The 57,671-nt window shown below is 69.0% G+C and carries 39 protein-coding genes, 1 tRNA gene and 1 pseudogene (2 of these 41 cut by a window edge); 21 read left to right on the top strand and 20 right to left on the bottom strand.

Translation table 11 applies throughout. The features are described from left to right. Together PV734_RS29225 and PV734_RS29220 are read right to left on the bottom strand one after the other, a co-directional pair. Positions 1 to 570, bottom strand: the 5' portion of a protein-coding gene (locus PV734_RS29225) for a DUF6227 family protein (RefSeq protein ID WP_319292675.1). It extends 177 nt beyond the left edge of the window; only the first 570 of its 747 coding nucleotides appear in the window; it begins with the start codon at positions 568 to 570; its stop codon lies off the left edge, out of view. Positions 571 to 768: 198 nt separating this feature from the next. Next, positions 769 to 2,019: a L,D-transpeptidase gene (locus PV734_RS29220; protein WP_319292673.1), complete on the bottom strand. Its 1,251-nt coding sequence runs from the start codon at positions 2,017 to 2,019 to the stop codon at positions 769 to 771. A gap of 554 nt (positions 2,020 to 2,573) precedes the next feature. Here PV734_RS29220 and PV734_RS29215 point away from each other — a divergent pair. The 5 genes from PV734_RS29215 (at position 2,574) to PV734_RS29195 (ending at position 9,454) form a co-directional block, all read left to right on the top strand. Continuing rightward, the gene (locus PV734_RS29215) at positions 2,574 to 3,215 is read left to right on the top strand and encodes a hypothetical protein (protein WP_319097866.1); all 642 of its coding nucleotides are present in this window, start codon (positions 2,574 to 2,576) and stop codon (positions 3,213 to 3,215) included. Between the two features lie 108 nt (positions 3,216 to 3,323). Next, complete coding sequence (locus PV734_RS29210; RefSeq protein ID WP_159056333.1) at positions 3,324 to 3,815, top strand: SdpA family antimicrobial peptide system protein; 492 nt, start codon at positions 3,324 to 3,326, stop codon at positions 3,813 to 3,815. After that, positions 3,809 to 4,783: a sporulation-delaying protein SdpB family protein gene (locus PV734_RS29205; RefSeq protein WP_319292671.1), complete on the top strand. Its 975-nt coding sequence runs from the start codon at positions 3,809 to 3,811 to the stop codon at positions 4,781 to 4,783. Before PV734_RS29210 ends, PV734_RS29205 begins: the two co-directional genes overlap by 7 nt. 96 nt (positions 4,784 to 4,879) lie before the next feature. Continuing rightward, positions 4,880 to 5,563, top strand: coding sequence for a hypothetical protein (locus PV734_RS29200; RefSeq protein ID WP_319097869.1), 684 nt, complete (start codon positions 4,880 to 4,882; stop codon positions 5,561 to 5,563). 363 nt (positions 5,564 to 5,926) lie between these two features. Then, a complete protein-coding gene (locus tag PV734_RS29195; RefSeq protein WP_319292669.1) occupies positions 5,927 to 9,454 on the top strand; it encodes a BTAD domain-containing putative transcriptional regulator in 3,528 nt (1,175 codons plus the stop codon). 681 nt (positions 9,455 to 10,135) lie between these two features. Here the strand turns inward: PV734_RS29195 and PV734_RS29190 are convergent. The 3 genes from PV734_RS29190 to PV734_RS29180 form a co-directional block, all read right to left on the bottom strand. Then, positions 10,136 to 13,186, bottom strand: a complete 3,051-nt coding sequence (locus PV734_RS29190) for an AAA family ATPase (RefSeq protein WP_319097871.1) — start codon at positions 13,184 to 13,186, stop codon at positions 10,136 to 10,138. Between the two features lie 236 nt (positions 13,187 to 13,422). Beyond that, positions 13,423 to 14,454: a P1 family peptidase gene (locus PV734_RS29185; protein ID WP_319097872.1), complete on the bottom strand. Its 1,032-nt coding sequence runs from the start codon at positions 14,452 to 14,454 to the stop codon at positions 13,423 to 13,425. Between the two features lie 39 nt (positions 14,455 to 14,493). Next, entirely contained in the window at positions 14,494 to 15,747 is a 1,254-nt protein-coding gene (locus PV734_RS29180; RefSeq protein ID WP_319292667.1) for a low temperature requirement protein A, read from the bottom strand. 125 nt (positions 15,748 to 15,872) lie between these two features. On the opposite strand from PV734_RS29180, the gene PV734_RS29175 reads away from it, so the two are divergent. After that, the gene (locus tag PV734_RS29175; RefSeq protein ID WP_319292665.1) at positions 15,873 to 16,055 is read left to right on the top strand and encodes a hypothetical protein; all 183 of its coding nucleotides are present in this window, start codon (positions 15,873 to 15,875) and stop codon (positions 16,053 to 16,055) included. Positions 16,056 to 16,077: 22 nt separating this feature from the next. On the opposite strand, the gene PV734_RS29170 is transcribed toward PV734_RS29175, so the two are convergent. The 6 genes from PV734_RS29170 to PV734_RS29145 all read right to left on the bottom strand — a co-directional run bounded on the left by PV734_RS29170 (position 16,078) and on the right by PV734_RS29145 (position 21,934). Beyond that, positions 16,078 to 16,548, bottom strand: coding sequence for an MscL family protein (locus PV734_RS29170; RefSeq protein WP_319097875.1), 471 nt, complete (start codon positions 16,546 to 16,548; stop codon positions 16,078 to 16,080). A gap of 147 nt (positions 16,549 to 16,695) precedes the next feature. Next, entirely contained in the window at positions 16,696 to 17,325 is a 630-nt protein-coding gene (locus PV734_RS29165; protein ID WP_319292663.1) for an RcpC/CpaB family pilus assembly protein, read from the bottom strand. Between the two features lie 156 nt (positions 17,326 to 17,481). After that, positions 17,482 to 18,333: an S-methyl-5'-thioadenosine phosphorylase gene (locus PV734_RS29160; RefSeq protein ID WP_319292661.1), complete on the bottom strand. Its 852-nt coding sequence runs from the start codon at positions 18,331 to 18,333 to the stop codon at positions 17,482 to 17,484. Between the two features lie 103 nt (positions 18,334 to 18,436). Further along, complete coding sequence (locus PV734_RS29155; protein ID WP_319097880.1) at positions 18,437 to 18,784, bottom strand: FmdB family zinc ribbon protein; 348 nt, start codon at positions 18,782 to 18,784, stop codon at positions 18,437 to 18,439. A gap of 69 nt (positions 18,785 to 18,853) precedes the next feature. Then, entirely contained in the window at positions 18,854 to 20,134 is a 1,281-nt protein-coding gene (locus PV734_RS29150; RefSeq protein ID WP_319097881.1) for an MFS transporter, read from the bottom strand. A 234-nt stretch (positions 20,135 to 20,368) separates the two neighbouring features. Next, on the bottom strand, positions 20,369 to 21,934 hold the full coding sequence (locus PV734_RS29145) for a potassium/proton antiporter (protein WP_319097883.1): 1,566 nt from the start codon (positions 21,932 to 21,934) through the stop codon (positions 20,369 to 20,371). Between the two features lie 199 nt (positions 21,935 to 22,133). On the opposite strand from PV734_RS29145, the gene PV734_RS29140 reads away from it, so the two are divergent. Then, entirely contained in the window at positions 22,134 to 24,890 is a 2,757-nt protein-coding gene (locus PV734_RS29140; protein ID WP_319292659.1) for a penicillin acylase family protein, read from the top strand. An 81-nt stretch (positions 24,891 to 24,971) separates the two neighbouring features. Here PV734_RS29140 and PV734_RS29135 read toward each other — a convergent pair whose 3' ends face one another. After that, complete coding sequence (locus PV734_RS29135) at positions 24,972 to 25,580, bottom strand: 5-formyltetrahydrofolate cyclo-ligase (RefSeq protein WP_319292657.1); 609 nt, start codon at positions 25,578 to 25,580, stop codon at positions 24,972 to 24,974. A 110-nt stretch (positions 25,581 to 25,690) separates the two neighbouring features. Here PV734_RS29135 and galU point away from each other — a divergent pair, with 110 nt between their 5' ends. The 7 genes from galU to PV734_RS29100 all read left to right on the top strand — a co-directional run bounded on the left by galU (position 25,691) and on the right by PV734_RS29100 (position 31,442). Further along, positions 25,691 to 26,593, top strand: coding sequence for a UTP--glucose-1-phosphate uridylyltransferase GalU (galU, locus tag PV734_RS29130; RefSeq protein WP_319097887.1), 903 nt, complete (start codon positions 25,691 to 25,693; stop codon positions 26,591 to 26,593). Between the two features lie 5 nt (positions 26,594 to 26,598). After that, on the top strand, positions 26,599 to 27,921 hold the full coding sequence (glp, locus tag PV734_RS29125; RefSeq protein WP_319097888.1) for a gephyrin-like molybdotransferase Glp: 1,323 nt from the start codon (positions 26,599 to 26,601) through the stop codon (positions 27,919 to 27,921). Between the two features lie 106 nt (positions 27,922 to 28,027). After that, complete coding sequence (gene moaC, locus PV734_RS29120; RefSeq protein WP_319097890.1) at positions 28,028 to 28,510, top strand: cyclic pyranopterin monophosphate synthase MoaC; 483 nt, start codon at positions 28,028 to 28,030, stop codon at positions 28,508 to 28,510. Beyond that, complete coding sequence (locus tag PV734_RS29115; RefSeq protein ID WP_319292655.1) at positions 28,507 to 29,058, top strand: MogA/MoaB family molybdenum cofactor biosynthesis protein; 552 nt, start codon at positions 28,507 to 28,509, stop codon at positions 29,056 to 29,058. The genes moaC and PV734_RS29115 overlap by 4 nt, the downstream gene beginning before the upstream one ends. Positions 29,059 to 29,084: 26 nt before the next feature. Further along, on the top strand, positions 29,085 to 29,690 hold the full coding sequence (locus PV734_RS29110) for a GNAT family protein (RefSeq protein ID WP_319097892.1): 606 nt from the start codon (positions 29,085 to 29,087) through the stop codon (positions 29,688 to 29,690). Between the two features lie 276 nt (positions 29,691 to 29,966). Beyond that, complete coding sequence (gene glpR / locus PV734_RS29105; protein WP_319292653.1) at positions 29,967 to 31,220, top strand: gephyrin-like molybdotransferase receptor GlpR; 1,254 nt, start codon at positions 29,967 to 29,969, stop codon at positions 31,218 to 31,220. A 148-nt stretch (positions 31,221 to 31,368) separates the two neighbouring features. Continuing rightward, positions 31,369 to 31,442: transfer RNA gene (locus PV734_RS29100), tRNA-Ala, on the top strand. A gap of 256 nt (positions 31,443 to 31,698) precedes the next feature. On the opposite strand, the gene PV734_RS29095 is transcribed toward PV734_RS29100, so the two are convergent. Then, the gene (locus PV734_RS29095) at positions 31,699 to 33,318 is read right to left on the bottom strand and encodes a hypothetical protein (RefSeq protein WP_319292651.1); all 1,620 of its coding nucleotides are present in this window, start codon (positions 33,316 to 33,318) and stop codon (positions 31,699 to 31,701) included. A 137-nt stretch (positions 33,319 to 33,455) separates the two neighbouring features. Further along, positions 33,456 to 34,367 (bottom strand): hypothetical protein, encoded by a 912-nt coding sequence (locus PV734_RS29090; RefSeq protein ID WP_319292649.1) that lies wholly within the window; start codon positions 34,365 to 34,367, stop codon positions 33,456 to 33,458. Positions 34,368 to 34,454: 87 nt separating this feature from the next. Between PV734_RS29090 and PV734_RS29085 the strand changes: the two genes are divergently transcribed. Continuing rightward, entirely contained in the window at positions 34,455 to 34,778 is a 324-nt protein-coding gene (locus tag PV734_RS29085; protein WP_319292647.1) for a helix-turn-helix transcriptional regulator, read from the top strand. Between the two features lie 225 nt (positions 34,779 to 35,003). Here the strand turns inward: PV734_RS29085 and PV734_RS29080 are convergent, their stop codons facing one another. Next, positions 35,004 to 35,516 carry a hypothetical protein gene (locus PV734_RS29080; RefSeq protein WP_319292645.1) on the bottom strand — a complete coding sequence of 171 codons (513 nt, stop codon included), beginning with the start codon at positions 35,514 to 35,516 and terminating at the stop codon, positions 35,004 to 35,006. Between the two features lie 1,568 nt (positions 35,517 to 37,084). Between PV734_RS29080 and PV734_RS29075 the strand changes: the two genes are divergently transcribed. The 3 genes from PV734_RS29075 (at position 37,085) to PV734_RS29065 (ending at position 44,475) form a co-directional block, all read left to right on the top strand. Further along, positions 37,085 to 38,413: an ISAs1 family transposase gene (locus PV734_RS29075; RefSeq protein WP_319292643.1), complete on the top strand. Its 1,329-nt coding sequence runs from the start codon at positions 37,085 to 37,087 to the stop codon at positions 38,411 to 38,413. A 125-nt stretch (positions 38,414 to 38,538) separates the two neighbouring features. Next, positions 38,539 to 43,971: a DUF6531 domain-containing protein gene (locus tag PV734_RS29070; RefSeq protein ID WP_319292641.1), complete on the top strand. Its 5,433-nt coding sequence runs from the start codon at positions 38,539 to 38,541 to the stop codon at positions 43,969 to 43,971. Between the two features lie 6 nt (positions 43,972 to 43,977). Beyond that, positions 43,978 to 44,475: a hypothetical protein gene (locus tag PV734_RS29065; RefSeq protein WP_319292639.1), complete on the top strand. Its 498-nt coding sequence runs from the start codon at positions 43,978 to 43,980 to the stop codon at positions 44,473 to 44,475. 138 nt (positions 44,476 to 44,613) lie between these two features. Here the strand turns inward: PV734_RS29065 and PV734_RS45910 are convergent. The 5 genes and pseudogenes from PV734_RS45910 to PV734_RS29040 all read right to left on the bottom strand — a co-directional run. Then, positions 44,614 to 44,982: pseudogene (locus PV734_RS45910) on the bottom strand (hypothetical protein); the annotation flags it as partial. Beyond that, positions 44,948 to 45,445: a hypothetical protein gene (locus tag PV734_RS45905; protein ID WP_415924282.1), complete on the bottom strand. Its 498-nt coding sequence runs from the start codon at positions 45,443 to 45,445 to the stop codon at positions 44,948 to 44,950. The pseudogene PV734_RS45910 and the gene PV734_RS45905, both read right to left, overlap by 35 nt. 821 nt (positions 45,446 to 46,266) lie before the next feature. Continuing rightward, positions 46,267 to 49,641 carry a HelD family protein gene (locus tag PV734_RS29050; RefSeq protein WP_319292637.1) on the bottom strand — a complete coding sequence of 1,125 codons (3,375 nt, stop codon included), beginning with the start codon at positions 49,639 to 49,641 and terminating at the stop codon, positions 46,267 to 46,269. Between the two features lie 98 nt (positions 49,642 to 49,739). After that, on the bottom strand, positions 49,740 to 50,108 hold the full coding sequence (locus tag PV734_RS29045) for a hypothetical protein (RefSeq protein ID WP_319292635.1): 369 nt from the start codon (positions 50,106 to 50,108) through the stop codon (positions 49,740 to 49,742). Further along, positions 50,108 to 52,573 carry an AAA family ATPase gene (locus tag PV734_RS29040; protein WP_319292633.1) on the bottom strand — a complete coding sequence of 822 codons (2,466 nt, stop codon included), beginning with the start codon at positions 52,571 to 52,573 and terminating at the stop codon, positions 50,108 to 50,110. Before PV734_RS29040 ends, PV734_RS29045 begins: the two co-directional genes overlap by 1 nt. Positions 52,574 to 52,856: 283 nt before the next feature. On the opposite strand from PV734_RS29040, the gene PV734_RS29035 reads away from it, so the two are divergent. The 3 genes from PV734_RS29035 to PV734_RS29025 form a co-directional block, all read left to right on the top strand. Continuing rightward, positions 52,857 to 55,097: an N-6 DNA methylase gene (locus tag PV734_RS29035; protein ID WP_319292631.1), complete on the top strand. Its 2,241-nt coding sequence runs from the start codon at positions 52,857 to 52,859 to the stop codon at positions 55,095 to 55,097. A gap of 89 nt (positions 55,098 to 55,186) precedes the next feature. Next, positions 55,187 to 57,196 carry a class I SAM-dependent DNA methyltransferase gene (locus tag PV734_RS29030; RefSeq protein WP_319292629.1) on the top strand — a complete coding sequence of 670 codons (2,010 nt, stop codon included), beginning with the start codon at positions 55,187 to 55,189 and terminating at the stop codon, positions 57,194 to 57,196. Then, positions 57,193 to 57,671: the 5' end (the start) of a restriction endonuclease subunit S gene (locus tag PV734_RS29025; protein WP_319292627.1), read on the top strand. The gene runs 823 nt beyond the window's last position; 479 of the gene's 1,302 nt are visible here — the first part of the coding sequence; the start codon lies at positions 57,193 to 57,195; its stop codon lies off the right edge, out of view. Before PV734_RS29030 ends, PV734_RS29025 begins: the two co-directional genes overlap by 4 nt.

The following is a 57,671-nucleotide window of genomic DNA, read 5'->3' as shown; positions in this document are numbered from 1 at the left end:
CCGGCCCGCGCGGCACGGCCGCCCGAACGCCTGTGTGATCTGGTGCGCGAACGCCTCACGCAGCAGCTCGGCGGTCTCCGCCCCCGGCCGGTCCGCGTTCTCCGCCCGCCTCAGTAAACGCCGCGCGTGATCGGCCGAGTCGTCCGGAACGAACGTGTGCCGCGGCTGGACGACCGCGGCGAGCTGCACCGTCACCGGCAGCTCGAAGTCAGGAGTGTCCGCGGGCAGCGGGAGCCGGGCCGTGGCGGCGCGCAGCTCCTCCTCGTCGACGTACACCTCGGCCTGCGGACCCGCCCCGGGCGCCGTGTTGTGCACCAGCTCCCACAGGGTGAGCGCCGAACCGTCGGCGAGCAGCCAGGTGTGGCGGTACGTCTCGCGGTGCAGGCCCGCGCTGTGGTGCGCGGAGTGCAGCGAACTGTCGTGCGCCAGCGCGCAGTCGAGCCGCCGTATCGCGTCGTCGGGCAGTTCGAAGGAGTTCAGCGCACGACCCAGGAGCCGCTCGAGATGCTCCTCCGGAGACTCGGGCGACTCGGGTGGTTCGTACGCTGCCGTCTCGTACGGAACGCTCAAGGCTTCTCCCGGCGTTGCTGCATGTCACCTTGTGGGTGCATACCGTAGCCCCTCGGTCGGACATCATGTCCCGGAACCGAGAAAACGTACGCCCTGAAGACGCCCGGGCCGCACGAAAAGTTCCCGCACGGCCCCGAAAGCCATCAAATGATCCGCCCAACACGCCCTGCTCCGGCGGCACTTCGGGCAGTACCTTTCTCAGGCAGAGGTCCCGGCCGTCCACTCGCTCCACGGCATGTTCCAGCCGTTGAGACCGTTGTCCGGTGCGACCTGCTTGTCGGCGGAGTTCTTCACGATGACGACGTCCCCGATCATCGAGTTGTCGAAGAACCACCTGGCGGGAGTGTCCCCCTGAGCCCCCTGCACATCCCGCAGCCCCACACAGCCGTGACTGGTACCCGTACGCCCGAAGGGCGGGTTGCTCTGCTTGTACCAGTAGTTGCCGTGGATGAAGGTCCCGGAAGTGGTCAACCGCATCGCGTTCGGTACGTCCTTGATGTCGTACGCGTTGGCCAGATCGACCGTACGGCTGTCCATCCGCGTCTCCCGCAGCTTCTCGGAGATCACCATCTGTCCGTTGTACGTGGTGAACTCCGGGGCGCCGGCCGAGATCGGGATGACCTTGCGGGTCTGCCCGTCCCGTACGACCGTCATGGTCTGCGTGTTGACATCGACAGTGGACACCTGCGACCGCCCGATCGTGAAGGTCACGGTCTTCTTCTGCACCCCGACCGCGCCGTTGGCACCCTTCACCCCGTCCAGGTCGATCTTCATCGTGACCTTGGAACCGGCCTTCCAGTACTCCTCGGGCCGGAAGTCGAGCCGCTGCGCCCCGAACCAGTGCCCCACCACCTGCTGCCCGCTGCTCGACGTGACCGTGATGTGCGACCGCACGGCCGCCTGGTCGCTGATGGCCTTGTCGAAGGTGAACGAGACCGGCATCCCCACCCCGACCGTGGTCCCGTTGTCCGGCGTGTAGGTCCCGATGAAGCTGTTGGCCTCGGTGACCGTCGTGAAGGTCGAGTCGGCGGTCCGGGTCCCCCCGTCGGCGTCCTTCGCGGTCGCCGCTATTCGGTAACGCGTCCCACGCTCCAACTGCCGCGCCGGCTGCCAGCTGTGCCCGTCCGCGGAGACCGCCCCCGCCACGGCCGCCCCCGTCTCCGCGACGGTCATCCGCACGTCGGTCAGTGTGCCGCCGCTGGCCTTCACGCCGGTCGTGTTGATCGACGCGCCCGCCGAACCGTCCTTCGCGGAGATGGCGATCCGCACGGCCGACGTCGTGACGGAACCGCTGCCGCTCTTGCCGCTGCTGCCACTACCGCCCTTGCCTCCCTTGCTGTCGTCGCCTCCGCTGTTGTTGCCACCGCACGCGGTGAGGGACAGCGCGCCGACCATCAGGACGGCACATGCCCCCAGTGCGCGCCGAGCTGTTGTGTTCGGCGTTGTCACGGCTGCTCCAGTGTGTGAGATGGGTGATCCGTTGCCCTGCGTGAGACAGGAGGCGAACACTCACGGCCGGGGTTCCCGCCGATCACCGTCGCGGCCATCGCGTGACAGGACCGCGACATTCACATCTCAACCGAGAAGAAACCATGTGGAGTCGGAGCACCCGACAGAAAGCCTGGTCGAGGCCTTCCCCCGCCGTTACCCCAACTCTCCGAACACGCTCACCGGTTGATCCCCAACACCACGACGAGGGACACGACCCCCACTGAGGGGAAACGCGTACCCAGAACGCGGATGCGGGGCATCCGGGATGGCCGGACGGCGCGGTGGCCGGGGCTCGACTCCACTTCCGGTTACCGGCAAGCAACTGCCGGTGCCGCTGCCTGTGTGTGGACTACCGGGCGTGTTTTTGCAGGTCAGTGGGGGTGTTGGTGGGTTCAGGGCCGATCCAGCTTCCTGTCGTCCCGTTTTTCTAGAGTCGAGGAGCGGAGACACCGCAGCCGGTGGATGCGGACTCCGTGTCATGTGGAAGCCGATGCAGGAAGAGACGAGGAATCATGCGCAAGAGCCAGGGACGTCGGGTCGTGGGGGCGCGAGCGGTGGCGCTCACGGTGGCTGTGGGTGTGGCGGCGGCGACGGGTATCGCGAGTACGTCGTGGGCGTCGGCGCAGCCGACGAGCGTGGAGCAGCTGGCCAAGGCGGAGCAGAAGTGCTCGGGATACTCAGCGGCGGAGATCATCCTGGGGTTCATGGGTCAGGGTGTCGTGGCCAAGCAGTATCCGGACCTGGCGCTGGTGCAGGGGAAGGTTGTCGGTGCGACCCCCAGGGATGTGGAGGTCTTTCTGGCGCTGGCCTCGCTGCGGAAGGCGGGGTTCGCCGAGAAGTTCCGCGCCGATGTCACCTCGGGTGACCCGTTCCGAGTCCGTGACGCGCTGGAGCGGCTGGACGCCATGGGCGTGGCCGTCCACAAGGACGGCCTCGAGGGGCCCGTGGACTCGGGCAACGGCGACGATTCAACCGTGGTCTTGATCAACTTCAATGCGGACAAGAAAGACACCGACGGGCCCGTGGACTCGGGCAAGGGCGACCGTTCAACCGTGATCTTGATCTCCTTCAATGCGGACTTCGAGGTTGGCAAGAGCGGTCTGACGACCGAGAAGGCCGTATCGATCGTGACCAAACTGCTGGCCGGCAAGTAGGTCTTCGAAAGGGCGGCTCCGCTGCGTGCGACGGAGCCGCCTTGGGGGTGAAGAGACATGTCTCGCATAGCTTTCTTCGGCGGAGCCGTTCTGTGGGGAACGGTCGGTGTGACGTCGCTGCTGGTGGCCCTGCCGAGTTCGGCGGTCACTTCGCCGGGAGTCGTCGAATCGCGTCAGTACGTCAGCAAGGTGTGGCCCCAGGGCTGGTCGTTCTTCACGAAGAGCCCCCGGAGCCCGTCGAACGGTGCTTACAGGATTTCGTCCGACGGGCAGCCACGGAGCTTGCTCATCGGACCCAACGCCAGTCCGTCCAACGCGTTCGGGGCCAGCAGAAGAGCGCGGGCCCAGGGCCCGGAGCTGGCAACCCTGATGTATGCCACACCGGGGCGGGCCTGGAAGAAATGTAAGGGGAACACGGTCTCCGACTGCGGCGTCGGCGATTTCGGAAAGGCTCCGAAGATCCGCAACGATTCTCCGATCCCGACGCTGTGCGGGAAGACCGTGCTCACCCTTGAGGAACCGATTCCATGGGCCTGGCGGAAGCTGACAGAAGGCCAGCACCGGGTCACGAAGGCCGCGGAGGTGAACATCCAGTGCTGAGACTCAGGATCCCGGCGGTGCCGGAAGCCGCCGAACGGTTCGACCCGCGCACCAATGTGTACGGTCTGATGCGCACGCTGATGGCCGTGGGCATGTTCGCCACACTGTTCCTCACCCCGGCCGCGGCCCTGTTCCATCCCGTCATCGGCATGAAGGACGCCCCGTACTGCGACGGGCTGTCCGCGATCTCGGGATTCTGCGTCGGCGGGGACGCGCTGAGTCCGGACGCGCGCCGCTATCTGCTGGCAGCCGTTCTGATCCCCGTGATGATCGGTTGGCGGCCGAGGTTCTGGGTGATACCGCACTGGTGGGTCGCGTTCAGCATCGCCTCCTCGCTCAGTCTTCCCGAGGGCGGAGACATGGTGGGTCTGATTCTCACGCTGGCCATTGTTCCCTTCGGGCTGGTGGACGACAGAAGGTGGCACTGGAGCACCGAGGGCGGCTCGAAGCAACTCGGCGGTTCCGCGGCCGCCTTCTGCCACGTCACTCACTGGGCCATCCGGATCCAGGTGGCCGGCATCTATTTCCAGTCCTCCGTGGCGAAGTTCGGCGTGGCGGAGTGGGCCGACGGTACCGCGCTCGCCTACTGGCTCAACGATCCGTCCTTCGGTCTCCTGCCGTTCTGGCAGCCCGTGATGCAGCCCCTGTTGGAGAACCCGTACACGGTCGCCGCCCTCACCTGGGGAGTCCTCGTCATGGAACTCTCCCTGGCGTTCTCGCTCTTCTGGAAGGCCGAGGTGCGCCGCAGGACGCTCTGGCTGGGGATCGCTCTCCACGCGGGGATAGCGCTCTTCATGGGCCTCTTCAGCTTCGCGTTCATCATGTTCGGCGCCCTGGTCATCGCCTACCGGGTCCCGACCACGAACATCGCCCTTCCCCGGTTCGCGGCGCTACGAGCGCGGCGCGCGGCCCGTGACGACGTTGCGGCCGACACATCGCTGCGGGACACGACTCTCGTTCCCGGCTGAGGGACGCTTCGGCGGCCCGAACATCCCTTGGGGCATCGCCCCCTTACGTGCATCGCCCCCGGTCGGTCGTCGCTGGGCGGGGGCGCTCCATGCCGTGTGGAAACCGAATTCGACAAGAAATGGGAACTCATCATGCGTAAGAGCCGAGGTCGTCTGGTTGTGGGGGCGCGCGCGGTGGCGCTCGCGGTGGCTGTGGGCGTGGTGGCGTCGACGGGTACGGCGGGTGTGTCGGGGGCGTCGGTGCAGTCGAAGAACGTGGATGAGCAGTGTGCGGGGTACACGACGGCGGAGATCATCCTGGGGTTCATGGGCAAGGGGGTGGTGGCCGAGCAGTATCCGGATCTGGCGCTGGTGGCCGGGAAGGTCGTCGGTGCGACCCCCAGGGAGGTGGAGGTCTTTCTGGCGCTGGCCACGCTGAAGGAGTCGGGGTTCGCCGAGGAGTTCCGCGCGGATGTCACCTCGGGTGACCCGTACCGGGTTCGTGACGGGCTGGAGCGGCTGGACACCATGGCCGCGACTCTTCGCAAGGAAGTCACTGAAACGGGCACCGGCTCCGGTGCGTTGTTCGGGACCGGCAAGAGCACCGACGCCGGCGTGGGCGCGGGCACGATCAGTTTCGTGACGACCAACAAGGTCGCGGTCGTGAACGTGGCCGTTGTGGCGAATCTGGCCATTGCCGTGACGAAGCTGCTGTTCAGGGCGGACTCCGAAGAAGGCGAGAGCGGTCTGACGACCGAGAAGGCCGTAGCGATCGTGACCAAGCTGCTGGCCGGCAAGTAGATCCTCGGAAGGGCGGCTCCGTCGTGTGCGGCGGAGCCGCCTTGCCGCCCTCGTTCCGGGCAGAGGGGGGCTTCGTCCGCCCAACTGTCCGGATGGGGCAGAGCTCGTCTCGTGCACTGCCCCCGCCGGGCGGCTCCGGGCGGGGGCAGTGCTGCATTCTCTGCGCAAAGTGCCTGCATATAAAGGAAATTGAAGTGACGTCAGCTCAATTCTGCCGGAGACTTTTTGGCCAGTGGTTGGCGGAGAAGGATCTCTCCATGCGACGGTCGCGCCCGTACTGTCTTCTTCCTGTGGCGGGAGGTTCCGCCTGGTAAGGCCGCCGCCGGTGCCGGGCGGCGGGGATGCGGGGAGAAGCAGGGGCGCATGCCTGAGCAGTTGGGGCCCTGGCTCCGTGGCCGTCGGGCGCAGCTGGGCCTGAGTCAGCCGCAGCTCGCCGAACTCGCCGGGGTCAGCACCCGCACCATCCGCGAGATCGAGCGGGGCCGGGCGCGGTCACCGCACAGCCCGTCGGTGCTCAGGCTCATGGCGGTACTGGGACCGGACAGCGCGCCGGAACCCGTCGACGAACGGCAGCTCCGGCTCGACGTCCTCGGTCCCCTCCTGTTCCAGGTGGCGGGCCGGCCCGCCGAGCCCGGCTCGGCGAAACAGAGCGCTCTGCTGGCCCTGCTCGGTCTGCACCCCGGCACCGCCGTGTCGCAGGACGAGATCGTCGACACCCTGTGGGACGGCCGACCCCCGGTCAGCTCCGCGAACATGGTCCACACCTACGTGGCCCGGCTGCGCCGGCTGCTCACCCCGGCGACACACCCCGAGGACCCGCCCGGCGGCGTACTGCGCCGGACCCGGACCGGCTACGTGATGGACCTGGACGAACAGGACTCGGACGCGGCGCGGTTCACCGGCCTGGCCTCGCGCGCCCTGCCCTCCCTCACCGACGACGGGGGCGAGCCCACCGACCGGGCCGAGGCGTACGCGCAGGCCGAGGAGGCGCTGCGGTTGTGGCGCGGCCCCGTGCTCCAGGGCATGCCGCCGGGGCTGCGTGAGCACCCCTCCGCCGTAGGCCTGACCCGGCTGCGCCTGTCCCTGGTCCAGGCGTACGCGGACAGCGCACTCGCCGCGGGCACACAGGAGAACGCCGTCCACGAACTGCGCCGGACCGCCGACCTGGAGCCGCTGCACGAGGGGCTCCACGCCCGGCTGATGCTGGCGCTCGCCGCCTCCGGTGAGCAGGCCGCCGCCCTGAGCCTGTACACGGCGTTACGGGACCGTCTGGACGACCAGCTCGGCGTCCGCCCGGGTCCGGAGGTGACCGACGCCCATCTGCGGGTCCTGCATATGGACGTACCGCGCGCCGCCACCTCCCGGCCGACCGCGACACCGGCCCCCGCCGCCCCGCCGGTCGCCCCCGCCCTGCTGCCCTACGACTCCGCGTTCTTCACCGGACGCGACGATCACCTGGCCCTGCTGGACGCGCTGCTCCCCGCCGGGAAGGGACCCGCCGGTGGGACCGGGGTCTGTGCCCTGACCGGTGCCGGGGGAGCGGGCAAGACCGCCCTGGCGGTGCACTGGGCGCACCGGGTGCGTGACCGCTTCCCGGACGGCCAGCTCTTCGTGGACCTGCGTGGTCACTCACCGGAGGGCCCGGTGCGCCCCGTGGAGGCGCTGACCCGGTTCCTGCTGGCGTTGGGGGTGGCCGCGGAAGCCATTCCGGGGACGCCGGAGACCGCCGCCGACCTGTACCGGACACTGGCCGCCGAGCGGCGGATGCTGGTCGTCCTGGACAACGCGGCGGACGCGGAGCAGGTCCGGCCGCTGCTGCCCGGAGGGCCCGGCTGTCTGGTGCTGGTCACCAGCCGCGACCGGCTGGCCGGACTCGCCGCCCGCGACGGCGCCCGGCGGATCGGGGTGGACGTGCTCAGCCCCGCCGAATCCCGGCTCCTGCTGCATCGCACCCTCGGCGCGGCGCGCGTCGACGCCGACCCGAGGGCGGCGGCCGAACTGGCCCACGCCTGCGGGCACCTTCCCCTGGCGCTGCGGATCGCCGCCGCCAACCTCGACCACACCCCCTGGCGCACACTGGAGGAACAGGCCGCCGAACTGCGCGACGGCGACCGGCTGACCGCCCTGTCCGTCACCGGCGACGAGACCACCGCCGTACGCGGTGCCTTCGACCTCTCGTACCACGCCCTCGATGCCCCGGCCCGGCGGATGTTCCGTCTGCTGGCCCTGGTGCCCGGCCCGGAGACCGGTCTCGACGCCGCCGCGGTCGCCGCGGGCCTCGCCCCCGAAGAGGCCGCCCCACTACTGGAACGGCTCACTGCCGCCCATCTGCTGCGGGAAGACCGGGCCGGCCGGTACCGCCGCCACGACCTGGTCGCGCTGTACGCGGCCGAGCGGCTGCGCCTGGAGGAGACCGCCGAGGACCGCCACGCGGCCTCCGACGCCCTGTACACCTGGCTGCTGAACGCCACGGGCCACTGCGCCCAACTGCTGTACCCCGGCCAGGCCCCCCTGCCCCCCACCGGCATCAGCGGCCCGGACGGCAGCGCTCACGGCGACGGTGACGGCGACGGCGGCCGCGGCAACGCCGTGCCCCCGCCTCGCATCCCCGACGCCGCCGCGGCGATCCGCTGGCTGGACGACGAACTGCCCAACCTCGCCGCGGCCGTCCAGCAGGCAGCCGCCGAGTGCCACCCCGCCTCCTGGCAGCTCGCCTACACCCTCGTCGGCCACTCCTGGACCCGTAAGAACGCCATGGACTGGGCGGCCCTCGGCCGGGCCGCCCTGGACGCCGCCCGTGCCGCCGACGAGCCCGTGGCCCAGGCCGCCATGCACAACCTCCTCGGCGCCGCGGACCTCCACCAGAGCCTCCCCTATGCGGCGATCCCTCACTTCGAGCAGACGCTCGCCCTCGCCGAGGCAGGAGGCTGGCTGGAGGGTACGGCTGTGGCGCTCACCAACCTCGCCAGTGTGAACTGGCTCGTCGGCCGGCTGACACGCGGCGCGGAGTACCTGGAACGGGCCACGGAGATCGACCGGCGCAACGGTATGCCGGACGGCCACCCGGTCGTCCTGCTCACGCTCGGGATCACGCTGCGCGACCTGGGCCGCCTGACCGAGTCACTGGACCGTCTGCGGCAGGCCGAGCGTGCTCCGCGCAACCTCGACTCCCTGCACAACCGGATACTGACCCACGCCAACCTGGGACGCACCCTGTACCTCCTCGGGGATCCCGCGCGGGCGGCGCACCACCTGACGACCGCCCTGACGATGGTCCGGGAGAGCGGCGAACAGGGCAGCGAGGCGTACGTGCTGCGATTCCAGTCCTCCGTCCACCGCGACGCCGGTGACCTCACCACCGCCGTGGACATGGCGACGACCGCCACCCGTCTCTTCGACCAGGACGGCGAGGAGTACTACCGCGCGGACGCCCGCATCGCCCTCGGCAGCGTCCTGCTCACCCTCGGCGGCCCCGGCGAGGCGGATGTCGTCTACCGGGAAGCGCTCAAGCTGGCCGAGGAACGCGGCGCGGACGAACTGCGGGCACGTGCCCTGCTCGGCCTGGCCGCCATGACCGACCCGCCCGACCGGGAGCAGATCTCCCGGGCGCTGGACATCGCCCGGGGCACGGATCACCTGATGGTGCAGGGCGAGGCCCTCACCGCCCTGGCCCGTGCCGAACTGCTGCACGGCGAAGCGGCCACCGCTGCCGCCCGCGCCCACGAGGCCCTCGCGGTGCACCGCGGCACCGGCTGGCGCAGGGCCCTGGCCGAGAGCCTCGACATCCTTGGCCGCGCCCTCGCCACGACCGGCGAGGAGGACCCGGCCCCGTATCGGAAGGAGGCCCAGGACATCTTCCGCGCCCTGGGCATGACATCTCATCAGGATTGACTGAGCGAAGGGCCGCGTCACCGTGGGCGCCGGCGAGAGCCGCCGCCCGGACATCCCCAAGACTCCGTCAGCGGTCAGGAGCGCCATGGCAACATGGGACCTCCAAGGGTTTCGACCGGACCAACGACGTGGAGCAGGTTCACGGGGAGAACGTCCCTCCGGGGAACGCCGACATTCTTTGTGCGCGCCCACCGGATCACCCGCTTCCGGGCCCTGCGCGGCACCTTCCCGCATTCGATCAGGAGGGCGGCTGCTCGACCGCGTACAGCAAAACATCGATGCCGACAGAGGCACCAGGAAGAAGAACGGGACGGACTACCGGAAGATCTACCGGAACAAACCAGGAGCGACGGCGGACCCAGCGCCGGTGCAGTACTGCGGGGCCTTGGGGAAGAGGGGCAACTGGCAAGGTCGCGCTCAGCCCCAAGAACGCCACCCTCAAGGAGCAGATGGCCCGCAAACCGCGGACCAAGCCCGGCAAGGCGGCCTACAGCTGCCGCAAGGCCATCGTCGAACCCGTCTTCGGCCAGATCATGACCTGCCGGAACCGCAGGGCTCACCGCACTGACCGGGTGACCGGCCCGGCAGATCGGGATCCCGGTCCCCGCCGCCCGACCGGGCGACCGCGATCAATCACCCCGATCGCGACCGACCGGCCAATTGCCCGTTACCGCCCCACGCTCATAGCTCCGACCTGTTGGCCGCCCCCAGTTTTCGGCCTGCTTGCTCGATCAGTCCGATCACGTCGAGCGGGGTCAGGAGCAGGGCCTGGGCGATCTGACGGTCACTGTGACCCGCGCGGAGCAGCTCGACCAGCCGGTGTTCGGTCGGGGAGAGGCTCGGGGCCGCCGGTGGTGCCGGCTTCGGGCGTACTCCTGCCGCGGCGAGCGCTGCGCGCACCTGGGCGGCCAGCAGGATGCTGCCGCAGGTCTCCGCGAGGTGGAGCGCCTGGGTGAGGGCCTGGCGGGCCTCGTCGGCCTCGCCGTCGCGCAGGAGGGCGGTTCCCAACTCGTAGTGGGCGCGAGCCAGTTCCAGGCGGGCGGGGGACCGCTTCAGCAGGGCCACGGCCTCGCGCAGGAGGGCCTGTCCCTTGCGGCCGCTGTGGATGACGCCCAGGCAGCGTGAGGCCACCCCGATCGCTCGTTCGGTGCCCCACTGGTGGGCCAGCTCCAGTTCCTCGGTGGCCAGCTGGAGCGCGTCTGTCCGCTGCCCGAGCGTGAGGTGCAGCAGGGCCGCCCGCGACCGCCAGGGCGCCCCGGCCAGGTTCGTGACCCGTGCGCGGTTCTCTTCCGCGCCGTACTCGTGCAGGACGGCGAGGGCCGCGGCCGGATTGCCCCGCGCCGCGAGCAGGCGACTGCGTACGAGCAACGCCGGGCCCTGCCAGGTCCAGCCCACCCGGTCGAAGTCGGCGTCCGCGGTGAGCGCTGCCGTCGCCGAGGTCAGGTCGCACTGCTCGATCAGTGATTCGCCCACCTGGGTCATCAACGACAGCCTGACCCGAGGCTCCAAGCCACGGTCGGCCGTGGTGGCGGGATGTCCGAAGTCAGCGGTGAGCCGGAGCTGTCGACCACGGCGGGCCTGGATGAGCAACTGCCAGGTCATCGCGGACGAGACCAGCAGGAATGAGCCCCATCGGCCGCCCGTGTCGGCGAGGCGGTCGAATCGCGCTGCCGCGTCGTCGAGACGGTCGGTGGCCACAAAGGCCAATCCGGCGAGGGTCACGAGCATCTGGGTTGTGTCCACTGCGGCCAGGCCGCCTCGCAGGGCCCGGTCGAGGAGGTCGTTGGCGACCTGGGCGCTGGCCTCTCCGGTGGTGGCCGGGGCGGACAGCGCGGCCAGGACCATGCACTCACCAGGGGTGTCACCGGCCAGCTTGTGGTCCCACAGCCGTCGCGCGTGCTGCCGGGCGACGGAGATGGTGGACATATGGTCATAACCGATCAACAGCATCTGCGCCTGCAGGAACCACGACACCTCACGAGCAAGGCCGGTACCGTCGTCGGTATGCCGCAGGTCCTCCACCGCACGGGCGAGGACGTCGACGGCACGCTCGTGCTCATGGTCGAGGAACAGCGCGCTGCCGAGCGCGGAGGCCGCGTCCGCCAGGGCGTACGGGTCGGTCAGCGCCGTCGAGGCCTGCGTCAGACAATGCCTGGCCGCCCCGACATCGACCTGTATCTCGTCCTTGCCCAGCTCCAGCAGCAGAGGACCACGCTCTTCAACAGACACCGGCTCGCGCAGAGCCCGGCGCAGGTAAGCGGCGGTGACCTCCGGAGCCCCTCGGCCACGAGTCGCCCGCGCCGCCTGTCTCAAGGTGTCCACCCACCAGGCCTCACCGCCCGGTTCGGCCGACAGCAGGTGGGCCGCCACCAAGTCATCGGCCGCGCCGTCGCGCCGCAGCAGTTCGGCTGCCCGCGCGTGACCGGCGGCCAGTTCCACCGGCCCCAGGACCGCTTCGGCTACAGCGGCGCGGACCAGGGCATGACCGAACCGCGCCGGCTCGTCGGACGCCAGCACACCGATCCGCCGCAGCCGGCGGCCAAGTTCCCGTGCCGTCGACTCGCCCATCCCCGCCAGCTCGGCCGCGACCTTCCAGGCAGCCTCGTCCCTCAGCACCACCAGGGCCCGCGCCAGCCGGAGGACCGGCTCCGGTTCCTCGGCCAGCCGCTTGACCACGGTGCCGGCCAGGATCCGACCCCGGAAATCCTCCACCAGATGGGCCTGATCGTCGGTGGCCCTGACCTGGTTGTCGGCCAGGGTCCGCAGCAACTCGTGCAGCAACAACGGGTTGCCCTCGGCCGCCGAGGTGCATGCGGCGACGAACCGCGGTTCACCGGGCCCCAGGTTCGCCCGCACCAGGTGGGTCACGCTGTCGATGTCCAGCCCGGGCAGGCCGACCAGCCGACAGTGCGGCTGTCTGACGATCTGGTCCAGCAGCGGCTCGACCCCGGCCCCACCGTCCGGCCGCCCCGCCAGCACCAGCAGCAAGGGCAGACCCCGCAGACGCCGCGCCAGGTACTCCAGCCACCGCACCGACGGGACATCCGCCCAGTGCACGTCGTCGACCACCAAGGCGACGGGCCCCTCATCGGCGACATGCACCATCAGCCAGTACAGGCTGTGCAGAAGGCCCAGCGACGCCTCGGGCGACAACTCACCGGTCCCCTCCACACGCAGAGCGTGCGACGCCGACTGAGCCGGACCCGACAACAGCCGCGCCCGCCCCGCGTCACCGGCTCGGGCCAGCAAAGGCTCGACCAGCTGCCGCAGCACCGCGAAGGCGAAGCCCTGCTCCAGCTCCGCCCCGCTCGCGGACGCCACCCGGATCTCCCGTGGATCCAGGCCGGCCATCCACGTGTCCAGCAGCGCCGTCTTCCCCATCCCCGCGCCCGCCCGGACCAGCACCACGCCGCCCCGGCCCGCCCGGGCTTCGCCCGCCGCACGCTCCAGCGTCACCAGCTGGCCCTGACGATCGAGCAAGCCGGACCCCACCGCACCGTCGTCGACAGGAGGACTCATTCGCTGGCCGGGGCCGGAGCGGCCCGCCGCGAGCAACGCGGCGGCCTCGGCGTCACTCAGCCCCAGCGCCGACACCAGCATCTGCACCGTGCGGCGCTGCGGACGCGCCCGCCGACCCCGCTCCAGATCCCGGATGGACCGGGCCGCCAACCCGGCGGCCTCGGCAAGCTCCTCCTGCGTCAGCTCCGCGGCCTGGCGTAAAACCAACAGCATCGCGCCGAACGTCGCCAACTCGCCCACCCCTTAAACACACCGCCCCGGCCTAAGAGGACGATCCGTTCGAGTCCTGCCCGAAGCATCCTGGCGAAGACTCCGACCCCCCACTGTTGATCGGATGCTAGCGGGGTGCCTTTGCGGTGCGTCGGCTTTCAGTTCGGCGGTGTGGCGAGTCTGCGGTTGCGGCCAGGACCGCGACAATCACACCCCAACCGAGAAGAAACGGCTTGGAGTTACCGCTCCCCGTACAATTCCCCGTACGACGGCCACGCCCCGCCCGGCCCCGCAACCGACTCCGCCGCCCGCACCGCCCGGACGATCGCCCGGGTCACCAGGTCCGCACCCGCCTCCAGGATCTCGTTCAGCGCGAGCGGGTTGTCCTCGGCCAACGGACGCGCCCCCGTCGCCAACGTGAACACCGTGTCCCCGTCGGTGAGCAGATGCACCGGCCGTACGGCCCGCGCGATGCCGTCGTGCGCCGTGCCGGCCACCTTCTGCGCCTGCGCCTTCGACAGCGCCGCGTCGGTCGCGACCACCGCCAGCGTGGTGTTCAGCGGCGGAAGAGGAGCCTGCGCGGCGACCTCGGCCAACCGCCGCCGCGCCGCCTCGTGCACACCGGCCGCCGGATACCCGACCCGCCGCCCCTCGAACAACTCCCCGTACAGCACCCCCGTTTCCGGATCCACCGAGAACCCCGCCGCGTTGGCCACCACCAGCGCCGCCACCGTGATCCCCGACGGCAGGACGGTGCTGCTGGTGCCGACCCCGCCCTTGAGGTGCCCGACCACCGCCCCCGTACCGGCGCCCACGCACCCCTCCCCGACGGGCGCGCCGGGTTCGCTCGCGGCGGCCGCCTCGACGGCTGCCCGACCGGTGGCCGCGTCCGGCCGGGCCCGGAAGTCGCCTCCCCGGCCCAGGTCGAAGACGCAGGCGGCGGGCACCACCGGCACGACGTGCCCGGGACCGGGGCCGACCCGCACCCCGCGACCCCGCTCCTCCAGCCACGCCATCACCCCCGACGCCGAGTCCAGCCCGTACGCGCTGCCGCCCGTCAGTACCACCGCCTCTACGGTTCGCACGACGTTGCGCGGATCCAGGGCGTCGGTCTCCTTGGTGCCGGGTCCGCCACCCCGTACGTCCACGGCGGCCACGGCTCCACCCTCCGGTGCGAGCACGACCGTCGTCCCGGTCAGCCACCCGTCGCCGATACGGGTCGCATGGCCCACCCGCAGCCCGAGGACATCTGTCAGAGCGTCAACTGTCATGCCGCCCAGTGTTGTGCAGCGCCGCCTTCTTCCGCCTCCTCAGCCTTCCTTCGCCGCTTCCGCGTCTCCGGCCCGGCGCTCCCCGGCAGCCGTCCGGGCGGTCAGTGTCACCCCGGTCGCCACCGTGAGCGCCGACACGAGTCCCGCCGCGAGCACCGCCCAGTCGCCCAGGAACGTGCACACGATCACCAGCAACGCCGCGCACGGCAGGACCAATTGTTCGGCGATGCCCACCTTGAAATAGCGCGAGTGCAGAGCCCAGACCGTGACGAGGTAGAGCGCCGTCGGCAGGGTCACGGCAGCGGATGCGGCCGTCGTGGAGAGGTGCGCCTTGCCGACCGCCTGCTCGACCGCCACCTCCAGCCCCGCGCCGATCGCCGCGGCCGACGCGAAGATCAGATAGTGGCCGTACCCCCACAGGAACGCCTGCCCGCTGGTACGCAGCCGTCCGTGGATCGGGACCGCGAAGTAGATCCACCAGGCGGAGAACACGATGAGCAGCCCGCCCGCCGCGATCGGCAGCAGATCGGCCAGCGCGTCGTTCTCCTGCACGCCCGACTTCACGGCCACCGTCGCCGCCGCGATCGCCTCGCCCAGCACGATGATGGTGAACAGCCCGTACCGCTCGGAGATGTGGTGCGGGTGCCAGGGTGTCGAGAAGCGCCTCTCCGCGTAGAGGGGGACCGCCAGTTCGACGAGCGCCATCACCAGGAACACCCAGGGGCGACCCGACTCCGGCAGGACCACCAGCCCCAGCCAGCCGACCATGCACAGGAGCACGCCACCGGCGTAGCGCGTCGCCGTCGCGCGCTCGGCGCCGTCGGCCGCGCGGGCGGCCCGCAGCCACTGGGCGGCCATCGCCAGCCGCATGATCAGATAGCCGAGCCAGACGAGCACGAAGTCGTGGTCCTCGAAGGCCCGCGAGACCCCGGCCGCGAGGACCAGGACGCCGGCGATCTGGACGAGGGTCACGACCCGGTACAGCACGTCGTCGTTGTCGTAGGCCGAGGCGAACCAGGAGAAGTTCATCCAGGCCCACCAGATGGCGAAGAAGACCATCGCGTAGTTGAGGATGCCCTCGCCCGCGTGCCCCTCCGCGACGGCGTGCACCAACTGGACGCCCGCCTGGGCGACGGCCACCACGAAGCAGAGGTCGAAGAAGAGCTCCAGCGGTGAGGCGACCCGGTGCGACTCGTCGCGTCCGCGCGCCGTCAGTCTGCGCAGCGGCGCGTCGAGGCTGCCACCGGCCGAGGCGTCGGGTGCGTCGGACACGGGCGAGGAACTGGACGTCATACGCCCCAGCACAGCAGACGGACACCCAGGGCGCAGGCCGAAGGGCGGCGCCGGAGCGTGATCGTGATCCGGCGGGCGCCCCACGGCCCGGACAGGCCCCGGCAGACGGGACGTACCCTGGAGTCATGAGCAGCCCCACCGCCCCCGGACCGCGCGAGCCGAAGCCCGCGCTGATCTTCGACGACCCGCTGGACCAGCAGTCGTCGGACGACACGGACCGGGGTTGGGGCGAGCGCCCCGGCGACGGCGGCGACAGCGCGGCCGACCTGAGGCGCTTCCTCGACGAGAAGCCGCCCCACCACTTCTGACCGCGCCGAACCGGACGGTCCCCTACCGCTCGTTGTGTCCGGTGCCCCGCTGGGCCACCAGGGCGTCGCGGATCTCCTTGAGGACCTCCAGCTCGCTCACCTCGATGACCTCCTGCGCTCCCTCCTTCGCCTTCTGGCGCGCGGCCGCCCGGGCCAGGTACTTCGACATCGGCAGGACCATCAGGAAGTAGACGACGGCCGCGGTGATCAGGAAGGTGAGCGTGGAGCCCAGGACCGAGCCCCACATGATCCGGATGCCGGTCGCGGTGTCGCCGGTGCCGGTGCACGGGTCCTTGATGCAGGAACTGTAGTTGTCGAGGTTCTTGGTCCCGAACGCTCCCACCATGGGGTTGATGACGCCCTTGACCACCGAGTTGACGACATTGGTGAACGCGGTACCGATGACCACCGCGACCGCCAGATCGACGACGTTGCCGCGCGTCAGGAAGGTCTTGAAGCCCTCCCAGACACTCGGTTGCTTCTTCTCGCTCAACGCGGGGCCTCTCCTCGTACACGTCGTACACGCGAATGGTGGAACAAACAGCTCCGCAACCTACGTCAACGCCCGGCAGTGCTGTCCAATTGGGTAACCCCAACGAGGGACTTGACGGCGAACGGTTCGAGGAGATCACGCGTCGGCTCACCACAGGGTCACCGCCAACCGCGCTGTCGCACCCGCGCCGGCCAGCCGGGACGCCGTGGAGTGCGGCACCGAGAGCACGACCAGCGCCCCGCCTTCGGCCACGCTGTCCTGCGACGTCGGTGCCAGCGGCACCTGCGTCACCCGTGCCCGGCGCGCGACCACCCTGGCGGCGGTGCCCGTCGGAGACTCCTCCGCCGCGATGACATCGACCCGGTCACCGGGCCGCAGCAACCGGACCGTGGCCGCGTCGGCGATCCGTACCGGCGCTGTCACCATCTCCACCGCCGGACGTGCCCGTACGGGATCCGCCACGGGGTGACCCCGGACCCGGCCGACGTCGGGCGGCGGCCCCGTCGCCTCGCGTGGGCCCGCCGCGACGATCGCCGCCGCTGTCACGGCGAGGCCGAGGGCGAGCGCCCGCCTCTGATGCCGTACCAGGCGCCGCAGTTGATACCGCCCGCCGCGCACCCGCACGGGGGCGAAGTGCGGCACCTCGCAGGGCGCGGGTACGAGGGGGACGGAACGCACCGGACGTACGGGATGCGCGGCGGGAGCAGGGAGAGCGAAGGACGCGGAACGCACGGAAGACGCGGAGCGTACGTAGGACACGGAGCGTACGGAGGACATGGGGACCACCACCTGTGACGAGGGATCTGCTTGCGCTCCCACGATGAGGCTTCTCGGCGAACCGTGCCGAGGCCTGTGTACTACTCGTCGGTTGTGGACAACTCGCTCACCCGAACGAGAGGTTTGGCCCCGCGCCCCGCGTGTTCCGTCCCGCCGTCAGGGCAGTTCGAACCCGGGATCCATCCCACCGAGCGCCTTTGTGCACAGGCAGTCCCGCGTCTCGCCCGCCGGCAGCGCGGCCACCGCGTCGGACAGCACGCCCCGCATCCGGTCCACGTTCTGCGCGAACACCTGGAGCACCTCCTCGTGCGAGACGCCCTCGCCGGTCTCCGCGCCCGCGTCGAGGTCGGTGACAAGGGCCAACGTCGTGTAGCAGAGCTCCAGTTCACGGGCCAGCGCCGCCTCGGGGTGGCCCGTCATGCCCACCACCGACCAGCCCTGCGCCCGGTACCAGAGGGATTCCGCTCGGGTCGAGAACCGCGGTCCCTCGATCACGGCCAGCGTGCCGCCGTCCACCGGCTCCCAGGCGCGACCGCGCGCCGCCTCCAGGGCGATCTCGCGGCCGACGGGGCAGTAGGGGTCGGCGAGGGACACGTGCACCACGTTCGGGACGGCACCGCCGGGCAGCGGCAGGCCGTCGAAGAACGTCCCCGCCCGGGACTTCGTACGGTCGACCAGCTGGTCCGGTACGAGCAGTGTGCCCGGGCCGTACTCGGGCCGCAGCCCGCCCACCGCACACGGGGCGAGGACCTGGCGTACGCCGACCGAACGCAACGCCCAGAGGTTGGCACGGTAGTTGATGCGGTGCGGCGGCAGATGGTGACCGCGTCCGTGCCGGGGCAGGAAGGCGGCCCGGCGGCCGGCGAGTTCGCCGAGGAACAGGGAGTCGCTGGGGGAGCCGTACGGCGTGTCGACCTGTATCTCCGTCACGTCGTCGAGGAAGGAGTAGAAGCCGGAGCCACCGATCACGCCGATCTCGGCACCCGCGGGATTCACCTGATTCACCATGCTCGCACCCTAGCCCGGCACGGGAACCACCCCGTGAGCACGTGGAAACGCCGAAGACCCCGTCGTCGAACGACGACAGGGTCCCGAGGGTCGAGAGGCGGTGCTACGCGGCCGAGCTGGTGCTCGACGAGCTGCTGGAGCCCGACGAGGAGCTGGACGACGAGGACGAGCCCGACGACGAGGAGCTCGAAGAACTCGACGACGAGTCCGAGGAGGACGACGTCGAAGAAGACGCCGTCGACGGCTTCGACGCGGGCGCGCTGCTCGACGACGAGCCACGGCTGTCGTTGCGGTAGAAGCCGGAGCCCTTGAAGACGATGCCGACCGCGGAGAACACCTTCTTCAGGCGGCCATTGCAGGCGGGGCACTCGGTCAGGGCGTCGTCGGTGAACTTCTGCACCGCTTCAAGGCCCTCGCCACACGCGGTGCACTGGTACTGGTAGGTCGGCACTTTGTCTTCCTCCTGGCACTCTCACTCGATGAGTGCTAACGACGGTCCAGTGTGACGTATTCCAGGGGATCAGTCCACTGTCACCGGCACGCGGTGACCGACGCCACGTGCGAGAGTCCGGCTCGCCGGGCGGTTGGCCGGCTCCGGCGTGAGCCGTGAACGCAGGGACACGAGGGTCGCGAGGGCCAGCAGGGTGCCGCCCATGGGGACCAGGAACCCGGCGCCGTCCCAGAGGTGGTCCTCCAGCTGGCCGGCGACGGTGACGGCCGCCGCCTGGCCGAGGGCGACCGCGCCGGTCAGCCAGGTGAACGCCTCGGTACGGGCGCCCGCCGGGACCAGACCGTCGACCAGGGTGTAGCCGGTGATCAGCGCGGGCGCGACGCACATGCCGACCAGCAGGCCCAGCCCGGCCAGCGTCAGCGCGGACTGGGCCGTCCACAGGCCGGAGGCGGTGACCGCGAGGGCCGCGTACCCGGCGACCAGGCGCCGCTGCGGGGCCATGCGCCAGGCGACGGCTCCGCAGACGAGGCCGGAGAGCATGTTGCCGGCGGCGAAGACCCCGTACAGGACGCCGTTCAGGCCGGGGTTGCCGGTGGACTCGCTGAACGCGGCGAGCGAGACCTGCATCCCGCCGAAGACGGCCCCGACGCCCAGGAAGGCGACGATCAGGACGCGAACCCCGGGGATGCCCAGAGCCGAAACGCGTTCCCCGCGCGCGTGCGGCCCGCTGAGCGCGCCGCCGGTGGCCGCCACCAGCGGCTGGGTGCTCCTCTGCGCCGCGAACAGGAGGCCGCCGAGGAGGGTCAGCGCGGCCTCGGTGAACAGGCCGGCGGCCGGGTCGACGGCGGTGCACAGGGCGGTGGCGAGCAGCGGGCCGAAGACGAAGGTCAGCTCGTCGGTGACGGACTCGAAGGCCGCCGCCGTCGGCATGAGGGGCGAGTCCTGGAGCTTCGCCGCCCAGCGGGCGCGGACCATGGGGCCGATCTGGGGCGTGGTGGCGCCGGTCAGCGCGGCGGCGGCGAACAGCGTCCACAGGGGGGCACCGGTCAGCGCCAGCGCCGTCAGGGTGAGGCCGGACAGGGTGTGCAGGACGACGCCGGGGACGAGGACCGCGCGCTGGCCGTGGCGGTCGGCCAGACGGCCCCCGTAGGGCGCGCACAGGGCCATGGAGACGCCGGTGACGGCGGCCACGGCACCGGCGGTCCCGTACGAGCCGGTGGTGTGCTGGACGAGCAGGACGATGGAGATGGTGAGCATCGCGAACGGCTGTCGCGCGGCGAAACCGGGGAGCAGGAACGTCCAGGCGCCGGGGGTGCGGAGCAGCTGTCCGTAGGTGACCGTGGATGCCACGGCCCATGCCTTTCTGCCGCCTGGTGGCGCGGCCCCTCTTTTCATGGCGGGCGGCGCCGAGAGCTGTCCTCTTGCGCGGACTGCGGTAGATGCCGACGCCCCTGTACGAGGATGTCCCGGCCGCCATACGGTCGCGCCAGCTCTGCTTCAGGCAGAGTTGGTTCGATCAGGGTGCGCCTTCACTGTACAGGGCAAGTGGACCTCAGGACCTGTGAAAGGAAGAGGCGAGATGCGTCACGCCTCTGCTCCGTTCCCGCCGGTCCCCAGCCACTGCGCCAGCTTGCCGCCCTGTCCCACGGCCCGCAGCCGGCGTTCCGTGGCGTCGCGGACAGGGTCGGTGGTCACCACGAGGAGTTCGTCGCCGCGGTGCAGGATGGTCGTCGGCAGCGGAACGAACGATTTTTCATCGCGGACGACCAGGGTGACCCCGGCGCCCGGCGGCAGCCTCAGCTCGCCCACCTCGACGCCGTGCATCTTGGAGCCATCGGGTATCGCGACGGACAGCAGATGCCCGTGCAGGCGCTCCAGGGGGGCGGACTCGATGCCGAGGTCGGTCGCCTCGTCGCCCTTGCCGAGGCGCAGCTTGCGGGCCAGCCAGGGGAGCGTCGGGCCCTGGACGAGGGTGTAGACGACGACCAGGACGAAGACGATGTTGAAGATGCGGCGGCTGTCCTCGATGCCGCTCACCATGGGGATCGTCGCCAGGATGATGGGCACGGCTCCGCGCAGCCCGGCCCAGGACATCAGGGTCTGCTCCTGCCACGGCACGCGGAACGGCGTCAGGCTGACGATCACGCTCAGCGGGCGCGCCACCATGGTCAGGGCAAGTCCTATGACGAGCGCGGGCCAGATGTCGTCGCCCATCTCGTGCGGGGTCACCTGCAGGCCGAGCAGGACGAACATGCCGATCTGGGCGATCCAGCCGAGTCCGTCGGCGAAGCCGCGGGTGGCCGGCCAGTGCGGCAGCTTGGCGTTGCCGAGGACCATGGCGGCCAGGTAGACCGCGAGGAAGCCGCTGCCGTGAGCCATGGCGCCGGCGGCGTAGGCGGTGACCGCGATCGCCATCACGGCGATGGGGTAGAGGCCGGACGCGGGCAGGGCCACGTGCCGCAGGCCCCAGGAGCCGAGCCAGCCGACCGTGATGCCGATGGCCGCGCCGATGGCCAGTTCCATGACGATCACGGCGAGCAGCTTGTACCAGTGCTCGACCGGGCCCGCCGTGGACAGGGAGACGACCAGGATGACCACCGGTGCGTCGTTGAAGCCCGACTCGGCCTCCAGGGTGCCCGTCACGCGCGCGGGGAGGGGGATTTTCCGCAGGACGGAGAAGACCGCCGCCGCGTCCGTCGAGGACACCACCGCGCCGATGATGAACGCCTGCCGCCACTCCAGCCCGATCAGATAGTGCGCGGCCGACGCCGTGACCCCGACGCTCACCGCGACGCCCGCCAGTGCCAGCGCCGAGGCGGCTGGGAGGGCCGGCTTGATCTCCTTCCACTTCGTGCCGAGACCGCCCTCGGCCAGGATCACGACCAGGGCCGCGTACCCGATGACCTGGGTGAGTTCGGCGTTGTCGAAGTGGATGTCGCCGATGCCGTCCTGGCCCATGGCGATGCCGATCCCCAGGTACACGAGCAGGCTGGGGAGCCCGCTGCGCGAGGAGATCCGGACCGCTGCCACAGCGATGAGGAGGACGAGCGAGCAGACGAGCAGGAGCTGGTTGAGGTCGTGGACAGTCAGCGGGCCGTTCCCTTCCCTGGCCCGCGCACGGCACGCGCGCGGGTCACGTACATCGGACACGAGGTGAGGTCACCGCGTAACCAAGTACTTCGTTACCTTACCTAACTCTTGACGATTTCTTGACACTTCCACAGGCATGATCGAATGCCTGTCCGTTCGCGTACCCGACTCCGCGTCAAGTCGCGCCGGGCCCTGCGCCTATGGTTGCTCCAGCACTCCAGTACCGCCTGCCGCTCGCGTTAGGACAGCAAGGACAGCGATGCCCCCCACCACCACCAGCTCTTCCGGACACAAGCCCGGCAAGTCCGGCAGGAAGAAGGGGCGCAAAGCCCGACTGTTCGTGATTGTCCTGGTCCTGGCCATCATCGGAGGCCTGGCCTACGGCGCGTACTGGTCCGTCAGTACCGTCCGGGCCTCCTTCCCGCAGACCAAGGGCTCAATCACCCTCGAAGGCCTGTCGGGGCCCGTCGACGTCAAGCGCGACAGCTACGGAATCCCGCAGATCTACGCCTCCTCGGACGCCGACCTGTTCATGGCGCAGGGCTACGTCCAGGCGCAGGACCGCTTCTACGAGATGGATGTCCGCCGGCACATGACCGCGGGCCGCCTCTCCGAGATGTTCGGCAAGGGGCAGGTCGACAACGACGAGTTCCTGCGCACCCTGGGCTGGGACCGGGTGGCCAAGGAGGAGTACGACAAGACCCTGTCGGCCGCCACGAAGAAGTACCTCCAGGCGTACGCCAAGGGAGTCAACGCCTACCTGAAGGGCAAGGACGGCGCGGACATCTCCCTGGAGTACGCGGCCCTCGGGTTCGAGAACGACTACAAGCCGCAGGAGTGGACCCCGGTCGACTCGGTCGCGTGGCTGAAGGCGATGGCCTGGGACCTGCGCGGCAACATGCAGGACGAGATCGACCGTTCCCTGCTGACCAGCCGCCTCGGACCGCAGCAGATCGCCGACCTGTATCCGGAGTACCCGTACAGCCGGAACAAGCCGATCGTCCAGGAAGGCGCGTACGACGCGACGACGCGGACGTTCGTCCAGGGCGGCAGCGGCGCGAGCACGCAGTCGGGGTCCTCGGGCACGTCCGGAACCTCGTCCGTCGACTCCGCGGCTTTCCAGAGCCAGCTGGAGGGCCTCTACCGGGTCCTGGACGACGTCCCGACGGCCGTCGGTGTGAACGGCAACGGCATCGGCTCCAACTCCTGGGTCGTCGCGGGCACCCACACCATCACCGGCAAGCCGCTGCTGGCCAACGACCCGCACCTGTCGCCCTCGCTGCCGTCCGTCTGGTACCAGATGGGCCTGCACTGCCGCAGCGTCTCCGCCAAGTGCCAGTACGACGTCTCCGGGTACACCTTCGCGGGCATGCCCGGTGTGATCATCGGGCACAACGGCGACATCGCCTGGGGCATGACGAACTCGGGCGCCGACGTCACCGACCTCTACCTGGAGAAGCTCTCCGGCGACGGTTACCTGTACGACGGCAAGACGAAGCCCTTCACCACGCGCGAGGAGACCATCAAGGTCGCCGGCGGCGCGTCCAAGGAGATCGTCGTCCGGGAGACCGAGAACGGGCCTCTCCTGTCCGACCGCGACGACGAGCTGGTCCAGGTCGGCAAAAAGGCCACCGTCGACACCGCGGCCCCCGACCGCGGCGACGGCTACGGCATCGCGCTGCGCTGGACCGCGCTGGACCCCGGCACCTCCATGGACGCCGTCTTCCTGATCGACAAGGCGTCGAACTGGACCGAGTTCCGCGCGGGCGCGGCCTCCTTCGACGTGCCCTCGCAGAATCTGGTCTACGCGGACACCGCGGGCCACATCGGCTACCAGATGCCGGGACGCATTCCCACGCGCGCGGCGGGCGACGACGGCTCGCTCCCGGTGCCCGGCTGGGACTCCAAGTACCGCTGGAAGGGCTACCTCAAGCAGGCCGAGCTGCCCTTCGAGTTCGACCCCGAGCGCGGCTACATCGTGACCGCCAACCAGGCCGTCGTCGACAAGGCCAAGTATCCGTACACGCTCACCACGGACTGGGGTTACGGCACCCGCAGCCAGCGCATCGCCGACCTGATCGCCTCGAAGATCAAGGGTGGCGGCAAGATCTCCACCGACGACATGCGCCAGATGCAGCTGGACAACAGCAGCGAGATCGCCAAGCTGCTGGTGCCCAAGCTGCTGGCGATCGACGTCGACGACAAGTACGTCCGTGAGGCGCAGAAGCTCCTCGTGGGCTGGGACTACACCCAGGACGCCGACTCGGCGGCGGCGGCGTACTTCAACTCGGTCTGGCGCAACATCCTGAAGCTCGCCTTCGGCAACAAGCTGCCCAAGGAGGTCCGCGTCAAGGGCCAGTGCCTGTACGTCAGGCCGGTGAACAACACCGGCCCCGCCGACGCCGACCAGCCCGTGCTCGAATGCGGTCAGCGGGACGCGGACCAGGCGCAGCCGGACGGTGGCGACCGTTGGTTCGAGGTGGTCCGCAAGATCATCAACGACCAGGACAACGACTGGTGGAGCACGCCGAAGACCCGCACCGAGAAGGCCGTGACCACTCGTGACGGGCTGTTCGCGCGTGCCATGTCGGACGCCCGCTGGGAGCTGACCGCCAAGCTCGGCAAGGACATCGACACCTGGAGCTGGGGCCGGCTGCACCGCCTGTTCCTGAAGAACCAGACTCTGGGCACCGAGGGCCCCGACTTCGTCCAGTACATCCTCAACCGCGGCCCCTGGAACCTCGGCGGCGGCGAGGCGACGGTCAACGCGACCGGCTGGAACGCGGCCGGCGGCTACGGCGTCGTCTGGGTGCCGTCGATGCGGATGGTGGTCAACCTCGGCGACCTCGACAAGTCGAAGTGGATCAACCTGACGGGAGCCTCCGGGCACGCCTTCAGCGACCACTACACCGACCAGACGAGCAAGTGGGTCCAGGGCGAACTGCTGGACTGGTCCTTCACGGAGAAGGCGGTCGACGACAGCACGAGCGACACCCTGCTGCTGAAACCGTCGTGAGCGCGCGATAGTCCCCGAAGGTCCCCGAGAACACGAACCGGCTCTCCACGCGCGCGTGGAGAGCCGGTTCGTGTTCTCGCCTCAGGAGAGGCCGTGGAAGCGCCGTACCCCCGACGGGGTGACCACCGCGTGCACCGGCCGGTCGTGCGGCTCGGCCGGCACCCGCGCCACGACCTCCGAGTCGTACAGCAGCACCACCAGGGCCGGATCGACGCCCGAGCGCTCCAGCCGGGCCAGCACGCGGTCGTACGAGCCCCCACCGCGCCCGAGGCGCATCCCGCGGTCGTCCACGGCCAGGCCGGGCAGCAGGACGGCGTCGGCGCCCGTCACGGCCTCCGCCCCGAGGCGGTCACCGGCCGGCTCCAGCAGGGCCATCCGCCCGCCGTGCCGCACCTCCACCAGGGACCCCTCACCGGCGTACACGCCCCAGTCGAGGTCGTTGTCCGGGAGGAGGACCGGCAGCAGGACCCGCACCCCGCGCGCGTGAAGGGCGTCGAGCAGCGCCCGGGTGCCGGGTTCGGTGCCGACGGAGACGTACGCGGCCACCGTGCGCGCGTGCGCGAGCTCGGGCAGGCCGAGCGCGCGGGCGGCCAGGTCGGCCCCCGCCGCCTCGACGTCGGCGGCCGTCAGCCCGCCCCTCACCGCGAGGAGATCCCGCCGTGACGTGCGCTTGTCGGGCTCTGCTCCCATGACGCTCCCACTATCGTGTCCGGTGTTCTCATGTGCTTCATATGTGGATATGAGCATCAGTTCATCGGCGCCACAGAATCAGCACAAAGGCTGCGGATAAGGTTGCCGCCATGACTGAGTCGCACCCCAGGATCAGCAAGGCTGTCATCCCCGCAGCAGGCCTCGGCACCCGGTTCCTGCCGGCCACCAAGGCCACTCCCAAGGAGATGCTGCCGGTCGTCGACAAGCCGGCGATCCAGTACGTGGTCGAGGAGGCCGCGTCCGCGGGCCTCGACGACGTCCTCATGATCACGGGACGCAACAAGCGCCCCCTTGAGGACCACTTCGACCGCAACTACGAGCTGGAGTCCGCCCTTCAGAAGAAGGGCGACGCCGCGCGACTCGCCAAGGTCCAGGAGTCCAGCGACCTCGCGACCATGCACTACGTCCGCCAGGGCGACCCCAAGGGCCTCGGCCACGCAGTCCTGTGCGCGGCCCCGCACGTCGGCCACGAGCCCTTCGCCGTCCTCCTCGGCGACGACCTCATCGACCCCCGCGACCCCCTGCTCCAGCGCATGATCGAGGTCCAGGAGCAGCACGGCGGCAGCGTGATCGCCCTCATGGAGGTCGCTCCCGAACAGATCCACATGTACGGCTGCGCGGCCGTCGAGGCCACCGACGACGGCGACGTCGTCAAGGTCACCGGCCTGGTCGAGAAGCCGGAGGCGGCGGACGCCCCGTCGAACTACGCGATCATCGGCCGCTACGTCCTCGACCCGCACATCTTCGGCATACTCCGCGAGACCGAGCCCGGCCGCGGCGGCGAGATCCAGCTCACCGACGCCCTCCAGCAGCTCGCCGACGACGAGAAGGTCGGCGGCCCCGTGCACGGTGTCGTCTTCAAGGGCCGCCGCTATGACACCGGGGACCGTGGCGACTACCTGCGTGCCATTGTCAGACTCGCATGCGAACGTGAGGACCTGGGCCCGGACTTCCGGACCTGGCTTCGCAGTTACGTAGCCGAGGAGATGTAGCAACGTTGAGCAGCACCGCGCCCCGCACCACCGGCCAGGACCACCTGTGGTCGGTGGACGAGCACCTGGAGGACATCCTCGCGACCGTCCGCCCCCTCGAACCCATCGAGCTGCAGATCCTCGACGCCCAGGGCTGCGTCCTGGTCGAGGACGTCACGGTGCAGGTCTCCCTGCCGCCGTTCGACAACAGCTCCATGGACGGGTACGCGGTCCGGGTCGCCGATGTCGCGGGCGCCAGCGAGGAGTTCCCGGCCGCTCTGACGGTGATCGGGGACGTCGCGGCCGGCCAGGACGGACTGCTCCACGTGGGCCCCGGCCAGGCCGCCCGCATCATGACCGGCGCCCCGCTGCCACCCGGCGCCGAGACGGTCGTCCCCGTGGAGTGGACCGACGGGGGCCTCGGCGAGGGCCCCGTCACCGGGATGCGCGCCCGCAGCGCGGACCCCGACGGCGCCTTCGGCCAGGTCCGCGTGCACCGCCCGGCACCGGCACGCGCGCACGTGCGCGCACAGGGCAGCGACGTCCAGGCCGGCGACCGTGCCCTCGCCGAGGGCACCGTCCTCGGGCCGCCGCAGATCGCCCTGCTCGCCGCGATCGGCCGCGGCACCGTGCGCGTGCGCCCGCGCCCGCGCGTCGTCGTCATGTCGACCGGCAGCGAGCTGATCCAGCCCGACGAGAAGCTCACGGGCGGCCAGATCTACGACTCCAACAGCTTCGCCCTCACCGCCGCGGCCCGGGACGCCGGGGCGATCGCCTACCGAGTGGGCGCGGTCGCCGACGACGCCGAGATCCTCCGCTCCACCATCGAGGACCAGCTCGTCCGCGCCGACCTCGTCGTCACCACCGGAGGCGTCAGCGTGGGTGCCTACGACGTGGTCAAGGAGGCCCTCTCGCACGTCGCCGACGAGGACGAACCCGGCGCCGGCGTCGACTTCCGCAAGCTCGCCATGCAGCCCGGCAAGCCCCAGGGCTTCGGCACCGTCGGCCCCGACCACACCCCGCTGCTCGCCCTCCCGGGCAACCCCGTGTCGTCGTACGTCTCCTTCGAGCTGTTCGTGCGGCCCGCGATCCGTGCCCTGATGGGCCTCAAGGAGATCCACCGGCCCACGACCAGGGCGGTACTGGCGACGGACAAGGCGCTCACCTCTCCGGCCGGCCGCCGGCAGTTCCTGCGCGGCACATACACGGACGGCCGGGTGACGCCGGTCGGCGGCGCCGGATCACACCTGATCGCGGCCCTCGCCCACGCCGACGCGCTGATCGTCGTGCCCGAGGACAAGGAGTCCGTGGAGCCCGGCGCCGAGGTCGAGGTCGTGCTGCTCGGCTGACCGGGGCGGCAGGGGCCCGCCCGACCGGGTGGGCGGGGCGGCTGAGGGGCGCCGGTTGGGAGTACCGTGTCGCGCACAACAGGCCCGACCGGGAGCGCCGCAGCACATGAGCACGCAGGACGACCGACTGACGCACATCGACGAGACGGGCGCCGCCCGCATGGTCGACGTATCCGCCAAGGAGGTGACCGCGCGCACCGCCCGTGCCAGCGGCCGTGTCCTGGTATCGCCGCGTGTGATCGAGCTGCTGCGCGGAGAAGGGGTCCCCAAGGGGGACGCCCTGGCCACCGCGCGGATCGCGGGCATCATGGGCGCCAAGCGGACCCCGGATCTCATCCCGCTCTGCCACCCGTTGTCGGTGTCGGGTGTGAAACTGGACCTGTCGGTCGCGGACGACGCCGTCGAGATCCTGGCCACCGTGAAGACGACGGACCGTACGGGCGTCGAGATGGAGGCCCTCACAGCGGTTTCGGTCGCCGCGCTCACCGTGATCGACATGGTCAAGGCGGTCGACAAGGGGGCGGTCATCACGGACGTCCGGGTGGAGGAGAAGACCGGCGGCAAGTCGGGCACCTGGAGCAGGTCATGACGCCGGTACCGCTGCCTTACGACGCCGGCGGCGCGCTGCTCGCGCCCTACGCCGCCCTGGTCGTCACCGCGTCCAACCGCGCGGCGGCGGGCGTGTACGAGGACAAGGGCGGCCCCCTGATCGCGGCGGGGCTGGAGGAGTTCGGCTTCGCCGTCGACGGACCGTGGGTCGTGGCCGACGGCGACCCCGTGGAGAACGCCCTGCGGGCCGGTGTCGAGGCCGGGTACGACGTCATCGTCACCACGGGCGGCACCGGCATCTCGCCCACCGACCGCACGCCGGAGGCGACCGGCGCGGTGCTCGACCGGGAGGTGCCGGGCATCGCCGAGGCCGTCCGGGCGTTCGGCCGGGACAAGGTGCCGACCTCGGCGCTGTCGCGCGGACTCGCCGGAGTCGCGGGCGGGACGCTGATCGTCAATCTGCCGGGTTCCACCGGCGGGGTGAAGGACGGACTGTCCGTCCTGGAGCCCCTGTTGAAACACGCCGTGGACCAGATCAGGGGCGGCGATCACCCAAGACCCGCCGGAACCAGCGGGGGTGCGAGCTGAACAGCCCGTCATGGCCCGTCGAGCTGGTGGAAGGCGATGTCGTCCTCCGGCCCGTCAGGCTGCGCGACCAGCGGATCTGGCGCGAGATCAACCGGCGCAACCGGGACTGGCTGCGGCCCTGGGAGGCTACGATCCCGCCGCCCACGCCCAGCGGCCCGATCGCCCACCGGCCGACCTACCGTCAGATGATCCGGCATCTGCGCGCGGAGGCGAACGCGGGCCGGATGCTGCCCTTCGCCATCGACTACCAGGGGCAGCTGGTCGGCCAGTTGACGGTCGCCGGCATCACCTGGGGCTCGATGTGCTCGGGCCACGTCGGCTACTGGGTGGACGAGGCGGTGGCGGGCCGCGGTGTCATGCCGACGGCGGTCGCACTCGCGGTCGACCACTGTTTCCGCACGGTCGGACTGCACCGGGTCGAAGTCTGCATTCGTCCCGAGAACGGGCCCAGCCGCCGGGTGGTGGAGAAACTCGGATTCCGCGAGGAGGGACTCAGACCCCGTTATCTCCACATCGACGGCGCCTGGCGCGACCATCTCGTCTTCGCGCTCACCGCGGAAGAGGTACCGGAAGGGTTGCTGAGCCGCTGGCAGCGGGCACGCTCCCAGAACACCCCGAGGAATCCCGCGTAAATTGAATAAATGTTCGAAAAATATTCGGTTGTGACCGGCGGATGCCTGCGAGATGTCTGTCAGACGCCTGTCAGAGGCCTGGCAGGCGACCGCCGAACGGTCGGCCGACGACCAACTGGCGTCTGTCCGACGATCGACTTGGGACGCTAAATTCACGCCTTCGATGACCCGCTGATCGCATCGATCACAAAAAAAGCTCGAAATATCAGCCAGATCGTGCGACACACCGGCTCAATTGGCAGATGGCCTCACGCAAACCCCTCTACCGTGTGAGGCGTGAGCAGCAGCGGCCTCATCTACGCAGTCATTGTCGGGGCCTGGGCCGCCTACTTGGTGCCGATGTGGCTCCGTAGGCAGGACGAGCTGAACGAGGCTCGTCCGACGGAACGCTTCAGCACCGCCATCCGGCTTCTGTCCGGACGGGCGGGCATGGAGCGCCGGTACGCCAAGGACCTGCGGGCGCGCTCCGCCGACGAGGGGGAGCACAGCGCCGGAGACCCGGAGGGTGCCACCGACTCGGTGGACGTCCGGGCCTTCGCCGCACCCACGACCCGCCCCAAGGCAAAAGTCCAGGTACAGGCACAGGCGCACCAGGAGCAGTCACCGGCGCAGGCGCACGAACAGCCGAGGGCGCCGAAGCGGGAGCAGCACGCACAGGCGTCGGCTCCGGCGTCGGCTCCGGCGAGGGAACGGAAGCGTGAGCGCGTACCGGCGGCTCGTCGGAGCGCGGGCACCTCGGCGGAAGCCGCCGCGCGCGCCCGGCGCTCGAAGGTCCTCGCGCGCCGTCGGCGTACGACGGTGATGCTGTTCATCGCCTTCACGCTCGGCGCGATCGTCGCGGCGGTCGGCGGACTCGCCCTTCTCTGGGCCCCCGCCGTCCCGGCGGTCATGCTGAGCGGATACATCGCCTATCTGCGTACGCAGGAACGGCGCCGTTTCACCTACCAGATGGACCGGCGCCAGGCCGAACTCGCCGCGCAGCGACTGCGTGAGCGCCAGCCCCGGCGGCGGCCGTCCACCGACCCCGGCGCCGAGGAGCAGGACGAGCACCCGGAGCCGGAGACGGACCCCGGGCTGTCCGCGCTCGCCGCCGACAGGCGTGCGCTCGTCGAGCAGACCGACCACGCGGAGTGGGTCGACCAGCAGCGCGAACGCCAGCGCCGCCCCGGCCACGGCGACAGCTGGGACCCGGTCCCGGTACCGCTGCCGACGTACGTGACCGCCCCGGTCGCCCCCCGCGCCACCTCCGACGTGGACCTCGGCGCCCCGGACGCCTGGAGCGCGGCGCGGTCCAGCACGGTGGGCCGCGAGTCGGAGGCGTCGGCGGACGAGCAGATGCCGGCGGAGGACGCGGCGGAGACGGACGAGGACCTGTCGTCGGAGTCCGACGCGGAGCTGGGCCCCGAGGACGCGGACGGTCGCACCGACGCGCGCCGCGCGGCATCCGCCCGCAGGGCCCGGGAGCGCGGCCGTACGCCCCTGTTCGACCAGTACGAGGACGGCGAGCGGCCCAGGGCAGCCAACGAGTAGCGAGCGCCGCTCGGCCGTTCCCGGCTGTTCCGGGTCGCCCTCGGCAGCACTCCGGGCAGGTGGGAGAGCGTGCGTCGGCCCCGACTGACCAGCGCGGAACGGATTTCCGAGCACCCGGATCGGGATGCTAGAGTTTCACTCGTTGCAAGGGCCTGTGGCGCAGTCTGGTAGCGCACCTCGTTCGCATCGAGGGGGTCTGGGGTTCAAATCCCCACAGGTCCACCGCAGGGCCGTTCGTGGGTTCGCCTACGAACTGTTCACGAGATCCCGATCCGACGGTCATCGTCGGATCGGGATCTCGTCGTTTGGGCCTCTACTTGTGTGAAAGTCGGCCTGGCGGGCCGCCGGGAAGCACGGCGAACCGCGTCAGAACGGACCGGGGATAGAGATGCGGGCATGCCGCAGGGACCGCAGGCGTGGAGTCAGACTCCTGCAGTCTCGCGACGTGTCGATCTTCAATTACGGGGTGTCCGCCCGGTCAGGGGCTGCGGCTCAACACCCGGGGGCGGGGCGTGATTGGCTCCTCAGCCGTCGGGTAGGGCGGAAGGACATCGCTCGGCTCAAGGTCGAGGCCGGTGACGGGACTCATCTTGCTGGCGACCAGGTACTGCTCAAGTTCCTTGATGTTGTGCACCATGACGGTGATGGCGGACAGGAGAGTCTGCGCGACGCGGCCTCGCGGCTGACGTCTCTCACGGGCATGCAAGGCGGAGTCGACAGATTTCAGGCGCCCGTTGCCGCCCTCGATGTGTGCGCGCAGCGTCTGGTAAGCCAAGGCCCAGGAAGGTGTCTGCCAGGGCAGTTCCTGTCGCGTACGGGGCATGACGTGTGCCTGCACAGTGACAGAGGACTGGCGACAGCACTTAGGGCGGTCCTCGATGGGAAGGTCGGGGGGTGCCACGGTGGGCCGGTTGGCGGGGTGCGCAGTGCGCTCCCTATGGGCGTCGAGATTGATGACGACCGGTACGGGCTCCTTCTTCTTCGGCGTGCCGTTGCCCTCACGCTCTTGTGCCCAAGGGCAATTGAGCTTGGTGATGGGGCAGGCGAACCGCTCGGTGCCGCGGTCGTCGAGGGTGTCCTTGCGAGTGAGCGTGTACGGCTCGATCTCCTGAAGCTGCTCTCGCAGCGGTACGCGCTCACGCTCGTTCTTGGCGCTGCGAATCTGCCAGTAGAGGTCGAGCAACCGGCGCGGGGTGAGGGGACAGAACAGTCGACCTACTTTGGCGATGGCGCCCTGGTGGTAGCGCTCCGCCTCATCGGCGACCTGGATCTTGGTGAAGTCGAGCACGGGCATGTAGCCGAGGGCACGCATCGGCTGGTGGAAGTTCTTGGGAAAGAGCTTTGTGTAGGCACGGTCGGCCGCCGTGAAGCCGCGGAGTTCGGTGAGCTGGGCCAGGACAGCGCTGACGTACTGTGCATGGCGACCCATGTCCTTCTCGGGCGTGTGCAGCACCATGCCGAGGATGAGCTGGGGGTAGCGGCCGGCGCGGTCCGGGTCGGCATGGGCCGCGATGGCGAGGGTGGCGCTGTAGCCGAACTCTCGGTCACCGCCGCCCTTGTAATGCCAGTTGGCGCTCGCCTCCAGCGCGGACCGCTTGCGTGTGTGGGGCCGGGCCCAAGTCGGCACGCAGGTGGTGTCAATCGCTGTGTCGCCACGCCAGTGGCGCATCAGGCCTTTGGCAAAGGCGGTGCGCACCGGTGCGGTGACCAGCCGGTTGGCGAGCTCTTCCAGATGGCGGAGGGCCGGCTGTCCGCGATCGCCGTTCCAGCGGGCAGCTACTCTCCGTCCTGCCGCTCTGGGGAGCCGGCTGCGCCGCTGGTGCGGCGCCGCGTCCAGCAGACGGTTCATGCGTGTCCATGCACGGTGGAAGCGGTTGTACAACGCGTTGACCGCGTCCTGATCCTCGATGTCGCAGGTGGGGATGGAGAGTTCGACGCGCAGCTGCTCACTGGTGCCGAACGTGATGACCTCGAAGGCGTCGTCGAGATTGCTGCTGGTTCTCTCGTAGCTTGCGCAGACCAGACCGAGCAGAACGAGACGGATGGGGTAGCCGGGCGGGCCCGGCAGCCCTGCAAACTGTGCCTCGACCATGTCCACGACGCCGCTCTGTTCGAGAGTGCGACGAAGCTTCTTGACCTTGCTGTCAGATATTTCGGACGGCTCGTGTGAACGCGGGTAGGGGCGGCGGGGACGGCCATTGCCGGGTTGATAGCGGGGGTCGTCGGCGGGAGTTCTCATGCCGAGCCACGCAGCATGCGGGTGGCGGCTGCGGTGGTGAGCGGGGGGACCGACGCGCGGTAGGGGGCCAGCGCGGCCGTCGACTTCATGCCCGCCGCCGCAGCGATGACATCCTCCGGGACGCGCTGGCGCAGCAGCTCGACAATCCAGGTGCTGCGCAGCCGGGCCAGCTTCAGATCGGGAAGTCCGGAAGCGCCCTTAAGAGTGCGCTTCGCCCAGTTGGACACACCGTTCTTCGGGTCGGTGACCTGGCGTTGGGGCAGGAACAGGTACCCGTCGCCGACAGTGCGAGCCCGCGCGGCGAGGTCTTCTTCCCACATCGCCCGGCAGACCACCAGCCGCTCGCTGCCTGGCACTGCTACGACCACCGCCTCGGACGGCAACACGGTGATGTCGGCGCCGCGGGTAGCCAGCACTTCTCGGTGTGTCAGCCCGCAGCCTGCACCGAGGGCCAGCAGAGCCAGGGCACTGCCGCCGAGGGCGGATGTAGAGGGCAGACCGCGGGCCCACATCAGGTAGCGGGCGAGTTCCGGCGGGGTGTACGGGGCGGCGCGCTGCCGCTTGGCGCTCATCCGAGGCGTGGGTTGCTGCCCGTACTCCAGCCACAGCAGCGCCTCACGGATACGAAGCAGGATGCTCCGGTACGTCTGGATGGAACTGCCTTCGAGTTTCGTCCGCGCGAGCAGGTAACGCGTCATCACCTCTGGTGCCAGCCAGGCCAGCGGGTCGCGGGCAATGCCGACGCGCTCCGCGTACACAGCGAGACCGGAGAGCGCGAGCATCAGCTTCGGCACCGGGTACGGGACGGAATCGCAGGTCGCAGCCGCCACCATGCGAACCCCATCGGCGACCAGGGGCCATTCCGATGGTTCCTCCGACGGCTGGTAGCCGAGGATCGCGCCGCTCATGTCCGTCTCCAAAGGAACACACCACGAGTGGTGGCTACACAAACGGCCACCTGTTTCGTGAGTGTGCACTTCGACTGTCAGGAGCGCATGCGCATGACCGGAGGGCGAGGCCGCAGTGTGCCGCCGCGGGAGCTGGCTCGGGACCCGGAGAACTGGCCCGAGGCGACGTTCGTTGACCACCCCCAGGCTAGGGTGGTGCAGGCCGTCGCACAGGCTCTGACCAGGCAGATGACCATCCAGGGACTGGGGCTGCGGCGGGTAGCAACTCTCAGCGGCGTCAACCGCCAGGCCATCGCTAATCTTCTCGCCGGCAGTAGCTGGCCGGATGTGGCGACGCTGAGCCGTCTGGAGGACGGGCTCGGTGTTGGTCTCTACCCGGGCACCAATGATCCGGGATCGATGCATTGCTGAACCTCCGGAACCCGCACGGTATCTGCGCAGGCAGGATGGATTGGGCTCAGCAGGCCACAGGTAGCCCAGCGGTGGGCTACCCTCAAAAACGGCATGCAGAAGCCCCTAACCGGACTCACATGCTCGGTGCCGCCGAGACTGATCCCTTGGCGGCACCACCAATTCACCCTCGTCCACGCCGTGCTGATCCTTCACGACAGTGGACGTGCTGCTAAGCGGCCCTTCCTATTGCTTCACCTCCGTGCCGGCGTACAGGCCTCGTCCAACCTGCTGCAGGTATCCCTTGGTCACCAGGCGGTTAAGCCTGTGACGCATCCGTTCTATTTCTGTTCGCGGTGCGCCCTTGTCGACCAGAGGGATGACGACGTCCTTGGGGCTCATTGGTCGATCTGCCGAGGCCACCAGCGTGACGATCTTCCGGTTCAGCTCCGTAAGTGGGCCAGAGGGCGTCGAAGGCTGCTGCTTGCCGAGGCTCGACTCTTCATGCAGCCTGGTGGTTTCTGAAGCGTCATCCATGGAGGGCCGCGGAGAAGTCCCGCTGCCGTTCTCGGGAGGACGCCCGCTCTCAGTAGCGTGCTCCGCGGGTACCTCTTCGAGGAGCTGGGCTGCAGTACGCCGCGTGATCGCCAGTGCGGCCAACCGCTCCTCCACCTCGGCGATCTCCGCGCGCAGACGGCTGGCCAGCTCCCGAGCGGCGCGTTCCTCCGCGTCGAGACGCTGAAAGAGCATCTCACTCATGGACTGACTCCACATCAGAAGCTGTTCTGTTAGGCCAGTTGCGCGCAAGCTTTTCCGCACCTTGCAAGCAACCCTCACTCTAGAGCCAGCGCATGGCCTTGCGCGGGGCCTTGCAAGATTTGGCCCTGCGCAAGAGGCACTTCCCCAGAAAGTCGCATCCGAAGAGCTTGCAGACCTGGCCCGCCGTGGTGACGGCGAGGTTTGCGTGGGCAGACTGGAAGTTGCCGTGCGGCGGATGGTTCGCTCACCCTGTTGTCGTAAGTGGCTTTCAACAGAGGGCGATTGGCCCGTCCGGCGGGCAGGGTTCTGGTTGGAGGCGTGTTGTGGGCAACCGGGGGCAAGGCCAGTTTGCGTGGATGCCGCGCAGCGCGCCCGCAGCCAGCGAGCCGCGCTTGCGGTGGTGGCCCAGCCCTACTCCGATGCCGTTCAGTTACGGATCCCGGCACAGCAAGCCCGGCGGACACCCGAGCGCGCTCGCGTACAGTGCCAGCTGCTCGTCCGCTACCGCCTGCCGACTGGCCTCGTCCCTGCACGCATACCCCTGGGGAATCGGGGTGGGTGTAGTTCTCCCGTAGTGAGATCGTCGTGGTGGGTTGTTGCTGCCGCGGATGGTTTGCCGGTTCGTCGTGTCCAGGGTTCGGGGCTGGGAGGCGGCGATGGTGTCGTGGCTGGAGGAGCTGGAGCGGCGGGAGGCTGTTGTACGGGATCGGATTGCTGAACCGCGCGGGCAGATCGAGGAGTTGACGGTCCTTCTGGTCGAGCAAGAAGGGGCGGTGTCCCGGTTGAAGATCACACGGGAGACGATGAGCGAGATCCTGTCCGCAGACGGGTCGGTGACCGGTCCCGAGACCGACGATCGCGGTGCGGCGGAGCCGGCGAAAGGGCCGGTGGCGGGGGTGAGGTCGCCGGTGGGGGTGCGGCTGGTGTCGGCCTGGTCGGTGGAGTTGGACGCGAGGGTGTTGCCGTCCTCGTACCGGGCCGCGGTCGAGGTGCGTGCGGTAGATCAGCCGGGACCGGTGGCCGGGCCTGGTGCAGATCAGTGCCGCCATGGAGACGCATTTGGTGCCCGCAGCGGTGACTCGCACGATGGACGTGTGGCCGCGGCGGCCCCCGGGTGCGGCCTTTGGGCGGCCTCAGGCCCTGGCCGGCTTCGCCTTCGAAGCAGAGCCGGGCGCCCAGGTCCGCCGCCGTCTCTCTGTGACGGACCATTGCTCGCGGCCCCGCCAAGGGCCGGCGCAGGGTCTTCACCGAGACCGACTACGCCCGCCTGCTCAACGCGATCATCAACGGCCTCATCGCCAAGACCGGCCTCGACTTCGAACCGCCGTAACCTCAGCCATTGAAGATCTCTAGTGCGACACCCCTGGCCCTTTGAGTGCTTCATGTACCACGACCGATATCAGGGCTGATGCGTTCTCAGTCGGTGAGATGAGCTGATCGTCTGCGTATGCGCCGCCGTGGTCGGTTCGCCCGGTTCAGCAACGAGAGACGCGACCCCTGATGATCAAGGTTCTCGAAGCCTTTGATCACGAACAGGGGTCGCGTTCGCGTGCCATCCTCCCTGATCGGTGTCCTGGCGGCGCCACTGCGCGGACACCGATTCCACCTGCCCGGAACCGTCACAGCTCACCTGCCTGGCGGACGTGCTGGGCCGGATCCCCGATCCCCGGCGGGTCCGGGGCCGCCGCTACCGCCTGGGCTCCCTGCTTGCGCTGTGCATGGTCGCCGTCCTCGGCGGAGCCACGTCCCTGGCGGCCATTGCCCGCTTCGCCGCCGATACCGACTCCGACCTGCGCGGACAACTCGGACTGACGTCCAGCACGCCAAACGCCTCCACCCTGGGACGACTCCTGGCCCGCTTGGACGGCGATGCCCTGGACGACGCCGTGGGCGCCTGGCTCGCCCGGTACGCCGCCGACCCGGTCGACGAAGGCGGCGACACCCTGGTCGGTCTGGCCGTCGACGGCAAGACCGTGCGCGGATCCCGCACCGACGGCACCGCCGTCCACCTGCTCGCCGCCGCGCTCCACGCCTGCCAGACCGTGATCGCCCAGCGCCAGACCGCCGCGAAGAGCAACGAAATCCCCGCCTTCGCCCCGCTGCTGGACCAGATCGACCTGCAGGGCGTCGTCGTCACCGCCGACGCGATGCACACCCAGCGCGCCCACGCCGAACACGTCATCACCGCCGGCGGCCATTACCTCCTGGTGGTCAAGGGCAACCAGAAGAATCTGCGCAAGCAGCTGCGGCACCTGCCCTGGAAGCAGATCCCGCTGCAGGCCCGCACCACCGGGGCCGGACACGGCCGCCGCGAGGTCCGCCGTCCGAAGGTTTGCACCGTCGGTCCCGGCCTGCTCCTCCCGCACGCCGTCCAGGCCATGGAGATCAAGCGCCGCCGCACCCACCGCAAGACCGGCAAGGTCGAGACGAAGACCGTCTACGCGGTCACCAGCCTCCCGCCCGAACAGGCCAGCCCGGCGCAACTCGCCGAACTCGTCCAACATCACTGGTCAGTTGAGGCCCTGCACCACGTCAGAGACGTGACGTTCGGCGAGGACGCCTCGCGAGTACGCACCGGCACCGCACCCCGCGCCATGGCCACCCTGCGCACCTCGCCATCGGACTCATGCGCCAAGCAGGCTGGACCAACATCGCCGCCGCAGCCGATCACTACAGGTCACGACCTCAGCACGCGATCGTCATGCTCCGACTCACAGCTTGAGAACCCATCGCCCCTGTCACCTCAACTACTTTCTACCGGAGTTGAGTTGGGGTTGGACGGAGAGGCCGCCAGAAGCTGCTTCTGCTCGGCGTGCCCGTGGGCAAGTGCGGTGCGGGACGCAGAGCCGGAGGCAAGACGGTGCGTTTCGAGTGCGACATCAGGAGGTGTCGGCTGAATACCTGTTGTTGACATGCCCTTGATCGGCAAGGCTACAGTCCGTGAGTCATTGAGGATCTTGTGACTCTTATGCGGAAACGGGGATGTGCAGTGACTTTGCCTATGCGGGGTAGATCGAGACCGGTGTTTCCGGCCGCTGCCCGGATTGTCGTGGTACTCGCGACGTTTTTTGCGCTTCTCAGCGGTGGCGCCCTGTCGGCGGGTCCGGTGGCGGCAGCCGATGGCGACTCCAGCGACCAGGGCCGTCCGGCGGCCCAGATATCGAAGCCTCTCAAGCCTGTGAAGGCGATGACCCGCAAGCAGCGTGAGGCGCAGGTCAAGCGCGATGAGCAACTCTCGGTGATGCGCCCCGCTCTGCGGCACAGCAAGCCGATGCAACAGGCGCTGAGCGGGACGGCCGACGAGAGCCTTGACTCGGTTCAGACCGCTGCCGGCAAGCTTGAGCTTTCCGCTGCGGCGGCTCCGGCGGCAGCCGAGGCTGACCCGTCTTTCGAGGGGGCCCTCTGGGGCTCCACATACATCGTCAACGACGAGTCTCAGCTGGATCCCGCCGGAGTGGCCACGGCGCTGAAGGCGAATCCGCCGGTCAGCCCCAAGGTGTACCCGAACTACCGGCCTGGCCGGACGACATGGTACGTGGAGGCAAACTGGACGGAAGGTACGAACGTTCCGCCAGTCATGCTGCGTATGCAGCTGTACCGGGCGTCGGACAACCAACTGGTGGCCACCCGGCTGACAAGCAGGGACACCTTCTCGAGCGCGGAGACCACCAGCCTGTGTAGGCGCTGGAACGCGGACAACAGCGCACCCATGAACTGTGTCTGGTCCCTCCGGGACGGGCTGCTCGTCGGGAAGGTGGGCACGGTCTACTACGCGAAGCTCTCCTACGCGACGCAAATGACCAACCACTTCTACAAGGTTCCGGACCAGACGAAGCCGACCTACCGCGAGTATTACCTGCCGACCAAGTGGACGACGGCGGTTACTTCTCCCGGCGCCCCGGCAATCTATACGCCGGGAATCGGCGAGGGCCTGTCCGGCCAGTGCACCTGCTGGTTCCAGATGCTGATCGCCGACCCGGTGAACACAGCCACCGGCACCGTCACAGAAACCGTCACTGACGCGGTCATGTCCGGCAAAGGTCTTCCGCTGGCCCTTTCCCGTTCCTACTCGTCGGCCGCGACCGACACGGGCGGGCTGCTGGGCAAGGGATGGAAACTGCCGTTCGAGGCCAGCCTGACGGTGGCCGCCAGCACCGTCACCCTGACCGAACCGGACGGCGCCAAAGTCGAGTTCACCAAGCAGAGCGACGGTACCTTCACGGCGCCCAAGCCGGTGCGCTACGTGCTGGCCCAGACCAGTAGCGGCTTCACGGTGACCAGCACCGATCATGCGAGCCGTGTCTTCAATTCATCGGGCCGTTTGACCGGCTGGCTCGACGGCGCCGGACAGGGGCTGGCGTTCACCTACTCCGATACGAAGCTCACGAAGATCACGGATGCCGCCGGCCGGGAGACCACGGTCGATGTCGATGCGCCCACGGGACGGCTCAACTCCGTGACGCTGTCCAACGGGCGCAAGGTGACCTACGGCTACGAGGCCGGTCAGTTGGCGAGGGTTACCGGCACTGACGGCGGGGTCACCCAATACACGTACACCGGTGGGCGGCTGGCCACAGTCGTCGACCCCAGAGGCAACACCGTCACCCAGAACACCTACGACGAGACCACCGGGCGGATCCGCAGCCAGATCGATGCCAACGGAGGCAAGTTCAGCTTCACTTGGAAGGCTGCGACGGACGCTCCGGCAGGATCTGGTGAGTCGAATGTGACTGACCCGGCGGGAGGCATCTGGACGGACATCTACGAGGCCGGTGTCCTCATGCGCAGCTACCGTCCGGAGGGTGGAGGCACCGACCGTGCCTACGACCAGAACCTCAACGCCACGGCCGTGTACGACGCCAACTTCAACAAGATCACGCGGACGTTCGATGCCCGAGGCAATCTCGCCACCCAGGAGACGGGCGGGGTGACGGAGAAGTTCGTCTTCGATATCTCAGACCGGATCAAGTCCGTGACGAATGGCCGTGGTTACAGCACGTCGTTCGAGTACAACGGCAGCGGTGACCGAGTAAAGACCGCCACAGGCCCGGCAGGCACCACGTCTTACACCTACACACCCAATGGACAGATCGAGACAGAGACCGCGCCGCGCGGTGGTATTACCCGTTACACCTACACCAGCGCAGGTCTCGTTGAGTCGGTGACGGCGCCGGGCGGAGGGAAGACGAGCTACGCATACGACTCCGCCCAGCGCTTGAAGACCGAGACGGATCCCCGAGGAAACGTGGCAGGAGCCAACCCAGCCGCGTACACCACAAGCTACGACTACGACGTCCAAGGGCGCATGTCGAAGGTCACGGATCCGGAGCGCCGGACCACCTCGTACAGCTACGACGACAACGGCAACGTCAAGACCGTCACTGACGCGCTGGGGCAGATCACCTCGTACGAGTACAACAAGGCGAACCAGCCGACCAGGGTCACCGGTTCTGACGGCAAGTACTCCACGATGGAGTACGACGTCCGGGGCAACCAGACGGCTGCTGTGGATGAAACCGGCCGTCGGACAACCTTTGGCTATGACGGTGCCGGTCGCCGCTCCTCGATGACGACGCCGCGTGGCAATGTCGCCGGTGCCGATGCGGCGAAGTTCACCACCACGTACGGCTACGACGACAACGGAAGCCTCATCAAGTCCGTCGACCCGACGGGCGCCGTGACCAGCATTGAGTACGACGCCTTCGACCGGCCGATCAAGGTTACCGACCCGCTGAACCACATCACGCTGACCGGTTACGACGCCAACGGAAACGTCGCCCAGGTCACCGACCCGTTGAACAAGGTCACAAAGTACACCTACACGTCTGCCGATCTTCTTCAGACGGTGACCGACCCGTTGAGTAAGACCACCTCTTACGGGTACGACGCCGACGGCAACCGCACCTCGGAAACGTCCCCCATCGGACGCAAACAGACCTGGGCCTACAACACCGACGGTCTCCAGTCGGCGCAGACCGATCCCCGCGGCTACCTCACTGGCAACACGGCCTCGGACTACACCACCACATACGGCTACGACGCTGCGGGCAACCAGACCAGCGTCACCGACCCATACGGCCGCCGGCAGACCCGCGAATACGACAACCTCGGCCAACTGGCCGCCTCGCAAGACGCGAGCGGACGGCGCACGACTTACGCCTACGACTCGCTCGGACGTATCAAGACGGTCACTGCCCCGGACGGAGGCACCACTGCCTACACCTACGACACGTCCGGCAACGTGCGCACCCGGACCGACGACAACCAGCACACCACCACATACGGCTACGACTCCGCCCACCGTTTGACATCGGTCGTGGACCCGCTCAACCGCACCGTTACCCACCGCTACGACGCCGACGGCAATGTTGACCAGACGACGAATGCCCGCGGCACCGTCGCGACGAACACCTACGATGCCTTGAACCGGCTCACAGGAAGCACATACAGCGACTCGACCCCGGCGACATCCATCGCCTACGACCTGGCCGGCAATCGCCGTCAGGTCGTCGACGCCACGGGCACACGTACCTTCGCCTACGACGCCGTCGACAGGCTGAAGACCGTAACCCTGCCGACCAGCAAGACCTTCGCCTACGGCTACGACGACGCCGGACATCTGACCAGCCGGGCCAACCCGGACGGACAGCAGACCGCTTACACCTACGACTCCGACGGTGACCGCCTCACGGCCACCACCAACAGCCTCAAGACGACCTACGCCCACGCCTTCCCGGGCCTGCTGACTGGCGTCACCCTGCCCAATGGGTACACCGAAACCAGGACCTACGACCGTGCCCTGATGCTCACTGACGTCGTCAGCTCGAACAGCACCAAAACCTTGTCGTCCTGGCACGGGGTGCTCGACGGGGACGGCCGTCCGCAACGGGTCGACCAGGTGCGGAACAACACCGGCAGCACCGCGGCCAAGTCGGAGTACTACACCTACGACGAGGCCGGCCGGCTGAAGGGCGACTGCTCCTCCGCTACCAAGGCCGACACCTGCCCGTCCGGTTCACCGACCACGGCCTACACGTACGACAAGGTCGGCAACCGCCTGACACAGACAAGCCCCACCAGTGGGACGACCTACCACTACGACGCCGCGGACCAGCTCACCAAGGCGGTCACCGGCGCCACCACCACCAACTACGCCTATGACGCCGACGGCAATCAGACCACCGACGGAATCGACACCCTTGCCTACGACGCCATCAACCGTCTGAAGTCGAAGGGAACGACCGCCTACACGTACGACGTCGACGGCAACCGCGCAACCTCGGTCAAGAGCGGCACCACCACGTCGTACACCTGGGACATCAACAACGAACTCCCGCTGCTGGCAGGGGAAAGCACCGGTTCCGTCGTCCGGTCCTACGCCTACAACGAGCTCGGCCAGATCGAATCCACCAAACAGCCGCAGGGCGCCTTCTACTACCACCACGACCTGATCGGCACGGTCACCGACCTCACCAACTCCACCGGCAGGGAGATCGCCAACTACACCTTCGGACCGTTCGGCGAGAACGCCACGAACCTGAACATCGGCGCAGAGGACGCACCGCTCAACCGCTTCGGGTTCACGGGCGAGTACACCGACCAGACCATCCGGAACGACTTCGACGCGGTCGCCACCAGCATCAACCTGCGGGCCCGCAACTACGACCCGAACACGGGCCGCTTCACCAGCCGTGACCCCTACGTCCCGGACGCGAGCACGCCGTACACGCAGTCATACGCCTACGTGGAGAATGCACCGACCAGCCGCACCGACGCGAGCGGCATGTGCAGCGTCACCACGCAGATGAAGGACCTGTTCACAGGCAACTGGGGCTGGAACAACAATTGCGCCCAGGAGGACCGCGAGACCGCGACGCAGCCCCCAGCGGTTCAGTCGGCGAAGGCCCTTTCCGACAAGATCACCAGGGGAGCGATCGAAGCCTCAGGTCAGGCAAGCCTCGGCTTCCTCGACGGCTTCACGTTCGGTGCCTTCACCTCCCTCAGCGGCGCCCAGGTCACCTGCCCGCCGATGTACAACGCCGGTTTGTACGCGAGCATGGTGCCTTTCCCAGTAGGGGGAGGGAAACGCCTTGCTCTCGAAGGGGCTGAATACGCCACTGTCTCCGTCTGGACGAGGATTGCTGCGACGCAACCCGTGTACGCCAATACGATGCTGCCGCAGTCGTTCAACCTACTGACCGCAGGCGGCCGTCAGGTCTGGGTGCATCCGAACGCGACGAAGCACATCGCCGAAGAGATCATGTACAACGGGTTCTCGCGCAATATGAAGACCGAGGAGATGTTGACCGGTTTGGTCAGGGCGGTCGATGCGGCAACTGCGTACGGCATGCAGTACGGTCGGAGAGTCCTGAGCCACGGCTGGGAGTTGATCATCGTCCCAGCGAAAGGTGGGGTGGGCAATCCAGTGCTGAAGCACGCGCGAAGGCTGGGGTGACAGCGGATGCCGTTCGCAATTCTGGGAGTAGGACCGGGTCGGGATTACCACGTTGAGGTGGATGAATACGTCCCTCTGACCGTTCAGTGGGAGGGTTACTCGCGCCTCCAAGACGCCCCGCGATCCGTTGTGCTGGAGATTGGGGAGTCCCTGGTCGAGGTCAAGACGGACAGGAACAGCGGTGAGGTGGTGGAGGTCGTGCTGCTCGACCTCGTTCGGCCGGAGTGCGTCGAAGACGTACTCGATATTACCGAAACCAAGATCGATCCGGGTGTTCCATGCGTGTCGTTCGATGAATCCGACCTGGAAGGTTCCAACTGCGAAGTGCGACTGTACGCAGACGGTCTGCAGATTCGCTTCGCAGACGGGCGGGCGGCACGGAGATTCGGTGACACAAAAGCGATGTTCGGCTTCTCCGATCCGGGGCGCCTGGTCGAGTTCAAGGTCAGGCTTAAGCCTGACCTGATGGCTCGGTTGCGGTCGATGTGCCACCTGGTTAGGTAAGCGGAAGTGTGACTAAAGGCGCCTCCCCTGGTCATCAAACATGGGAGGCGCCTTTTCGTTATCGCCAGGCCGATGCCGCGGACGACGCCCGCCGCTGGGAGTCCAAATACGGCGGGGGAAACTGGAAGACCAAATCCGTCACCGACTGCCTCCACCACCGCGCGGGCCCGCTGTTGCAGCGGTCGTTCTCGGACGAGATCGGCCGCGAACTCTTCTCAGTGACTGCCGATTTGTCGAGGCGCGCCGGGTCAGGGGCGATGGGTTCTCAAGCTGTGAGTCGGAGCATGACGATCGCGTGCTGAGGTCGTGTGACCTGTAGTGATCGGCTGCGGCGGCGATGTTGGTCCAGCCTGCTTGGCGCATGAGTCCGATGGCGAGGTTGCGCAGGGTGGCCATGGCGCGGGGTGCGGTGCTGGTGCGTACTCGCGAGGCGTCCTCGCCGAACGTCACGTCTCTGACGTGGTGCAGGGCCTCAACTGACCAGTGATGTTGGACGAGTTCGGCGAGTTGCGCCGGGCTGGCCTGTTCGGGCGGGAGGCTGGTGACCGCGTAGACGGTCTTCGTCTCGACCTTGCCGGTCTTGCGGGTTCAGGCGAGCAGCTGCGTTAGCCTGATCGCGGGCGATGGCATCCAGCAACGACTGCTTCACGTACTCGTCTGGATCCTGCCCGGCGACCGCGGCAGCGTCCTGCACCCTTGCGTGCACCTCTTCGCTTACCTGCACGCTGAGCAGATGCATGCCGTCCTTGTCCGCGTACGCGGTCCACAAAGCGTCGATAGGCAGCAGGTTCTCCAGGGCCGCCCAGACGCCGCGCAGTGCGGCCTGCCGGTTTGCCGCGCAGATCACGGTCAATAGCCGGACCTGGTCCGCGGAAACCACGAGCGGCAGCCGGCTTTCGCGGCGAGCGGCTTTGAGCTCTTTCTTTACCGCTGGACGGACCAACGTGATTTCGATGGCGTGGAGGGACATGCCCACTCCTATTCGTGAGGGAATGATGCGGCGTGCTCTCCAGCGAGGGGTTCAGTCGCGGGCGGGAGGCCGTGGATCAGGCGTACTCAGCGGATTCATCGGCCGGAAGAGGCGCGAACCAGATGCGTAACAGCCCATGGCTGGTCTCAGTGAAGGGTGATGGGACCGTCCGGCAGCCACCCGTCGAGGTAGCCGTGGACAAGATCAGTGGTGCTGTCGACATGCGATTCCCGCAGGACATGGTCCAGGGTCGCGCGCGGCGTCCAGACGGCGGTTGGGCCGGGATGGTCCACAGCGACCGAGCTTGAGGATGGGGAAGACCCGGCGCGAGCGAGAAAGACACGCTCTTCTACTCGTACGAGCGATGGATCATCAGGAGGAGGGGCCCAGCGCCGCCCGACCACTGACCCCCACCGCACGGGTCGGCCAGTGAACCAGCGTGCTGCTACCCGGACAGCGGCTTCTGCGTAGGACTCCGAGAGCCTGACATTGGCCTGCGGCAAGGCCCAGTGACCGGAGGCCCAACCAGGATGGTGGAAAAGAGCCACCTGCTCGTCGGCGTCGATAACGACGAGAGTGGCCATGCGGCGGAATCGAGGACCGGGAAGACCCATGAGGACAGAATCGACGTATGGCCAGACAAATAGCCACCCGGGTGGGCTGAAAGGGCTACAGGGGCGAGTCTCAAGCGACCTGGGTTCTGGCGCTCGCGAAGAGGACGCGGTTCGCGTTGCGCGAGGTATGGGGCGGCTGCGGTGCTGGTGCCGCGCTGGATGACATGCGCCCGGGCCCCCTGCGGCGCGGGCGCATGTCGGACGGGGTTACTGCTGGACGAGGCCCAATGCAGTCTCCTTGTCGAGGCCGCCCCAGCTGTCCGGAGTTCGCCACAGGACGTGGACGCCGAAGACGTCGTGGACGGTGTCGGCCGACCAGTCTTCTACCGGCGGTTCGCACAGGACCAGGTAGAGGCCGGTGGCCGGGACGGGGAGCGTGTGGTTGATCTCGAGGAGGCGGGTCGCTCCGGAGCGGAGGTCCTCATACGTGGAGCGGCCGGCCCCCAGAACCTCGTAGATGAAGAGGCCCTCGCTGGTGACGCAACTGACGTCGACGACCGTGGAGTCGGCCGGCTGCAGGTCCGACCACAACAGGGCCGACTTCAGCGCGTGGCGCACAGCCTCGTGTTTCCTGCATGTACGGTCGGCAGCCGCCGACGTCTCCAGGGCGCGCAGGAAACCCTCCTTCGTGGTCGCTGCCTGTGTGGCGGGGACTTCTTCGACGGCGGTCACGGGTTCGGTTTCCTTCTGCTCGGGTTGATGCGCAGCGCTGGTGGGGGTGTTCTCGAAGTCCAGTTCGGCCGCAGCGGCAAGGCGCGCCTTGAGCGTTTCCCGTGCTTCGGCCAGGGCCTGGGTCCAGCCCGAACTCGCAAGGTTCTCCCGGAGTCGACTCACGTCCGGCGCCTCGTCCTTGAGCGCACGGTTCGTGCTTGCCGCGAGGTCGCGCAGCGCGCTCAGCCGGTGCCTGTCCGGAGAACCGAGCACGCGCCGTACGTCTACCCAGTCCGCCTGGTCGCGGCGGAGGACGCGGTTGGCCATGCCCTGGAGCTCGGAGAGGCGGCTGCGGGCATCCTCCGAAACAGTGCCGCCGTCACCGCTGGTCAGTTCGTCGAGAACGCCGAGCGCCGCAACATAGCGTTCCGCCATCCTGGGCGAGATGGGCAGGCGGCCACGCTGGTCGGCTGTAAGCACGCTCTGGTTCGTCTCGTTGGCGAACACCCAGCAGTCCAGGTCCTCGCCCGGACGCGGGGAAACCGAGCCGTGCCGGACGGTCAGGACCAGCGTGCGGTCGATGGCGGGAGACAGGGCCCTGACCTTGTAGCGGCCGCCGGGCCCAGGGCCGATGACCCGGACCCGGATGTCGGCCCCGATCTCGGGGACGTCACCCGGTGCTGTGTTGGCTTCGGCTTCAGTGGGTGGTGGTTCGGAGGTGTCATCGGTTTTCGTGAGGCTCTCCGGGAGCGGGGAGGTGTGCAGCACGGTCAGGCTTTGCGTGCTGCGGGTGAGGGCGATGTAGAGCTGGCGCAGGCCCGCCGGGCCGCGATCGGCGATGGTGGTGGGCTCGACGACAAGGACGTGGTCGTACTCCATACCCTTGGCCTGGGCCGCGGCCAGTACGAACACCGCCTCGCGGCTCTGGCCGGTGATGTCGGCACTCTGATCCAGGTGGCGGCTGATCTCGTCGAGCCAGCCTGAGTCGTCGGGGACGATGACGGCCACCGAGCGCAGGGTGTGCCCGTCGCTTGTGCCCACTAGGCGAGTGGTCTGGGCGACGGTGTCGTCGAGGAGCTTCCACGGCTCCGTCGACACGGTTCGTACAGCGTCCTCGCCGGCTTCGCGCACGGCCTGTGGGTAGGGCAGCGCGGGGGCGACCGCACGGGCCAGGGGCGCGACGAACTCCATGATCTCGGCGGGCACGCGGTAGCTAGTGTTCAGCTGGGCGACGCGCCAGTCGCCGTGGTCGGAGAGGAGGGTGCCGAGGCGGTCCCAGTCCGTGTACGTGTGGGGCCCGGTGGCCTGGGCGAGGTCGCCGAGGACCGTCATGGAGCCGTTTACCGCGCAGCGGCGACGCAGGGAGCGGGCCTGCATGGGGGTCAGGTCCTGTGCCTCGTCGACGACGATGTGTCCGTAGCGCCGTGGAGTTTCCCCGGTGATGAGGTACCGGAGTTCCTCGAGGCAGACGCGGTCGTCGATGGTCCAGGGGTCGTCGGCGGCGGTGGCCGCCCGGGAGCGGTGCAGGGCGGCCTGCTCCTCATCGGCGAGGATGCCGTCGGCGCACGTGCGCAGCAGGTCCGGCGAGTCGTAGAGGCCCCGGAGCGCTTCCCTGGCGCCCGGTGATGGCCAGACGCGTTCGATGAGGCGCTCGACTTGGCGGTTGCGTTCCAAGTCGCGGCGGATGGTGTCGTCGCCGCGGCGGCGCGGGGCAACGGCCGTGAGCTCTCGCAGAAGGCGGTCGACGAGCAGGCTGCGGAAACGGTCGCGCCGATCACGGTAGGCGCCGTCGCCGCCGCGGACCTCGTCGAGGAGGGTGAGGAGGTCGGAGCGCGGGATGCGAAGGGTCGTGCTGCCTGCCGTGACGGCGAACGCAGCTTCGTCGCCCACGTAGGAGGGGACGCTGGTGAGTGTGTCGAGGGCCTCGGGACGGCACTCGTTCTCGACCCGCCGCCTCAGGACGGCCGCCATACGCTCGTCGGACTTCACCAGCCGCGCCTGCGGGGTGTCGGAACCGAGGATCTCGCCGTCCCACAAGCGGGTCAACTGCACGGCGTTGACGTCGCGGGTGCCGAGAGTGGGCAGGACCTGACCGACGTAGTCGAGGAACCGCGGGTGAGGGCCGACGACGAGAATGTCCTGGGCCTTGAAGTGGTTGTTGTTGACCAGCCACGTCACGCGGTGCAGGCCGACCGCGGACTTGCCGGTGCCTGGGCCGCCCTGCACGACGAGGATGTCGGAGGGTGAACCTGTGACCAGATCCATCTGGTCGCGGCGGATGGTCTCGACAATGTCCCGCATGCTGCCGCTGCGTGAGCGCTGGAGTTCACGCAGGAGGAAGTCGTCGGGCTGCAGCGGCTTCTGGCGCTGGACACGGGTGATGTCGGCAGGTATGGGGACGGGCGGGCGCGGTGTTCCTCCCGCCCGGGTGACGGTGGCGGGTGCCGCGGGCTGGGCCTCCGGCTCGGCGTCCGCCGGCCGCGGCTGCGGAACGGTGGCGGTGATGGCGATCTCGTCGAAGTAGTCCTCGACGAGATTCCGTACACAGCGCAGTTGCCGCCGCAGGAGCACCTCGCCCGGGGCGTCGGGCTGAGCCTCGAACCACTTCTTGGCCAGCGGGCTGGTCCACAGGAGGACCACACGGTCGCTGGTCGCGGGGTCGCTGACGCCACGTCGTCCCACATACCAGGGCTTGTGCTCGTCCTGTACATCGATGCGGCTGATGACCAGGGATTCATTGCCGAGTCCGTCGTATGCCGCGGCCCGCTCCCCGGCCTCGACCCGGTTGGCGATGCTGTCCTTGCCGCTGGCCGAGGCCGAGACGACGGACCCCTCGGTCATTTCGGCCAGCCGCGCGGCGTAGCAGTCATAGGCGCGGTCAACCGCCTTCTGCTCGATGGCGATGGTCTCGTCGCGCGTAACGGTGCCCATGTGTATTCCCCTCCCTTGCAGCACCCGAAGGACGCTGCGACGGGCATACGCCCGTCCCCCGACGGAATAACTATCAGATACCTTCCGATGACAAACAGTCAGAGGGTCAACGCCCCGACCACCTGGCCGACTTCCGTCCGCCAGGTGCGGACCTGGTCGTGCGTGGGGCCGATCTCGTACTGGTGGTAGTGGCATCCCAGGCAGAGGTGCGACCACACGGCGTTGGCGCGGCGCGCGGTCTCCGCCGCGGTGTAGCAGCCCAGGCACAGCATCTTGGCGCGCATCGTGGTGTCGGCGAGCCCTGGCACCGCGGCGTCGAGCACACGGTCGACGGAGATTTCCAGGGCGGTCCGCAGGGCCAGGGAGGCTCCGCGGTGGCGGCCGGCGGCCGTGGCGCCCGTGCGGGCGGCAAGCAACTGGTCGGCCGTCAGCAGGAGTTCCTCGACCGAGGTAGTGGGAGTGCTCATCACGGGGTCGCCTCAGGCTTGCGCACCTTCTGCGCCATGATCTCGATGTCGTCCACGAAACGGTGAGGGTCGGTGATCTGTGCTCCCCCAGCGTGGGCGCCGTCCTGGCACTGCTTGAGGAGGTCCACCGCACGCGGTCCGCAGAGGGTGCGCAGTTCCCGGTAGACGTCGCCGGTCCGCCCAGCGTCGCCGAACAGGGCCAGGGCCGTGACTTTCATGAGCTTGTCGGCGCCGCCGACGGCGGCTTGCAGCGCGTGCTCGGGTGCGCCGGAACGGTGGTGCCGGATCCAGGCGGCCTCAAGGAAGGCGTTTTCCAGGGCGATACGGCACAGGCTGGGCAGCACGTGGGTCCGTGCCGCCGTCGGCAGGTCACTGGTACTGGCGATGGCCCGCGCGTCGTCGAGCGCCTGCCCTACCGGGTCGGTCACCGGCTTGACCTTCACCTTGGACGACTCGGCCCGCTCGACCTCGAACACCGTCACGGGCAGATCCTGGCTGGTGAACGCCCGCTGGAGCCGGGTGTCGTGGGTGAACACGACGACCTGCCGGTGCTCGCCGAGCTCGTGCAGGACCTGGGCGAGTCCGTTGACCTTGGCGGGGTCCATGGACTGTACGGGGTCGTCGATGACGATGAAGCCGAAGGGGCTGTCGGCGGTGGCGGACCGGGGCAGGAACAGAGACAGCGCGAGGGAGTGCTGCTCGCCCTGGCTCATGACGCTGAGAGCCGAGGCCTCCTGGCCGTCGACGGAGACGTCCATGACGAGCTTGCGGACAGTGGCTTTCTCGCTGCCCTTCAGGCTCACGTCCTTGAGGTCGATGTTGCTCTCCTGGCGGAGCCGCTCCCAGATCCGCTGCGACTGGTCGGCAAAGCCTTCCATGCGCTGTTTCCGCAACTCGGCGGCCAGCGCCTTGATCCAGGTGCTCGCCTTCCTGATGTCCCGCAGCCGAGGCTTGTTCGCCTCCACGGCACGGGCTCTCTCCGCCCAGCCCGCCAGGCGGATGACGAGTCCGCGCCAGCGTTCGTCCCGCTTCTCCAGCTCCCTGACGGCGTTCTCCTTGACCGCGGCGCAGGCATCGGCCAGGGGCGCGGCGGCCTCGTGGGCGCGCCGGGCGAGCTCGTCGGGATCGCTGATCGTCCGGCAGGCGGTCCAGGCGCGCCACGGGTCGGCGAGGGCGCCGGGGATCCGCGGGGGCGTGTGAACGAGGTCCTGCACGGCCCGCGCGGCCGACCGGAGTTCGCTGCGCGCGCCCGCGGCTGCCTCCGCCTCCTGCCGCAGTGCGGCGATCTGGGCGATGGCGTCCGCGGCCCATGCCGCGTCCAGCATTCCGTCGGTCCCGCACACGGGGCAGGAGTCAGCGTCGGGGTGACGGTCGTTGTGCGCCACAGCCCGTTCGAGGAGTTCCGCACGCTGCAGGGCGTCCTCGGTGCCGGTGCCGCGCAGGTCCTCGACGTTGGCGAGAGCTCTGCGCAGGCGGTCCACGGTCGTGCGGACCTGCGTCATCTCGGGTCCCCGCACCTCTGCCTCGGCGCGCAGCCGGGCGAGCAGGCCATCGTCCGTGTCGGCGGGCAGACCGGCGATCAGGGCTTCAACGGTCTCGAAGTCGGGCGTTCCCGCCGTGTCGACGGCGACGAGTGCCTGGACCGCACGGTCGTCGTCCTCCAGCTCGTACAGGGCCTCCTTGAGGCCCGGCAGCTCCGCCTTCGCCACCTTGTCCGCGTCTTCGAGCGCCTTGGCCCCCTGGCGGAGCCGGCCGTCGGCGGCGCTGAGCTGCCCCAGGCCGAGGATGGTGGCGATGGAGTCGTACATCTCGGAGGGCTTGCCACTGATCATGCGGTCGAGATCGACGTACGACAGGAAGGGCCGGAAGTCCCGCAGAGCCTGCTTCCAGTCCACCTGGTCGAGGGGTGCGCGGCCGTGTCCTGGCCGCTTGAGCTCGGCCTGGGAGTCGTCGAAGTCGTCGCCCTCCCAGGTGCGGGTGAGTGTGCTGCGGCCGGTGTCGCCCTCGATGGCGAGCTTGACCTCGATCTCCGGCCTGCCGTCGGTGTCGTGGAGGTTGCGCCAGTTGCTGCTGCGCGTCGCGTGCTGCCCCTGCCACCGCATGTTCACGCCGGTGAAGGCCGTCTCGATGCCCTCGGCGATGCTGGACTTGCCGGAACCGTTGCGACCAACGACCAGGTTCACGCCGGGCCGGGGGCTGAGCTTGAGCAAGGCGCGCGGTCCGATGCCGCGGAACCGGGCGGCGGCGACCGACTCGAGGTAGATCCGGCCGACCGTGGAGGTCTCACCGGTCTCGCTGTCGCCCAGTGCCTCCTTCAGGAGCGCCTTCACGGGCTCGGTGAGTGCCACCTCGCCCAGGCGGATCCGCACCAGCTCGGCCACGGACACGGGCTGGTCGGCGGGGGTCGGCTGAGCGGGGTCGGTGGGGTGGTCCGCGTTTCGCTGGGGCTGGTCCGTGACGGTCATGTGCTGTCTCCCGGGGGCCGGATGCTGGTTCGGAGGATGGGCCGGACACCGGCACCCGGTCGGTGAGGACGAGGCCCCCGGCGTTCGCGTCGGGTGGGCGGCGTGGTTCCTCCGTTGTGCGGCGGTGGCGACTGCGGTCGCGCAATCCCCGCTTCCACTCGGAAGCAGAACTAGATAAGCACATCACTGAAAGCATCGTCAAACAGCTTGACGCCCTTGACGGGCGCTGTAATGTGTTTACTGTTCACTACCGACTGGCCCGAGAGGAGCAGCACCCCACGCCATGCCCCAGAAGCCCGCAGCCCAACTGCCCACCTCGGCGCACGTGACCGCCGCCGAGATCTCCCGCGTCGCAGGGGTCACGCGCGCCACCGTCAGCAACTGGCGCCGTCGCCACGACGACTTCCCCGCCCCCAGTGGGGGCACGGAGAGCAGCCCGCTCTACGACCTGACGGCTGTCCAGGCATGGCTGCGGGGGCGCGGGCATACCTCCGCTGCCTCGCCCGCCGAGGAGTTGCGTACGGCGCTGCGTCTGCTCGGGCCCGGCTCGGGTGCGGCGGCGCGGCTGTTCCCGCTGGTGGCGGCCATGTTCCGCCTCACGCCCGGGGAACTGGCCGAACTCGCCAACGCGTCCGACGACCAGTTGATCGCCCGCATGGAGAAGGCCGCGGCCCAGCTCCCCGCGGCTGTGCCCGAGGCCGAGCCGGTCCACTACGGCCCGGACGATGCGGGCACGGTCCGCGCCTTGCTGGGTTGCGTCCGTGAGGCCGGAGCGCAGGCCGCCCTCGATGTCCTCGCTGAGCGCGAGCTGGACGAGGGTGCCGCCAGCGGCGTTTACCAGACCCCAGAGGGCCTGGCTCTGCTCATGGCGCGGCTCCTGCCCGTCGGCGCGGCCCGTGTCCTCGATCCGGCCTGCGGCAGCGGCACTCTCCTGGCCGCCGCTGCTCGGCAGGGCGCACAGGAGCTTTTCGGGCAGGACACGCTCCCGGTCCAGGCCCAGCGCAGCGCGGTCCGGCTCCTGCTCGCCGCACCTGGGGCCGACGTGGCGATCCGCGTCGGCGACAGCCTGCGCAACGACGCCTTCCCTGAGGTCACGGTCGACGCCGTCCTGTCCAACCCGCCTTTCGGCGACCGCGATTGGGGTCACGACGAGCTGGCGTACGACCCGAGGTGGGCGTACGGGGTCCCGCCGCGCTTCGAATCCGAGCTGGCCTGGGTGCAGCACGCCCTCGCGCATCTGGAGGCCGGCGGCCGTGCCGTCATGCTGCTGCCGCCCGCGCTCGCCTTCCGCTCCTCCGGCCGCCGCATCCGCGCCGAGCTCATCCGCAGCGGGGCCCTGCGAGCAGTCATCTCGCTGCCGGCGCGTGCCGCGTATCCGCTCCACATCGGTCTGCAGATCTGGGTGCTCCAGCGCCCCGAGCCGGGTGGCGCGGACCGTACGCCGGTGCTGTTCGTCGATGGCGAGGGCGAGCAGCGGGACGCCACCACGGGAACGCCTGGCGCGACCGTTGCGGCCACGGCCGGCTTCGGCACACGCGGTGGCTCGCGCCCTGGCCGGTCCGGCTCTTCCTCTTCTGCCGCATCCACTTCCTCTGCTTCTACCTTCGACTGGGCGGGGCTGACCGACCGGGTCCTCACCCAGTGGGCCGCGTTCACCACCGCCCCCGACACCTACGCCGACGAGCCCGGCGTCGCCCGCGCGGTGCCGCTCGTTGACCTTCTCGATGACGTCGTCGACGTCACCCCGGCCCGCCATGTGCGGGCGACCGCAGCCGACATCGACCCGGCAGCCCTGGCCCGGCGCGTTCACGAACTGCACGAGCAACTGGCCGAGCAGGTCGCCGCCTTGGCAGCCGCCTCCGAGTCCGGCGGCTGGCGGCCGTCCGGGGCATCAGCCCGTGAGTGGCGTACGGCGACCGTCTCCGACCTGGCGCGCGGCGGGGCCCTGACCGTGCTGCGGGCGGCGACGCCCGGGACGCGAGGTTCCAAGGGCGCCACCACTCCTGCCTCGGACCGGCCGGTCCTCACCGCCCCGGACATCTCAGCCGGGAACCCGCCGTCCGGCGGCGCTGGTGACGTCCACGCGGACGCCACGCAGCCTGTCGCCGCCGGGGACGTCCTCGTACGCGCCGTGGCGGGTGGCGCCGACGCGGCCGCGATGGCCAGGGTCGCGGACGACCAGGACGCCGGAGCCCTGCTCGGTCCGAACGTCCACCTCCTGCGCCCCGACCCGGCCCGTCTCGACCCGTGGTTCCTGGCCGGGTTCCTCGGCGCTGAGGACAACATCGCCGCGGCATCCACCGGTAGCACCTTCGTGCACGTCACGCCGGGCCGCCTGCGCGTACCACTGCTGCCCCTGGAGGAACAACGGCGCTACGGGGAGGCCTTCCGCCGCGTGTACGAGCTGCGCGCGTCCGTCCGTCGAACCGCCGACCTCGCCGCCGACACCGCGGCCACCCTCACCACTGGCCTCACTGCCGGCGTACTCCTGCCACCGGACTCCTCGGGCGCCCGTACCGATTGAAACGCCCCACATGTTCCACCACACACGACCACACTGGATCCCTGCCGTCCCCGCCCGGACGGCGCTCTTCGGAAGGAAGCCGGGACCTCTTGAACAGCAGTAAGCACACGGAGCTGGCGAACCACGCCTGGTCCGTCGCCGATCTTCTGCGCGGCGACTACAAGCAGTCCGACTACGGCAAGGTCATCCTGCCGTTCACCGTGCTGCGCCGCCTGGAATGCGTCCTGGAGCCGACGCGCGAGAAGGTCGTCGAGACCGTCGCCAGGTTCGCGGACCAGGAGATCGACACCGACCACTTCCTGCGCAAGGCCTCGGGTAACTCCTTCTACAACAAGAGCGCCCTCACGCTGCGGAAGATCGCGGCCGACCCGCAGAACGCGGCGAAGAACCTGCAGATCTACGTCGGCGCCTTCTCCGACAACGCCCGCGAGGTCCTCGACAAGTACGAATTCAACCAGCAGGTCAGGAAGTTGGACGGCGCGAACCTCCTCTACCAGGTCATCGGCAAGTTCACCGACCTGGACCTGCACCCCGATGTCGTGCCCAACCACAACATGGGCTACATCTTCGAGGAGTTGATCCGCCGCTTCGCCGAGCAGTCGAACGAGACCGCGGGTGAGCATTTCACCCCGCGCGAGGTCATCAAGCTGATGGTCAACCTACTGGTGGCGCCCGACGCGGACGCCCTCAGCCTGCCCGGTGTCGTGCGCACGGTCATGGACCCGGCCTGCGGCACGGGCGGCATGCTCAGCGCCGCCGACGACCGCATCAAGGCCCTCAACCCGGACGCGACGGTCGAGGTGTACGGGCAGGAGCTCAACCCCGAGTCCTGGGCGATCTGCCGCTCCGACCTCATGATCAAAGGCCAGGACCCGGAGAACATCCGCTTCGGCAACTCCTTCTCCGACGACGGCCACGCCCGCCGCAGGTTCGACTACCTCCTCGCCAACCCGCCGTTCGGCGTGGAGTGGAAGAAGGTCAAGGAGGAGGTCGAGTACGAGCACAAGTCGCTCGGCGACGCCGGCCGCTTCGGCGCGGGCCTGCCGCGCATCAACGACGGCTCGCTGCTCTTCCTCCAACACATGATCTCGAAGATGAAGCCGGTGGACGTGAACGGCGGGGGCGGCTCCCGCATCGCCATCGTCTTCAACGGCTCCCCGCTGTTCACGGGCGCGGCCGAGTCCGGCGAGTCCAACATCCGCCGCTGGATCCTGGAGAACGACTGGCTGGAGGCGATCGTCGCCCTCCCGGACCAGCTCTTCTACAACACCGGCATCTCCACGTACTTCTGGATCCTCACCAACCGCAAGGACGCCGACCACAAGGGCAAGGTCGTCCTGCTGGACGCGCGCGACCAGTGGCAGAAGATGCGCAAGTCGCTCGGCGACAAGCGCAAGGAGCTGGGCGACGGGACGAACGGCCGCCCCGACCACATCGGCGACATCACCCGCCTGTACGCGGAGGCCGTCCAGGTCGCGGGCGACCCGGAGCACGCTCTGCACGGCAAGGTCAAGGTCTTCTGGAACGAGGACTTCGGCTACCAGCGCATCTGTGTCGAACGCCCGCTGAAGCTCCGCTTCGAGGTCACGGAGGAGACGTTGGCGGCGCTGGCGGAGGCCAAGCCGGTGGCCAAACTGGAGTCGAGTGAGGAGTTCGTCGCGGCGGTGCGTACGTTGCTCGGCTCGTCCTGGACGACGAAGTCCGAGGCATTCATCGCCCTCAAGGACGCGGTGGTCGCGGCCGGCCTGACCTGGCCGTCGGGAGCCCCGTTCGCGAAGGCGGTAAGGGAGACGATCGGCGTCCGGGACCCGGAAGGCGAGGTCCAGAAGGTCAAGGTCACCCCGGAGCCGGACGCGGACCTGCGGGACTACGAGAACGTTCCGCTCGGCGAGGACGTCGAGGACTACCTCAAGCGCGAGGTGCTGCCGCACGTTCCGGATGCGTGGATCGACCACACGAAGACGAAGATCGGCTACGAGATCCCGTTCACGCGGCATTTCTACGTGTACAAGCCGCCGAGGCCGCTGGCGGAGATCGACGCGGAGTTGAAGTCGCTGGAGGCGGAGATTCAGGGGCTGTTGGGTGAGGTGACGGAATGAGCACGGGAAGCATCCCTCAGACTATGAACGTTCACAGTTCAGTTGAGTGGCCGGAGACATGGCGGGTTGCCCCCTTGTGGTCACTCTTCGAGCGCATCAAGGATGTGGGGCATCCGAATGAGGAAATGCTGAGCGTCTATCGCGATTTCGGGGTAGTGAGGAAAAGTAGTCGCGGTGACAATTTCAACAAGACGGCTGAGAATCGGGACATCTATCAACTGATCGACGATGGCTGGCTCGTCGTCAACCGGATGAAGGCCTGGCAAGGGTCCGTTGGGATCTCCTCACATCGAGGCATCATCTCAGGGCACTACATCTGTTTTCGTCCGACGCATGACGAAGACTCGGGCTTCTTGGACTGGCTCCTCCGATCCGACGTCTACGCCGCCGAATACCTGAGGTTGTCGCGCGGGGTTCGTCCGAACCAGATCGAGATCGATAACGACGGACTTCGTGTTCTGCCAGTGCGTTTGCC

Origin of the sequence: Streptomyces sp. AK08-02 (assembly GCF_033795085.1) — a bacterium.
Taxonomy (GTDB): domain Bacteria; phylum Actinomycetota; class Actinomycetes; order Streptomycetales; family Streptomycetaceae; genus Streptomyces; species Streptomyces echiniscabiei.
The sequence above is the reverse complement of the archived record's forward strand: the minus strand, read 5'-3'. Positions and strand labels throughout refer to the sequence as shown.

Bases quoted from the DNA above. Each gene is read 5' to 3' on its own strand.
- PV734_RS29215 (WP_319097866.1), top strand. From the start codon at position 2,574: ATGCGCAAGAGCCAGGGACGTCGGGTCGTGGGGGCGCGAGCGGTGGCG.
- PV734_RS29195 (WP_319292669.1), top strand. From the start codon at position 5,927: ATGCCTGAGCAGTTGGGGCCCTGGCTCCGTGGCCGTCGGGCGCAGCTG.
- PV734_RS29190 (WP_319097871.1), bottom strand. From the start codon at position 13,186: ATGCTGTTGGTTTTACGCCAGGCCGCGGAGCTGACGCAGGAGGAGCTT.
- PV734_RS29185 (WP_319097872.1), bottom strand. From the start codon at position 14,454: ATGACAGTTGACGCTCTGACAGATGTCCTCGGGCTGCGGGTGGGCCAT.
- PV734_RS29180 (WP_319292667.1), bottom strand. From the start codon at position 15,747: ATGACGTCCAGTTCCTCGCCCGTGTCCGACGCACCCGACGCCTCGGCC.
- PV734_RS29175 (WP_319292665.1), top strand. From the start codon at position 15,873: ATGAGCAGCCCCACCGCCCCCGGACCGCGCGAGCCGAAGCCCGCGCTG.
- PV734_RS29165 (WP_319292663.1), bottom strand. From the start codon at position 17,325: ATGTCCTCCGTACGCTCCGTGTCCTACGTACGCTCCGCGTCTTCCGTG.
- PV734_RS29160 (WP_319292661.1), bottom strand. From the start codon at position 18,333: ATGGTGAATCAGGTGAATCCCGCGGGTGCCGAGATCGGCGTGATCGGT.
- PV734_RS29140 (WP_319292659.1), top strand. From the start codon at position 22,134: ATGCCCCCCACCACCACCAGCTCTTCCGGACACAAGCCCGGCAAGTCC.
- PV734_RS29135 (WP_319292657.1), bottom strand. From the start codon at position 25,580: ATGGGAGCAGAGCCCGACAAGCGCACGTCACGGCGGGATCTCCTCGCG.
- galU (WP_319097887.1), top strand. From the start codon at position 25,691: ATGACTGAGTCGCACCCCAGGATCAGCAAGGCTGTCATCCCCGCAGCA.
- moaC (WP_319097890.1), top strand. From the start codon at position 28,028: ATGAGCACGCAGGACGACCGACTGACGCACATCGACGAGACGGGCGCC.
- PV734_RS29115 (WP_319292655.1), top strand. From the start codon at position 28,507: ATGACGCCGGTACCGCTGCCTTACGACGCCGGCGGCGCGCTGCTCGCG.
- PV734_RS29090 (WP_319292649.1), bottom strand. From the start codon at position 34,367: ATGAGCGGCGCGATCCTCGGCTACCAGCCGTCGGAGGAACCATCGGAA.
- PV734_RS29085 (WP_319292647.1), top strand. From the start codon at position 34,455: ATGCGCATGACCGGAGGGCGAGGCCGCAGTGTGCCGCCGCGGGAGCTG.
- PV734_RS29080 (WP_319292645.1), bottom strand. From the start codon at position 35,516: ATGAGTGAGATGCTCTTTCAGCGTCTCGACGCGGAGGAACGCGCCGCT.
- PV734_RS29065 (WP_319292639.1), top strand. From the start codon at position 43,978: ATGCCGTTCGCAATTCTGGGAGTAGGACCGGGTCGGGATTACCACGTT.
- PV734_RS45905 (WP_415924282.1), bottom strand. From the start codon at position 45,445: ATGTCCCTCCACGCCATCGAAATCACGTTGGTCCGTCCAGCGGTAAAG.
- PV734_RS29050 (WP_319292637.1), bottom strand. From the start codon at position 49,641: ATGGGCACCGTTACGCGCGACGAGACCATCGCCATCGAGCAGAAGGCG.
- PV734_RS29045 (WP_319292635.1), bottom strand. From the start codon at position 50,108: ATGAGCACTCCCACTACCTCGGTCGAGGAACTCCTGCTGACGGCCGAC.
- PV734_RS29040 (WP_319292633.1), bottom strand. From the start codon at position 52,573: ATGACCGTCACGGACCAGCCCCAGCGAAACGCGGACCACCCCACCGAC.
- PV734_RS29035 (WP_319292631.1), top strand. From the start codon at position 52,857: ATGCCCCAGAAGCCCGCAGCCCAACTGCCCACCTCGGCGCACGTGACC.